The organism is Streptomyces sp. CB02400 (genome assembly GCF_001905725.1).
GTDB classification, from domain to species: Bacteria; Actinomycetota; Actinomycetes; order Streptomycetales; family Streptomycetaceae; genus Streptomyces; species Streptomyces atrovirens.
On the sequence record NZ_LIWB01000015.1, the window covers coordinates 175,294 to 217,477 of the forward strand.

At 72.0% G+C, this 42,184-nt stretch carries 32 protein-coding genes and 1 pseudogene; 17 read left to right on the forward strand and 16 right to left on the reverse strand.

Annotated elements, in window-relative coordinates:
• Positions 1–238 precede the first annotated feature (238 nt).
• Complete coding sequence (locus tag AMK33_RS30060) at positions 239–1,582, reverse strand: UDP-glucose dehydrogenase family protein (RefSeq protein ID WP_073936130.1); 1,344 nt, start codon at positions 1,580–1,582, stop codon at positions 239–241.
• Between the two features lie 181 nt (positions 1,583–1,763).
• Between AMK33_RS30060 and AMK33_RS30065 the strand changes: the two genes are divergently transcribed.
• Positions 1,764–2,921, forward strand: a complete 1,158-nt coding sequence (locus AMK33_RS30065) for an acyl-CoA dehydrogenase (protein WP_073936131.1) — start codon at positions 1,764–1,766, stop codon at positions 2,919–2,921.
• A gap of 72 nt (positions 2,922–2,993) precedes the next feature.
• On the opposite strand, the gene AMK33_RS30070 is transcribed toward AMK33_RS30065, so the two are convergent.
• On the reverse strand, positions 2,994–4,157 hold the full coding sequence (locus AMK33_RS30070; RefSeq protein ID WP_073936132.1) for a phospholipase D-like domain-containing protein: 1,164 nt from the start codon (positions 4,155–4,157) through the stop codon (positions 2,994–2,996).
• Between the two features lie 170 nt (positions 4,158–4,327).
• Here AMK33_RS30070 and AMK33_RS30075 point away from each other — a divergent pair, with 170 nt between their 5' ends.
• Entirely contained in the window at positions 4,328–4,696 is a 369-nt protein-coding gene (locus tag AMK33_RS30075) for a four-helix bundle copper-binding protein (RefSeq protein ID WP_073936133.1), read from the forward strand.
• A gap of 54 nt (positions 4,697–4,750) precedes the next feature.
• Here the strand turns inward: AMK33_RS30075 and AMK33_RS30080 are convergent, their stop codons facing one another.
• On the reverse strand, positions 4,751–6,028 hold the full coding sequence (locus AMK33_RS30080) for an LCP family protein (protein ID WP_201263104.1): 1,278 nt from the start codon (positions 6,026–6,028) through the stop codon (positions 4,751–4,753).
• 119 nt (positions 6,029–6,147) lie between these two features.
• Here AMK33_RS30080 and AMK33_RS30085 point away from each other — a divergent pair, with 119 nt between their 5' ends.
• Positions 6,148–6,705 (forward strand): acyl-CoA thioesterase, encoded by a 558-nt coding sequence (locus AMK33_RS30085; protein ID WP_073936134.1) that lies wholly within the window; start codon positions 6,148–6,150, stop codon positions 6,703–6,705.
• A gap of 187 nt (positions 6,706–6,892) precedes the next feature.
• Here the strand turns inward: AMK33_RS30085 and AMK33_RS30090 are convergent, their stop codons facing one another.
• Positions 6,893–8,365 (reverse strand): LCP family glycopolymer transferase, encoded by a 1,473-nt coding sequence (locus AMK33_RS30090; protein ID WP_443030937.1) that lies wholly within the window; start codon positions 8,363–8,365, stop codon positions 6,893–6,895.
• 128 nt (positions 8,366–8,493) lie between these two features.
• Between AMK33_RS30090 and AMK33_RS30095 the strand changes: the two genes are divergently transcribed.
• On the forward strand, positions 8,494–9,531 hold the full coding sequence (locus AMK33_RS30095) for a glycosyltransferase family 2 protein (RefSeq protein ID WP_073936136.1): 1,038 nt from the start codon (positions 8,494–8,496) through the stop codon (positions 9,529–9,531).
• Positions 9,532–9,585: 54 nt separating this feature from the next.
• Here the strand turns inward: AMK33_RS30095 and AMK33_RS30100 are convergent, their stop codons facing one another.
• From AMK33_RS30100 to AMK33_RS30125, 6 genes are all read right to left on the reverse strand, one after another.
• A complete protein-coding gene (locus tag AMK33_RS30100; protein WP_073936137.1) occupies positions 9,586–11,193 on the reverse strand; it encodes an LCP family protein in 1,608 nt (535 codons plus the stop codon).
• 80 nt (positions 11,194–11,273) lie between these two features.
• On the reverse strand, positions 11,274–12,998 hold the full coding sequence (locus AMK33_RS30105) for an LCP family protein (protein ID WP_073936138.1): 1,725 nt from the start codon (positions 12,996–12,998) through the stop codon (positions 11,274–11,276).
• Between the two features lie 203 nt (positions 12,999–13,201).
• Complete coding sequence (locus AMK33_RS30110) at positions 13,202–14,857, reverse strand: LCP family protein (RefSeq protein WP_079195010.1); 1,656 nt, start codon at positions 14,855–14,857, stop codon at positions 13,202–13,204.
• A gap of 165 nt (positions 14,858–15,022) precedes the next feature.
• Entirely contained in the window at positions 15,023–16,759 is a 1,737-nt protein-coding gene (locus AMK33_RS30115; RefSeq protein WP_073936139.1) for an LCP family protein, read from the reverse strand.
• A gap of 260 nt (positions 16,760–17,019) precedes the next feature.
• The gene (locus AMK33_RS30120) at positions 17,020–18,213 is read right to left on the reverse strand and encodes an LCP family protein (protein ID WP_073936177.1); all 1,194 of its coding nucleotides are present in this window, start codon (positions 18,211–18,213) and stop codon (positions 17,020–17,022) included.
• A 263-nt stretch (positions 18,214–18,476) separates the two neighbouring features.
• Positions 18,477–19,238 (reverse strand): TIGR03089 family protein, encoded by a 762-nt coding sequence (locus AMK33_RS30125; RefSeq protein WP_073936140.1) that lies wholly within the window; start codon positions 19,236–19,238, stop codon positions 18,477–18,479.
• Between the two features lie 129 nt (positions 19,239–19,367).
• On the opposite strand from AMK33_RS30125, the gene AMK33_RS30130 reads away from it, so the two are divergent.
• Together AMK33_RS30130 and AMK33_RS30135 are read left to right on the forward strand one after the other, a co-directional pair.
• Positions 19,368–20,747, forward strand: coding sequence for a peptidoglycan recognition protein family protein (locus AMK33_RS30130; RefSeq protein WP_073936178.1), 1,380 nt, complete (start codon positions 19,368–19,370; stop codon positions 20,745–20,747).
• Between the two features lie 96 nt (positions 20,748–20,843).
• A complete protein-coding gene (locus AMK33_RS30135) occupies positions 20,844–21,926 on the forward strand; it encodes a nucleotidyltransferase family protein (protein WP_073936141.1) in 1,083 nt (360 codons plus the stop codon).
• A 592-nt stretch (positions 21,927–22,518) separates the two neighbouring features.
• Here the strand turns inward: AMK33_RS30135 and AMK33_RS30140 are convergent.
• From AMK33_RS30140 to AMK33_RS30155, 4 genes are read right to left on the reverse strand one after another with little or no spacing between them, the layout of a single operon-like run.
• Entirely contained in the window at positions 22,519–23,526 is a 1,008-nt protein-coding gene (locus AMK33_RS30140) for a DNA-3-methyladenine glycosylase family protein (RefSeq protein ID WP_073936142.1), read from the reverse strand.
• Positions 23,527–23,581: 55 nt separating this feature from the next.
• Entirely contained in the window at positions 23,582–24,883 is a 1,302-nt protein-coding gene (locus AMK33_RS30145; protein ID WP_073936143.1) for a coenzyme F420-0:L-glutamate ligase, read from the reverse strand.
• Positions 24,880–25,839 (reverse strand): 2-phospho-L-lactate transferase, encoded by a 960-nt coding sequence (gene cofD / locus AMK33_RS30150; protein ID WP_073936144.1) that lies wholly within the window; start codon positions 25,837–25,839, stop codon positions 24,880–24,882. The genes AMK33_RS30145 and cofD overlap by 4 nt, the downstream gene beginning before the upstream one ends.
• Before the next feature lie 33 nt (positions 25,840–25,872).
• Entirely contained in the window at positions 25,873–26,379 is a 507-nt protein-coding gene (locus tag AMK33_RS30155) for a cysteine dioxygenase (RefSeq protein WP_073936145.1), read from the reverse strand.
• A 718-nt stretch (positions 26,380–27,097) separates the two neighbouring features.
• Between AMK33_RS30155 and AMK33_RS30165 the strand changes: the two genes are divergently transcribed.
• The 3 genes from AMK33_RS30165 (at position 27,098) to AMK33_RS30175 (ending at position 32,819) form a co-directional block, all read left to right on the forward strand.
• Positions 27,098–27,361: a WhiB family transcriptional regulator gene (locus tag AMK33_RS30165; protein ID WP_003975777.1), complete on the forward strand. Its 264-nt coding sequence runs from the start codon at positions 27,098–27,100 to the stop codon at positions 27,359–27,361.
• A 323-nt stretch (positions 27,362–27,684) separates the two neighbouring features.
• Complete coding sequence (locus AMK33_RS30170; RefSeq protein ID WP_073936147.1) at positions 27,685–31,308, forward strand: glycosyltransferase; 3,624 nt, start codon at positions 27,685–27,687, stop codon at positions 31,306–31,308.
• Positions 31,305–32,819 (forward strand): DUF5719 family protein, encoded by a 1,515-nt coding sequence (locus AMK33_RS30175; RefSeq protein ID WP_073936148.1) that lies wholly within the window; start codon positions 31,305–31,307, stop codon positions 32,817–32,819. Before AMK33_RS30170 ends, AMK33_RS30175 begins: the two co-directional genes overlap by 4 nt.
• 384 nt (positions 32,820–33,203) lie before the next feature.
• Here the strand turns inward: AMK33_RS30175 and AMK33_RS30180 are convergent, their stop codons facing one another.
• Entirely contained in the window at positions 33,204–33,665 is a 462-nt protein-coding gene (locus tag AMK33_RS30180) for a metallopeptidase family protein (RefSeq protein ID WP_073936179.1), read from the reverse strand.
• A gap of 283 nt (positions 33,666–33,948) precedes the next feature.
• Here AMK33_RS30180 and AMK33_RS30185 point away from each other — a divergent pair, with 283 nt between their 5' ends.
• The 8 genes and pseudogenes from AMK33_RS30185 to AMK33_RS30225 all read left to right on the forward strand — a co-directional run bounded on the left by AMK33_RS30185 (position 33,949) and on the right by AMK33_RS30225 (position 41,026).
• A complete protein-coding gene (locus tag AMK33_RS30185) occupies positions 33,949–34,371 on the forward strand; it encodes a DUF3499 domain-containing protein (RefSeq protein WP_073936149.1) in 423 nt (140 codons plus the stop codon).
• A gap of 139 nt (positions 34,372–34,510) precedes the next feature.
• A pseudogene (locus tag AMK33_RS30190) lies at positions 34,511–34,750 on the forward strand (L-lactate permease); the annotation flags it as partial.
• A 144-nt stretch (positions 34,751–34,894) separates the two neighbouring features.
• The gene (locus AMK33_RS30200) at positions 34,895–35,458 is read left to right on the forward strand and encodes a zinc ribbon domain-containing protein (RefSeq protein WP_073936150.1); all 564 of its coding nucleotides are present in this window, start codon (positions 34,895–34,897) and stop codon (positions 35,456–35,458) included.
• Positions 35,459–35,539: 81 nt separating this feature from the next.
• Entirely contained in the window at positions 35,540–36,907 is a 1,368-nt protein-coding gene (locus AMK33_RS30205) for a phosphomannomutase/phosphoglucomutase (RefSeq protein ID WP_073936151.1), read from the forward strand.
• A gap of 328 nt (positions 36,908–37,235) precedes the next feature.
• Positions 37,236–37,406, forward strand: coding sequence for a Trm112 family protein (locus tag AMK33_RS30210; RefSeq protein ID WP_073936152.1), 171 nt, complete (start codon positions 37,236–37,238; stop codon positions 37,404–37,406).
• Between the two features lie 93 nt (positions 37,407–37,499).
• Positions 37,500–38,627 (forward strand): SIS domain-containing protein, encoded by a 1,128-nt coding sequence (locus tag AMK33_RS30215; protein WP_073936153.1) that lies wholly within the window; start codon positions 37,500–37,502, stop codon positions 38,625–38,627.
• Between the two features lie 122 nt (positions 38,628–38,749).
• Positions 38,750–39,901, forward strand: coding sequence for a mannose-6-phosphate isomerase, class I (gene manA / locus AMK33_RS30220; protein WP_073936154.1), 1,152 nt, complete (start codon positions 38,750–38,752; stop codon positions 39,899–39,901).
• Between the two features lie 144 nt (positions 39,902–40,045).
• Complete coding sequence (locus AMK33_RS30225) at positions 40,046–41,026, forward strand: cation diffusion facilitator family transporter (RefSeq protein WP_073936155.1); 981 nt, start codon at positions 40,046–40,048, stop codon at positions 41,024–41,026.
• Between the two features lie 86 nt (positions 41,027–41,112).
• On the opposite strand, the gene lepB is transcribed toward AMK33_RS30225, so the two are convergent.
• A complete protein-coding gene (lepB, locus tag AMK33_RS30230; RefSeq protein WP_235618240.1) occupies positions 41,113–41,787 on the reverse strand; it encodes a signal peptidase I in 675 nt (224 codons plus the stop codon).
• Positions 41,788–42,184: the final 397 nt, after the last annotated feature.

A 42,184-nucleotide genomic window follows, 5' to 3' on the forward strand; every position in this document is an offset into this window, starting at 1 on the left:
GTCGCGCAGTTCCCCGCGCCCTATAGGGCGTTGCTGTGCCGCAGTGGGCTTTGCGGGGCTCGTCGGAGGCACGGCGGTGGCCGCACGTCGGTACGGTCCCGCGCCCCTTCGGAGTGCCGCCGGGTCCGCGCGAAGGGGCGCGTAGCCGCACCGTGGCCGCGTGCGGTTTGGCAGAATGCGGCAGGACGCCGGTTCGGCCGACTGAGCCTCGGCCGAACCGGCGCCTTCCGCTTTTCGTCTACGCGGTGGGGCGTCCCATCGCGCGGTAGCGCCAGCCGGCCCGGCGCCACACCTCCGGGTCGAGCGCGTTGCGCCCGTCGAGGATCAGCCGCTCCGCGGCCACCTCGCCCAGCGCCGCCGCGTCCAGCTCGCGGAACTCCCGCCACTCCGTCAGGTGCAGTACGACGTCCGCGCCGCGCACCGCCTCCAGTGCCGAGTCGGCGTACCCCAGGGTCGGGAAGAGGCTGCGGGCGTTGTCCATGCCCTTCGGGTCGTACACCGTGACCTGGCCGCCCTGGAGGTGGATCTGCCCGGCCACGTTCAGCGCCGGCGAGTCCCGGACGTCGTCCGAGTCCGGCTTGAAGGTCGCGCCCAGCACCGCCACCCGCTTGCCCAGGAACGCCCCGCCGCCCAGCGCCTGCCGGGTCAGCTCCACCATCCGGCCGCGCTGGCGCATGTTGATCGAGTCGATCTCCCGCAGGAACGTCAGCGCCTGGTCCGCGCCCAGCTCACCGGCGCGCGCCATGAACGCCCGGATGTCCTTCGGCAGACAGCCGCCGCCGAAGCCGATCCCGGCGCGCAGGAACTTCTTGCCGATCCGGTCGTCGTAGCCGATGGCCTCCGCCAGCTTGGCCACGTCACCGTCCGCGGCCTCGCACACCTCGGCCATCGCGTTGATGAACGAGATCTTCGTGGCCAGGAAGGAGTTCGCCGAGGTCTTCACCAGCTCCGCGGTCGCGAAGTCGGTCACCACGAACGGCGAACCCTCCTCGACCGGTGTGGCGTACACCTCCCGCAGCACCTTCTCCGCCCGCTCACTGCGCACGCCCACCACGATCCGGTCCGGGTGCAGCGTGTCGCGCACGGCGAAGCCCTCGCGCAGGAACTCCGGGTTCCACGCCAGCTCCGCGGCCTCCCCGGCGGGAGCGTGCTCGGCCAGGTAGGCGGCCAGCCGGTCGGCCGAGCCGACGGGCACCGTCGACTTGCCCACGACCAGCGCGGGACCCTTCAGATGCGGCGCGAGCGAGGCGATCGCGGAGTCGACGTACGACATGTCGCAGGCGTACTCGCCGTGCCGCTGCGGAGTGTTCACACACACGAAGTGGACGTCGCCGAACTCCCCGAGCTCGGCCCAGTCCATCGTGAACCGCAGCCGCCCGCTGGACCCCTCGATCCCGGCCACGTGCCTGCGCAGCAGCTCTTCCAGTCCCGGCTCGTACATCGGGACCTCACCGCGCCGGAGCTTGTCGATCTTCTCCGGTACGACGTCGAGGCCCAGCACCTCGAACCCCAGCTCCGCCATGGCCGCCGCGTGGGTCGCACCGAGATAACCGGTGCCGATCACGGTGATCTTGAGGGCCATGAGTGCTCCAGGGGTAAACGGCATGCAGTGCGGGCCCGAGCATAACCGGGGGCGCGGGCCCGCCACCGGCGGGCTGTCGCCCAGCTCACCTATCCACGGGTGCCGGTGAAGGCCTAAAATTTGAGTTACTTAACGGTAGTTAGCGTGACCAGCATCGCATCGTTTTGGAGCGTGAGAGACCTTGGCCGGATCGGCTGACTTCGACCTGTACCGCCCGTCCGAGGAGCACGACATGCTCCGTGACGCCGTCCGCTCGCTGGCCGAGGCGAAGATCGCGCCGTACGCCGCCGCGGTGGACGAGGAGGCCCGCTTCCCCCGGGAGGCACTGGACGCGCTGACCGCGAACGACCTGCACGCCGTGCACGTACCCGAGGAGTACGGCGGCGCCGGCGCGGACGCGCTCGCGACGGTCATCGTGATCGAGGAGGTGGCCCGCGTCTGCGCGTCCTCCTCCCTCATCCCGGCCGTGAACAAGCTGGGCTCGCTGCCGGTGATCCTCTCCGGCTCCGAGGCGCTGAAGAAGAAGTACATGACCCCGCTCGCCAAGGGCGACGGCATGTTCTCGTACTGCCTCTCCGAGCCCGACGCGGGCTCGGACGCGGCCGGCATGAAGACCCGGGCGGTCCGCGACGGCGACTCCTACGTCCTCAACGGCGTGAAGCGCTGGATCACCAACGCCGGCGAGTCCGAGTACTACACGGTGATGGCCGTCACCGACCCCACCAAGCGCTCCAAGGGCATCTCCGCCTTCGTCGTCGAGAAGTCCGACGAGGGCGTCTCCTTCGGCGCCCCGGAGAAGAAGCTCGGCATCAAGGGCTCCCCGACCCGCGAGGTCTACCTGGACAACGTCCGCATCCCCGCCGACCGCATGATCGGCGAGGAGGGCACCGGCTTCGCCACCGCGATGAGGACGCTGGACCACACCCGCATCACCATCGCCGCCCAGGCCCTCGGCATCGCCCAGGGCGCCCTCGACTACGCCAAGGGCTACGTCCAGGAGCGCAAGCAGTTCGGCAAGCCGATCGCCGACTTCCAGGGCATCCAGTTCATGCTCGCCGACATGGCCATGAAGATCGAGGCCGCCCGCCAGCTCACCTACGCCGCCGCGGCGAAGTCCGAGCGCGGCGACAGCGACCTCACCTTCCAGGGCGCCGCGGCGAAGTGCTTCGCCTCCGACGTCGCCATGGAGGTCACCACCGACGCCGTCCAGCTCCTGGGCGGCTACGGCTACACCCGCGACTACCCGGTCGAGCGCATGATGCGCGACGCGAAGATCACGCAGATCTACGAGGGCACCAACCAGGTCCAGCGGATCGTGATGGCCCGCAACCTGCCGTAACGGCGGGCGGGCCGGGCAGCGGAGGGCGTCCGGGGACTGGCGCCCTCCGCTCTTTCCGGCCGGTGTGCGCCGTCACAGGAAGCGGCGGATCGGGGTGACCGCGGCCTCGGCGAGGCGTCCGGTCAGGGGACGGTGCCGCCAGCGGGCCGGGTCGACGGGCTCGCTCAGCTTGCGGTCGGCGTCGAAGTCGGCGTCCAGCGCGGCCGTGAAGTCCTCGTCGAGGACGGCCAGCATGACCTCCTCGTCGTGCTCCAGGGAGCGGCGGTTGAAGTTGGTGGAGCCGATGAGGGAGCAGACGCCGTCCACGGTGATGACCTTCGTGTGCAGCATGGTCGGCTGGTACTCCCGCACCTCCACGCCCGCGTCGACCAGGGTCTGGTAGTGCTGCCGGCCGGCCAGCAGGCAGGCCCGCTGGTCGGTGTGCGGCCCCGGCAGCAGGATCTCCACCCGCACGCCCCGGCGGGCGGCGGCGGCCAGGAGGTCGATGAAGTAGGTGTCGGGCGCGAAGTAGGCCGTGGACAGCCGGAAGCGCTCCCGCGCCGAGGTGATCATGACGCGCAGCAGTGTCTGCATGTCCTGCCAGCCGAAGCTGGCCGAGCCCCGTACCACCTGGACCGTGGCGCTCCCCGGCTGTTCCTGGGGGGTGAAGCGGTCGTGCTCGTCGTACAGGTCGTCGTGGCACTCGGCCCAGTTCTGGGCGAAGGCCGCCGCGATCCCGTCCACGGCGGGCCCCCGGACCCGTACGTGGGTGTCGCGCCACTCGCCGGGGCCGCGGGCGTCGCCGCACCACTCCTGGGCGATGCCGACGCCCCCGGTGAACGCGGTGTGCTCGTCGGTCACCAGGACCTTGCGGTGACAACGGTGGTTCTGCCGCATCGGCGACAGATGGAGGGGCTTGCGGAACCAGGCCACCTGGACGCCGGCGTCGTCCATGGCGTCCAGCAGCTCCGGCTCGATCTCCTTGGCGCCGAAACCGTCCAGCAGCAGCCGTACCCGGACCCCCGAGCGGGCCCGCTCGGCCAGGGCGTCGGCGAACTCCCGCGCGATGTCACCGCGCCAGTACACGAACGTCATCATGTCGACGGTGTGTTCCGCGGCGCGGATGGCCTCCAGCATCGCGGGGAAGATACGGTCGCCGTTGCGCAGCGGCACGAGTTCGTTGCCCTCGGTCGCGGCGATGCCGATGAGCCGTTCCAGCCGTCTGCGCAGCCGCTGTCTCTCCGCCTGTGGTGTCATGTGCGCCCTCCCCTGAGCCGTTCGTTCCCGCCCCGTCTCTTTTTTCCGCTGCCGGTGCTTCCAAGCAGGGACGTGGTCCGGGCCGTCCTGTGGTGGTCATGGGGCCAGGGGCGTAGGACGGAGAGGGCGGGGGCCGAGCCCCGGCCCTCTCCGTCGTCCTGGGAGGAACCATGACCCAGCAGCAGCCGACCACCGCGGAACCGATGAGCCAGGAGATGCAGGACTGCGTCCAGGCGTGCATGGCCTGCCACGGTGTGTGCGAGGAGACCATGAGCTCCTGTCTGCAGATGGGCGGCCAGGCCCAGATGCGGATCATGCGGGCGCTCATGGACTGCTCGGAGATGACCCGCATGTGCGCGGACATGATGATGCGCCGCTCGCCGCTGGCGAACGAGATGTGCATGATGTGCGCGCAGGCCTGCGACATGTGCGCCGAGGCGTGCATGTCCATGCCGGACGACGAGCGGATGACGCGCTGCGCCGAGTCCTGCCGTCGCTGCTCCGAGATGTGCCGCGCCATGGCGGGCGCCACGATGTGACGCCGTCGCCGGACACGGCTGCGGGCACCCCGCGCGGGGTGCCCGCAGCCGGTTTCAGTTGCCCTTGACGGTGACCTTCTCGTCGTTGTTCAACTGGCTCACCAACTGCTTCACCTTCGCCTTGTCCCAGAGCAGGTTGCCGCCGGTGGAGCCCGCGATCGGCATGTTCATGGACGTGCCCTCGCCGCCGCTGACGCCCTTCATCGACCAGAACATGTCGGCCAGGTCGAACAGTCCCATCTCCTTGTCGACGATCAGGGAGTCCAGCCCCGCGCCCATGGTCGGGTAGAGCTTGAAGGGGTTGAGGACCGTGCCCGGCGTGGCCACCTGGTTGGCGAGGGCGGAGAGGAACTTCTGCTGGTTCTTCGTACGGTCCAGGTCGGAGCCCGCCAGCGCGTACCGGGTGCGGACGAAGGCGAGGGCCTCCTCGCCGTTCAGGGTCTGCTTGCCCTTCTTGAGGTCGGCGCCGGACTTGGTGTCCTTGATGTCCTGCGGGATGTCCATCTCGACGCCGCCGACCGCGTCCACGATGTTCGCGAAGCCGGCGAAGCCGATCTCCACGTAGTGGTCGATGTGCAGACCGGTGTTGAACTCGACCGTGCGGACCAGCAGTTCGGGCCCGTCCTCGGCGTAGGCGGCGTTGAGCTTCACCTGCCGGCCGGTCGAGGGGTAGGTCTTGCCCGACTCGGAGCCCACGAAGGACGGGATCTCGACGTTCGAGTCCCGGGGCAGCGAGATCAGGGTGGGGCCGTTGTCGCCGGTGTGCAGGATCATCATCGAGTCCGTGCGCTTGCCGTCGGCGGACCCGGTGTGCAGGTTCTTCTTGTCCTCGGCGGACAGGCCCTCACGGCTGTCGGAGCCGACGATGAGGTAGTTGGTGCCCTCGCCCTTCTCGGGCCGCTCGATCACCTTCGACAGGTCGACGTCGCGGTTGAGCTTGGAGTCGGCCCAGAAGTACGTGCCGACGGTCGTCACGACCAGCACGGTGACGACGGTGATCGCCGTCCACTTGATGCGGCGGCGCCAGTCCGGCGCGGGGCGCTGCGGGGCGTAACCGCCGTCGCCGCCCGGCCCGCCGGGTCCACCGCCGCTGGGCGTGCCGTAGACCTGGCCGGTGTTGTAGCCGCTGTCGTAGCCGCCGCCACTGCCGTGCCCGTCCACGTACGACGGCTGCTGCGGGACACCGCCGTACGCGCCCTGCCCGGGAGGGGCCGCCGGGCCGCGGCGGACCTGCCGCATGACACGGGCGCCCTCGGGCTGTGCGCTCGCGCTGCCGCGTCCGTAGCGTCCGCCGCGGTTGTCGTCGGACCGTGCCTCGGGCCAATCAGTCATGGAAGACAGTGTGCAGGTCCCGGCTGTGCGCCATACAAGGGTCGTCGGAAAATCAGGGCACCGCTGTTGCGAAGCTGACACAAATTCCGCAGATGTGACCTCGGCATAAGGTGGAGGCCATGACAGACCAGGCCCCCGCCGCAGCCACGGAGAGTCCGGACATCCCGGGCAAGCCCACCTCGGCGTCCCGTACGACCCTCAGCCACATCATGACCCACAACGACACCAACCTGCTGGGCACGGTGCACGGCGGGGTGATCATGAAGCTGGTCGACGACGCGGCGGGCGCCGTGGCCGGACGGCACTCCGGAGGGCCTGCCGTCACCGCCTCCATGGACGAGATGGCCTTTCTGGAGCCGGTCCGCGTCGGCGACCTGGTTCATGTGAAGGCCCAGGTCAACTGGACAGGACGGACCTCGATGGAGGTCGGGGTGCGGGTGCTGGCCGAGCGCTGGAACGAGTCCACGCCGGCCACCCAGGTCGGCTCGGCGTATCTGGTGTTCGCGGCCGTCGACGCCGACGGGAAGCCGCGCCGGGTGCCGCAGGTGATACCGGAGACCGAGCGGGACAGGCGCCGCTACCAGGAGGCCCAGATCCGCCGCGCCCACCGGCTGGCCCGCCGCCGGGCGATCATGGAGCTGCGGGAGAAGCGGGCGGCGGAGGGGTTCGAGGACTGAACGCTCCGCGGGGTGCGTCGATCGGCTGCGGCGCCGTCGTGGCTGGTCGCGCAGTTCCCCGCGCCCCTTCGGGGTGCTGCCGCACCCCGGTGGACCGCGCCGGGCCCGCTGGAGGTGCGGCGGTAGCCGCACGTCGGTACGGTTCCGCGCCCCCTCGGAGCGCTGCCGGGCCGGCTGGGGAAGGGGCTCAGGAGCAGTTCACCTCGTCGCCCCGCACCACCCCGAACTCGCCCTGCCCCGGGTCCTGCGCCCGTACCTTGCGGACCTTCTCGAAGTCGGCGCCCGCGATCACCTTCAGCGTGGCGCCCTGGCCCTTCACCGCGCGCAGCTCGCTGCCGGGAAGGGCCGCCGCGAGGGATTTCGCGGAGCGGTCCCAGCGGGGGTCGTAGGCGACGACCGTCCGCCTCACGTCCTGGTGCGCCGCGTTGGCCGGGGCGCGGGTGGTGTCGAAGCCGGTCGCCGCCAGCGCCGCGTCCACCCGCCGGCCGAGGCCCGCCGTGCGGGTGCCGTTCTCGACCTGGACGCGGATCTGCCGGGGGTCCACCGGGACGCGGAGCGCCGCGCCCGGGGTGCGGCGCACGGAGAGCGGCTCGTCCCGGCGCAGCGCGTCGAAGATGCGCTCGGACTTCTCGGTGTCCCACTTCAGCGTCGAGCCGGCGCCCTTCACGGTGTGTCTCATGTCGGAGATCGGCACGGTGGTGAACTCGGAGGAGGAGGGCGAGAAGTTCCGCATCGCCCGGCCGAGGTCCAGGAGCTCGCCGGTGCCGAAGCCCTTGTCGGCGCGGACCGAGCCGAGCACCGCCCGGGTCACGTCCCGGAACTTCAGCGGGTTCAGCAGGATCCCGGAGGAGGTGACCCGGTCCACCAGGGCCGCCATGAAGTGCTGCTGGCGCCTCATCCGGCTGAGGTCGGAGGCGCCGTCGACGTGCCGGGAGCGGACGTACTGCAGGGCCTGGCCGCCTTCGAGGGTGTGCCGGCCGGCGGGCAGGTCGAGGCCGGTGCGGCTGTCCTTCAGCCGTCTGTCGGTGCAGATCTCGACGCCGCCGACCACGTCCACGGTCTTCATGAAGCTGGTGAAGTCGACCTCCAGGTAGTGGTCGATCTTCACCCGGGTCATCTTCTCGACCGTGCGCACGGTCAGCCGGGGCCCGCCCTCGGCGTACGCCGCGTTCAGTTTGACGGGGTGCCCCTTGTGCCGTTCGCCGCTCACCCGGTCGGTGTGCGGGGGCGTCACGGCGTACGAGTCGCGGGGCAGGCTGACCACGGCGGCCCGCTCGCGGTCCGCCGAGATGTGCACGATCATGATCGTGTCGGTGCAGTGGCAGGGCGCCCCGCCGAGCCGGTACTTCTCCCGCTCCTCCTCGCCGATCCTCTCCCGGCCGTCGGTGCCGACGAGCAGGATGTTCATGCCGTGACCGGCCTCGGGGCGGTTCTTCATGTCGCGGAACGGGTCGACCCGGGCGATGTCCTCGTCGAGGCCGCTCATCACCGCGTGTCCGATCCCGGCGGAGGCGAGCACCACGACCGACAGCGTGGAGACGGTGCGCATGACCCAGCGCGGCTTCCCGCGCGGCGGCACGGGTGGCGCGGTCGACGCGGTGGGCCGCGGGGGACGCTGCGGTGCGGGGTGGGGCCGGGGGGACCGCGGCGGCGTGGGCAAGGGGGACACCTCCGGACGACGGCCGTGCGTGGGATCGTGAGCACGGTAGGCCGATACGATCTGCGGCCCGGCACATCGCCCCCGGCACGCGCGTCGGTGTCCCCCGTTCGCGGTAACGTGAGCCCCCTATGAACGCCAATCCCGACGTGCGGCTCCCCGCCGTTTCCGTGATCATGCCCGTCCTCAACGAGGAGCGGCACCTGCGCGGCGCCGTCCGCGCGATCCTCGCCCAGGAGTACGCCGGCGAGATGGAGGTCGTGATCGCCCTCGGTCCGTCCACGGACCGCACGGACGAGATCGCCGCCGAGCTCGTGGCCGAGGACCCGCGGGTGCACACCGTGCCCAATCCGACCGGCCGCACCCCGGCCGCCCTCAACGCGGCGATCAAGGCCTCGCGCCATCCGGTCGTGGTCCGCGTCGACGGGCACGGGATGCTCTCCCCGAACTACATCGCGACCGCCGTACGGCTCCTGGAGGAGACCGGCGCGCAGAACGTCGGCGGCATCATGCACGCCGAGGGGGAGAACGACTGGGAGCACGCCGTCGCCGCCGCGATGACGTCGAAGATAGGTGTGGGCAACGCCGCCTTCCACACCGGCGGCGAGGCCGCCCCCGCCGAGACGGTGTACCTGGGTGTGTTCCGGCGCGAGGCGCTGGAGCAGCAGGGCGGGTACAACGTGGAGTTCATCCGCGCCCAGGACTGGGAGCTGAACTTCCGCATCCGTGAGGCCGGCGGGCTGATCTGGTTCTCGCCGGAGCTGAAGGTGTCGTACCGGCCCCGGCCCAGCGTGCGGGCGCTGGCCAAGCAGTACAAGGACTACGGGCGTTGGCGGCACGTCGTGGCCCGCTACCACTCCGGTTCCATCAACCTGCGCTACCTGGCCCCGCCGGCCGCGGTGTGCGCGATCGCGGCCGGGATCGTGGTGGGCGCCGTGCTGACCCCGTGGGGCTTCGTGGTGCCCGGCGGCTACCTCGCGGCGATCGTGCTGGGGTCCGTCCCGGCCGGCAAGGGGCTGCCGCTCAAGGCGCGGCTGCAGATCCCGGTGGCGCTGGCCACCATGCACATGTCGTGGGGCTGGGGCTTCCTGACCAGCCCGAAGTCCCTGGCCCGCAAGGTGATCGCGAGCCGGCGCCCCTCGGTCCGCGCGGACGCCGCCTCGCACTGACCGGACGTCACCACGGGCCCCTCCCCCCCCGGAGAGGGGCCCGTTGCGGTGTCCTCACCAGGTGAACGCGGGGTTCACCTTCATGCAGGCCTCGTCGTCCGCGCCGTTGAGCGCCTCGGCGGTCTCCGGCACCTCGTTGTTCTCCTTCGGCGCCTTGTACGTCGTGCCCTCGCGCCAGTCCGCGCCCACCACGAGCGTGACACCGGAGACGTCGGTCGACCTGCGCACCGCGCTCGGCTCGAGCCCCAGGGCCTCGGCGACCGCCGCGGCGTCGCCCTCCAGGTCCGCGCTCGGGTAACGGACGACGGTCGTCTTCTCGCTCAGGGACGCGCTCTGGTCGGCGACCGCCCTGGTGAACCCCTCGTCCACGAGCAGCTCCGCCACGGTGCCGGCCCGGTCGGGGGCCGCGCCCAGGGTGTCGGTGCGGGTGCCGTTCTGCACCAGGACCGGGATCTCGGCGTCCTCGGCCGCCGGGTCGTCCGGGCCCTGGTCCCCCTGCGTCGGGCCGGTCTTCTTCTTCGTGTCCTTCGTGTCCCCGCCGTCCAGGCTGATGTCCTCGCGCACCAGCCGGAAGAGCTGCTCGGCGTCCTCCGTGGGCTCCACCCGCGCGCCCACGTACCGGTTCGGCATGGTGGTCATGGTGATGTGCTCCGGCTCGACCTTCCGCAGCTCGGTGCTGAGGTCGTAGAGCTTCTTGACCGAGTTCAGGCCCGGGTCGACGGTGAGCGCCTCGGTGGCCTTCTCGGCGAGCCTGCGCAGCTTGTTCGGGTTGCTCAGGGTGGCGTTCTCGCGCAGCTCCCGGACCATCGAGTTCATGTACATGTGCTGGGCCTTGGCCCGTGCCAGGTCGCTGCCGTCCTCGAAGCCGTAACGGGTGCGCAGCCACTGCAGGGCCTGCTCGCCCTTGACCGGGTGGGTGCCCTCCTCCAGCTTCAGGCCGGAGCCGTGACCCTGGCTGTCGCGCGAGTGGATGTTGGCGTCGACGCACACCGGGACACCGCCGATGGCGTCCGCCATCGACACGACACCCGCGAAGTCGACCATGAGGAAGTGGTCGATGTGGATGCCGGTGAGCTCCTGCCAGGTGGCGACGGTGCAGCCCGGACCGCCGTGCCCGAGGCTCTGGTTGGTCATCACCCGCCCGTCGCTCGCCGGATAGACCGTGCCGTCGTCGGGGTCGGTGCACTTCGGGATCTTCACGAGGGTGTCCCGCGGCATGCTGACGACCGACATGTTGCTGCGGTCGGCGGACAGGTGCACCAGCATCTGGACGTCCGCCAGCGGTGTGGAGCCGAACGTCTCCCGGGCGCCGCCGAGTTCCTGGTTCTCCTTGCTGTCCCGCGCGTCGGAGCCGATGAGCAGGATGTTCAGCGGGGTCTGCCCCGCGGCGTTCGGCGTCGGCTCCGGGATCTTCTCGTCACCGAGATTCAGTTCCTGCTGCTCGATGTTGGCGTTGAGGTGCCGGTAGTAGACGTAGCCGGCGCCGGCCGTGCCCACTATCAGTACGGCCAGCACCATCGCCGACCAGCGGAGCACCCGGTGCTTGCGCGGCGCCCTGCGCCCGTCGCCCGGGCCCTCGCCGCTCCCGTCCTCGAGGGTGGCCTCGCGGGCGGCCTCGTCCTCGGCGGCCGGTACGGCCTCCTGCACACTGTTCTGCGTCAACTTCTGCGTCCTCCACAGCCCTCAGGGCCCGCCGTACGTCTTGGAGACATACGACGGGCCCGTGAGGTTGCGCTACGGCCTCAACTCGCGCACTGAACTTTGTCGGCCGTGGACTTCTCCACCTCGGGCGTCTCGATCGACGCGGCGTCGAGTTTGACTCCGGCGCCCTTGAAGTCCTTGCCGAGGGTGAGGGTCATGGCGGGCAGGCCCTGGGAGTTGGTGACGCTTTCGCCGGGTTTCATGGCGGATCCGGACAGGCCGAGGATGTCGGCGAGGCGGCGGGCCTGGTCGGCCTGGTCGGGGGCGTACTCGAGGGTGGTCTTCTTCAGTTCCTCGGGTGCGTTGCCGGCGTTCTCGGACTTGGTGACGCCCGCTTCGAGCTGGAGGTAGTTGAGTTCCTGCGAGGCGCTGCCCGAGGGGGCGCCGCCGTTGAGGATGCGGACGCGGACCTCGTCGGGGTCGGACTTGGTGCCCTTGAGGCGGGCGGCGACCGCGGCGGCCTCCTTCTTCTCCTTCTTCTTGACCTCGGTGAAGGAGATGTCGTTCGCGATCATCTCGAAGACCTGGGGCGCCTTGGACGGGTTGGGGACGACCGTCGCCCTGACCTTCTCGGTGGGGTTGTCGACCACCGGCACCGTCAGGAACGTGATGTTCTTCGTCGGCACCTTCTTCAGCTCCAGGGCGATGTCCTTCAGCGTGCCCACCTTGCCGATGGCGCTGTCCACGGTGAGCGCCTTGGTCGCGGCCTCGGCCAGCTTGATCAGCTTGGTGGGGCTGGTGAGGGTGTCGCTGGAGGACATCTGCCGCATGAGGGAGCCCAGGAACTGCTGCTGGACCTTGATGCGGTCCAGGTCGCCCTCGTTGCCGAAGGAGTGCCGGGTGCGGAGGAAGGCCAGGGCCTGCTCGCCCTCGATCTGTGACTCGCCCGCGGGCAGCTTCAGATGGGACTTCGGATCGTCCACGGCGTGCTCCACACAGACCTTCACGCCGCCGACCGCCGTGGTCAGCGTCTTGACCGCGTTGAAGTCGGCCATCATGAAGTGGTGGGGCTGGATGCCGGTCGCCTCCTTCACCGTGCGCATGGTGCAGCCGGCGTCCCGGCCGTCCTGGCCGAGGCTCGTGTTGAAGCGGACGCCGGTGGAGCCGGGGACGATCTTCTCCGTCCCGTCCTCCTGCGTGGTCGGGCAGTCGGGGATGTCGACGATCATGTCGCGGGGGATGCTGAGCGCGGTCGCGTTGGAGCGGTCCTTGGCGACGTGCAGCAGGATCGTGGTGTCCGCGTGCCCCGTGCTGCCCTTGTCGCCGTAGCCCTCGTTGCCCTCGCCGGTTCGCTTGTCGGTGCCGACGATGAGGATGTTGAAGGCCTCGTCCTTCTTGAAGCTGCTGCTGCCCGCGTCGCCCACGTCCGTCGTCGTGACGTTGCCCTCGAGGTGCTTGAGGTAGAGGTAGCCGCCGACACCGGTGGCGAGGACGACGAACGCCATGGTGCCGCCGGTCCACATCAGGACCTTCCTGCCCCGTGACTTCTTCTTCGCCGGCCGGCGTCCGCGCCGCCCCGGCGCCGGTTCCTCCGGTGGCGCACCACGGCGTCGCCGCTGGGGCGGGACCTCACGGCCGGGCGCGGCCGTACGACGGCCCTTCGCGCCCTCGGTGGTGTCACGCGGCGCGGACCTGCGCGGGCCCGGGACGGCCGGCTGCGGTGCGGAAGGGGGCAGTCGCAGTTCGTATTCGCCGGTACGCGGATTCAGTACCCACTGGTCTGCGGGGTCGACGTCGTCTGCCCGCCCACGTCCTTGCGCGTCCACGGTTTTCCAATCCTCCGTCAGGGCCACGCGGCGCCTGCTCCGAAGGCGCACGGTAAAGGTCGGCAAGTGCACTGCGCCAGAGCGGACCTCATGGCGGGGGGCACGGGGGTGCTCACACTATCTGCCAAGTTGAGCGTCGAACGGTACAGGTGACGTATCCGACGTTCCCACCCAGGGAGCAACTCCTCGTATGTACTGAATTCCTACCATCGGTAAGGCTTGTACACGTCCATGCACTTGCCTGTCTCGGATCCGTTCAGGGCGTCACTGCTGTCGGGCAGGTCCCCGGCCTCCGGCTTCTTCTGCTGCGGATACGACGTGCCCGTACGCCAGTCCGCCCCGATGTCGACCGTGACCCCGGACACGTCCGTCGACCTGCGCGTCGCGCTCGCCGGAATTCCCAGCGCCTCGGCGACCCGCCGGGCGTCCTCGGCCGACTCGTCGCCCGGGTGACGGACGACGGTCCTCTGCTCGGACAGCGCCGCCGACGTGTCCGCCGTCGCCCGGTCGAAGCCCCGCTCCACCAGCGTCCGGGTGATGGCGTGCGCGCGGCCGTCGACCGGTCCGAGGGTGGAGGAGCGGGTGGCGTTCCGCACCAGGACGTCGATGTCGGCGGCGTCGGAGGACGAGCCGCCCGAGGGTTTCGCGGAGGGTTTCGCGGAGGACTTCGCGCCGCCGCTGTCCTTGTCGCCGTTGTCGTCGAAGGGCACGTCGTCGCGGAGCATCGCCCACATCTGCTCGGCGTCGTCACCGGCCGGAAGCAGGTGGTTCGCGTTCTCGGGGTCCGCGACGGTGGGCATCGTCGTCATGGTGATGCGGTTCGAGGGGACCGTCTTGAGCTGCATACCGAGGTCGAACAGCTTCTTGACCGTGCCGATCTCCTCGGACACCACCAGCGACTTCGTGGCCGCCTCGGCCAGGTCCATCAGCCTGCCGGTGTCGGTGAAGACGTTCTGGCCCCGCAGGGTGCGCATCGCCGAGTTCATGTACATGCGCTGCGCCCGGGTCCGCAGCACGTCGCTGCCCCAGGCGTGCCGGGTGCGCAGCCACTGCAGCGCCTGCTCGCCCTTCACCTTCTCGGATCCGGCCTTCATCTTCAGTCCCGAGCCGCCGGGCATCCCGGGCAGCGGGCGGTCCCACACGTTCTGGTTCACGCAGACCCCGACACCGCCGATGGCGTCGGCCATCCGCACCACGCCCGCGAAGTCGATGGTCATCCAGTGGTCGATGTAGACACCGGTGAGGTTCTCCCAGGTGGCCAGCGTGCAGCCGGCCCCGCCGCGGCCCAGCGACTCGTTGATGATCGTGTCGGCCGCCGGGTAGGTCCTGCCGGTCTCCGGATCGGTGCACTCGGGGATGTCGACCCGGGTGTCGCGCGGAATGCTCACCACCGCGGCGCTCTCGCGGTCCGCCGCCAGGTGGATCAGCATCTGCACATCGCCCAGCGGCACGCTGTCGCGGTGGTCCTTGCCGCCGCCCAGCGCCACGTTGGCGTCGGAGGCGCGGCTGTCGGAGCCGATCAGCAGGATGTTCAGGGGAGTCTGCCCGGCGGCGTTCGGCTCGGTCCTGCGGGCCTTGGAGTCGCCGCTGCTGCGCTCGCCCTTCTCGATGTTGCCGTTCAGGTGTCGGTAGTAGAGGTATCCGGCGCCGGCCGTGCCGAGTATCAGGACCGACAGCGTCATCGCGGACCATCTGAGCACGCGGTGCCGCCGCCTGGGCCGCCTGCCGTGGCCGCGCCGTCTGCCGCCTGCGCCGTTCGTGTGGTCCGCGCCGGGACCGTCCCGCTCGGACGTGCCGTCCCCGGCGGACCGGACCGCGTCCGGCCGCGCTCCCTCTCCCCGCACACCGCTGTGTGTCATGCCCGTCTCCCCGCCCTCGCTCCCGCGAACGCGCCCCCGCGCGCGGCTCTTCCGCACGGTCGGACACGCGCCGGCCCTCAATGGCTGTACGACCGCGCCGGTGGACCGGTTGCCCTCCCGGCCGTAACAGGGCCGTTCTGTAGGACGGGTGACGGGACCGTCAGGTCACTCGGCGCACTCGACCTTGTCCGCCGTGGACTTCTGGACCCCTTCCGGGGTCTTGCCGGAGGTGGCGTCGAGTTTGACTCCGGCGCCCTTGAAGTCCTTGCCGAGGGTGAGGGTCATGGCGGGCAGGCCCTGGGAGTTGGTGACGCTTTCGCCGGGTTTCATGGCGGATCCGGACAGGCCGAGGATGTCGGCGAGGCGGCGGGCCTGGTCGGCCTGGTCGGGGGCGTATTCGAGGGTGGTCTTCTTCAGTTCCTCGGGTGCGTTGCCGGCGTTCTCGGACTTGGTGACGCCCGCTTCGAGCTGGAGGTAGTTGAGTTCCTGCGAGGCGCTGCCCGAGGGGGCGCCGCCGTTGAGGATGCGGACGCGGACCTCGTCGGGGTCGGACTTGGTGCCCTTGAGGCGGGCGGCGACCGCGGCGGCCTCCTTCTTCTCCTTCTTCTTGACCTCGGTGAAGGAGACGTCGTTCTTGATCATGTCGAAGACCTGCCGGGCGGGCGCCTCCCTGAGGACGACCGTCGCCTTGACCTTCTCGGCCGGGTTGTCGTCCACCGGCACCGTGGTGAAGGTCAGGTTCTTGGTGTTGAGCTTGCCCAGCTCCAGACCGAGGTCCTTCAGCTTGCCGATGCTGTCCAGCTGGGAGTCGACGGTCAGCGCCTCGGTGCCCGCCTCTGCGAGCTTCAGCATCTTGGACGGGCTGGTGAGCGTGTCGTTGGACTTCAACTTGCGCATCAGCGAGCTGAGGAACTGCTGCTGGATCTCGATGCGGCTCAGGTCGCCGCCGAAGCCCACCGAGTGCCGGGTGCGCACGAAGGCCAGCGCCTGCTCGCCCTCGATGGTGTGCTTGCCCGCCGGCAGTTTCAGGTGCGAGTCAGGGTCGTCGATGTCCTTCGCCAGACACACCTCGACCCCGTCGACGGCCGTGGTCAGCGTCTTGACCGCGTTGAAGTCGGCCACCATGAAGTTGTCGGGGGTGACACCGGTCAGCTCGGTGACGGTCCGCATGGTGCAGCTGGGCGTACGGCCGTCCTGGCCGAGGCTCGTGTTGAAGCGGACGCCGGTGGAGCCCGGAATGACCTTCTCCGTCCCGTCCTCCTGCGTGGTCGGGCAGTCGGGGATGTCGACGATCAGGTCACGCGGGATGCTGAGTGCGGTCGCGTTGGAACGGTCCTTGGAGACGTGCAGCAGGATCGTGGTGTCCGCGTGGCCGGCGCTGCCCGCGTCGCCGTAACCGTCGTTGCCGTCGCCGGTGCGCTTGTCGGTGCCGATCAGCAGGATGTTGATGGCCTTGTCCTTCTGGAAGCCACCGGTGCCCGCGCCGTCGTCGGGGAGGGACTGGATGTTGTCGTTGAGGTGCTCCAGATAGAGGTAGCCGCCGACGGCGGTGGCGAGGACGACGAACGCCATGGTGCCGCCGGTCCACAGCAGGATCCTCTTGCCCCGCGACTTCTTCTTCGCCTTCTTCGCCGGCCGGCGTCCGCGCCGCCCCGGCGCCGGTTCCTCCGGTGGCGTACCACGGCGTCGCCGCTGGGGCGGGACCTCACGGCCGGGCGCGGCCGTACGACGGCCGGTTCCGCCGCCGGCGGTGTCACGCGGGGCGGGCCTGCGCGGGCCCGGGACGGCCGGCTGCGGTGCGGAAGGGGGCAGTCGCAGTTCGTATTCGCCGGTATCCGGATTCAGCACCCACTGATCCGCGGGATCGACGTTCTCCGTCCGCTCACGTCCTTGCGCGTCCACGCTTGTCCGCATCCTCCGTCGGGGCCACGAGGTGCGCCCTCCCCTCCGGACGCCCGGTTTCGGTCTTCCCGGTGCGCGCTCCTCCTCACGGCGGGGCCGCTCGGGCACCGGCGCACCGGACCGTCACATTAACCGCCCGGTTCGCCGTGGGGCGATATCGGCCTTGAATTCTCAGCTTCCTTACAGCGGGCAATGTGTGCGTTTCCCGAACCAAGGGCCCATTGTTCCGAGCGGCTCTTGTGCCGGTCTTGGAGTTCGCTTTACCCGCAGATGTCCTCGGCGGCGGAGTTGCCGGAGAACGTGGGCGCCGGAGACGCCCCGCCGGGACCGCCGTCCGGTACGGAATCCCGCGCGGCCGGCGCGATCGCCACGGGCCGGTCCGTACGCAGCCGGGCGAACAGTTCCTCCGCCGCGGGCTGCGCGAGCTGGTCACGATTGACGTCCCCGGTGTACGGCTCCCGGGGAACGGTCAGGAATCGCACCCGCGCGGTGGGGATCTCGCGCAGCCCGCGCGCGAGGTCGTACAGACCCCGCAGGCTGGCCAGTTCCGGATCGGTGGTGAGCGACGAGGTGGCCGCGTCCAGAACGGGATACAGCTTCACCGGATTCAGCAGGACGTCATTGCCGCTCACCTTGTTGACGAGCGCGCCGAGGAAGCGCTGCTGCCGTTCCATACGGCTGGTGTCGCTGCCGTCGCCGAGGGTCTTGCGGGCCCGGACGTAACCGAGCGCCTGCTCCCCGTCCAGCGTCACCCGGCCCGCCGGCAGTCTCAGTTCGGCGTCCTCGTCGTCGACGGGCTCGCGCAGGCACACCTCGACACCGCCCACCGCGTCGACAATGTCCTTGAAACCGTCGAAGTCGACGACGACGTGGTGGTCGACGCGGATGTCCGTGAGTTTCTCGACGGTGCGGATGGTGCAGGCGGAACCGCCCACCGCGAAAGCCGAGTTGAACATCGCGAACACCGGCTCGGAACGCGACCCGTCGGGGCGGCGGCAGCCGGGTACGTCCACCATCAGGTCCCGGGGGACCGACACGGCGGTGGCGCTGCGCCGGCCCGCCGACAGGTGCAGCAGGATCACGGTGTCCGAACGCTCCGTCCCCGCGTCCCGCCCGTAGCGGGCGTTCTCCTCCCCGGAGCGCGAGTCCGAGCCGATCAGCAGGATGTTCCGGGCGTGCTTGACGAGCGCCGTGGGCCGCTCCTCCTCGAACCGCGCGAGTTCGGCGGCCGCCGCCTCGTCCGGGGTGATGTTCCCCTCCAGCTTCATGTACACCGCCCACCCGGCACCCGCGGCCGCGAGCAGTACGACGGCGACGGCGAGCCCGGTGCCGCGCACCCAGCGCCGCCGCCGGCGCCGGGCCCGCCCCCGCCCGCTCGCCGAGGACCCCGTCCCCGGACCGAGGGCACGGCCGCCCCCCGGCTGCGCGGGGGACGCGCCTGCGGTGTCACTCATGACCGGGTCCACCCCTCACTGCGTACGGCGTGCGGTGATGCCGTTGCGTACGACGATGACCCGGGACGGCGGTCGGGGGCGGGTGCTGGTGCGCCGGACGGGGGAGGGGGCGGGGCGGATGGGGGGGTGTTGTGGGGGTTGGGTTCTGGCGGGGTGGGGGTGGCGCGTTTCCGGGGTGGTGGGCGGTGCCTTCCTGGGGTGGTGGGTGATGCGTTTTCGGGGTGGGGGTGTCTTTCGCGGTGCGGTGGGTGGTGGCGGTGCCGTTACCGGGCGATGACTGTCACCCGTTCGCCCTCCACCCGCTTGTCCAGGGCGTCGTCCCCGAGGCGGTCCAGGTTGCGGCACAGCACCACGGAGCCGCCGGTCGCCAGTGGCCCGTACAGGCCCGTGTTCAGGCCCTCCCACGTGTCGTACGGCCGGCCCGACAGGATCCGCGAGCCGGGGCCGGTCAGACCGAGCTCCGGAGCCTCGGCCCGGGCCCGCTCGACCACCTCCGCACCGGTGAACTCCCGGCCCGCCACGATCAGCGCCGGCTCCTCGGGGTCGACCGGCGCGTACGGCACGAAGCGGTCGCCCTGCCCCGGCACCTCGACGGCGTAGTCGGCGAAGCCCTCCGGCGGCTGCGGGAAGCGCCCGCCGAGCGGCCTGAGCGCCAGCGCGATCCTGGCCCCCGAGCAGTCCCGCGCGGCCTCCAGCGACTCCGGCTCCGGACCGCTCACTGCCACGTCCGCCGCCGCCGGGTCCCCGGCCACGTCCGCGACCACGCCCACCGACGCGCACGCCAGCAGCCAGACCGCCGTCTGCCAGTGCGCGGGCAGCAGCAGGGCCACCCGGTCACCGGGCTCCACGGACAGCTCGTCCTGGAGGAGATTGGCGGTCTTGGCCACCCAATTGGCGAAGGTGGCCACGGACAATTCGACGCGTTCGCCCGTGGCGTCGTCGTAGAAGGTCACCAGGGGGCGTCCCGGGTCCGCGGCCAGCGCGGAACTCAGCAGGTCGGCAGGGGTGCGGTCGGTGGCGTTCACCCGCGCAAGCGTACGCGGACCCGCCCGCGCGCACCGCCCGCCGGGGGCACCGGTTCGGGGGAACGCGCTCCGACGGGCCGTCAACTCCCCGATGGACAGATTTGTCTGACTATGTCCAAGCTCAGGGGCATGCGTGGAATTCTTGCTTCCTCAATCGGTGTCACCTGCGCCGCCGCCCTCGCCCTCCCGCTCGCCCCGCCCGCCACCGCGGCGGACGCGAGACCGGCGCCGACGGCAGAAGCGGCCACGCGCGCAGCGGTGACGGCCCGGCCCGACATCCCCGGCAGCACCCAGTCGCTGCCCCTGAGACCCCTCACCCGCGACCGTGCCTCCGGCGCCGCCGTCCTCGGCCTCGCCCCACGGGCCGTACGGCCCTTCTCCCTCCTCGGAGTCGTCTGGGACGACCCCGCCGCCGAACTCCACGGCCGCGTCCAGGTCCGCACCCGGGAGGCCGGCACCGGCGCCTGGTCCGGCTGGCGGGACGTCGAGACGCACTACGCCGACCACGGGGCCGATCCGGGCAGTGCGGAGGGCACCGCGGACGGGGTGCGCGGCGCCACGGCACCGCTGTGGGTGGGGGAGTCGGACGGGGTGGAGATCCGGGTGCTGCCGGAGCCCGGTGAGGACGAGGGCGAGGGGACGGGGGTCGATGAGCCCGGGGCCGGCGACCACTCGGTGCTGCCCTCCGGGCTGCGGCTCGAACTGGTCGATCCGGGGGACGAGGCCCTGGAGGGCCCGCGCACCGGCCTCATGAGCGCCGAGGCGACCGCCGCCTCCGCGGCCAACTCCGCACTCGCACCGCTCGGCGCCCTGGAGATCCCCGCGCTGAACAGCGAGCAGACCCGGCAGGAGTACCTCACCCTGCGCGGGGCCGACCTGACCGAGCAGCAGCGGGCCAAGCCGTACATCGGGCCGCGCCCCGCCATCGTCACCCGGCGCGGCTGGGGAGCGAACGAGAGCCTGCGGGAGAAGCGGTTCGTCTACACCGGCAAGGTCAAGGCGGCCTTCGTGCACCACACCGCCTCCGGCAACAACTACAAGTGCTCGCAGGCCCCTTCGCTCATCCGTGGCTTCTACCGCTATCACGTACGGAGCCTGGGCTGGCGGGACATCGGCTACAACTTCCTCGTCGACAAGTGCGGCAGGATCTACGAGGGCCGGGCCGGGGGAGTGGCGAAGCCGGTCAAGGGGGCCCACACCCTCGGGTTCAACACCGACACCACGGGCATCGCGGTGATCGGTTCCTACGGCTCCAAGAAGCCGTCCTCCTCCGCCGTGAAGGCCATCGCCCGGCTCACCGCGTGGAAACTCGGACTGCACGGGATGAATCCGCGCGCCAAGACATATCTGAAGTCCGGCGGTGGCAATCTCTACCGAAAAGGTAAGAAGGTACGACTGAACGTGATCTCCGGTCACCGGGACGGGTTCAACACCTCGTGCCCAGGGGGGAAGCTCTACAAGAAGCTCGGCACCGCGCGCTCCACCGCGGCCCGCTACCAGGGCCGCTGAGGCGGGCCGGGCGCTCCTTCCTGCCGGAGCCGGTCTGCATACACTGGCCGGCCGAAAGACAGTTCGGCCGGTCCCGGCAGGAAGCAGAGACGACAGGTGACAGAAGCGATCCTCCTGGTCGGCGGCAAGGGCACGCGGCTGCGACCGCTCACGGTGCACACGCCCAAGCCCATGGTCCCGGCGGCCGGGGTGCCTTTCCTCACGCACCAGCTCGCGAGAGCGAGAGCGGCGGGCGTCGAGCACATCGTCCTGGCCACGTCCTACCTGGCCGAGGTCTTCGAGCCGTACTTCGGCGACGGGGCGGCCCTGGGGCTGCACATCGAGTACGTGACGGAGGAGGAGCCGCTCGGTACGGGCGGCGCCATCCGGAACGTCGCGTCCCGGCTGCGCTCCGGGCCGGACGAGCCGGTGCTGATCTTCAACGGGGACATCCTGACGGGGCTGGACATCCGGGCGCTGGTGCGGACGCACGAGACGACCGGCGCGGACGTCTCGCTGCACCTGACGAAGGTGACGGACCCGCGGGCGTACGGGCTGGTGCCCACGGACGGTACGGGCAGGGTGCTCGCCTTCCTGGAGAAGCCGCAGACACCGGAGGAGATCGTCACCGACCAGATCAACGCGGGGGCGTACGTGTTCCGCCGGTCGGTGATCGACACGATCCCGGCGGGGCGGGCGGTGTCGGTGGAGCGGGAGACGTTCCCGGGGCTGCTGGCGGCGGGGGCGCATCTGCAGGGGATGGTCGACTCCACGTACTGGCTGGACCTGGGGACCCCGGCGGCCTTCGTACGGGGCTCGGCGGATCTGGTGCTGGGCCGTGCGCCGTCGCCGGCGGTGCCCGGACGCTGCGGGGACCGGCTGGTGCTGCCCACGGCGACCGTGGCACCGGACGCGAAGCTGGCGGGCGGGACGGTGGTGGGCGAGGGCGCGTTCGTGGCGGAGGGCGCGCGCGTCTTCGGCAGCACGATCCTGCCGGGGGCGGTGATCGAGCCGGGCGCGGTCATCACCGACTCGCTGATCGGTACGCGGGCACGGGTGGGCGAACGCTCGGTCCTCACCGGCACGGTCATAGGCGACGGCGCGACCGTAGGCCCCCACAACGAACTCCGCGAGGGCGCCCGAGTCTGGTGCGACGCGACGATCCCGGCGGGAGCGGTCCGCTTCTCCTCGGACCAGTAGCACCTGCGGTCCGGTGGGTGGATGCCTGCGGCGCAGCTTTCGGTCCGGTGGGGGCTGGGGCAGCGCCCACGGTCGGTGGGTGGATCGGGGCCGCGTCGGGGGTGTCCGTCCTCGGACTGGCGCGGATCACGTCTTCCGGAGGAGGCGCGGGGCGCGGACGCGCCAGCCACTGCGGGCGGCCACCCCCGCCCCGCCCCCTCCCCGCCGCAGGCGACCACCTACCACCATCCCCAGCACCCTGTTCCTCGCACCCCGTTCCCCGTTCCCCGCGGTCCGCTCCGCGCTCCGTTCCCCGCGCTCCGCATTCCGCGCCCTGCGCGCCACGATCCGCGGGCAGCCGCGCCGCCGCATGCCGCGCGATCCGCGGGCAGTCGCATGCCGCGTAACCGCGGGCAGTCGTGCCGCTGGGGCGGCACGGGTGGGCGCGACGGCACCCCGCAAGCGCCGGGCAGCGCGAACACCCCCCGGCCCGCACCAACGCCGGGCAGCCCGTACCGCGCCGGGGCCGCAGCCCCACCCCCCCCGGCCCACACCAACGGGAGCACCCCGCAACACACGGGGCCACGCCCCAGAACACCGGCCCAGCCGACCCTCAAAGCCGCCCGATATCCCCGTACGGCATCCGCGGCGCCCGCCGCCCCGGCACCCTCCCGCTCAACAGAATCAACCGCGTGGCCCGATGCCGCTGCCCCGCGTACGGCTCCAACAGCGACAACATCACCGCGTCATCCGCATACCGATCCCCCGCGAGCGCCCACCCCACGATCCCCGGCAGATGCAGATCCCCCACGGTCACCGCATCCACCGCCCCATGACTCCGCTGTACCGTCTCCGCCGATGTCCACGGCCCGATCCCCGACACCAGCTCCAACCGCGCCTGCGCTTCAGCAGCGGGCATCCCCACCGCCTCCTCCAGCCGCGCAGCGACCCGCACCGCCCGCAGAATCGTCGACGCCCGCTTGTTGTCGACCCCGGCCCGGTGCCACTCCCAGGAGGGAATCAGCGTCCACGTCCGCGGCGCAGGCATCACCGACATCCGCTCCGGCGCGGGCCCGGGCGCCGGCTCCCCGTACTTCCGTACCAGCAGCCGCCACGCCCGATACGCCTCACCCGTGGTGACCTTCTGCTCCAGAATCGACGGAATCAGCGACTCCAGCACCAGCCCGGTCCGCGTCAGCCGCAGTCCCGGACGCCGGTGCCGGGCCACCGCCAGCAGCTTGTGCCGGGGCACGAAGGCGGACGGATCGTCGGCGGCACCGAGCATCTCCGGCAGCTTGTCCAGGAGCCAGTCGGCGCCCGGCCCCCACGCCTCCCCCCGGATCTCCCCGGCACGCCCCGTCACCCGGAGCGTCCCCGGGCCCGTCGGCGTCAGGCTGGCCCGCCACACGGAACCGTCCGGCAGCGCCCGGAACGTCGGATCACCCGGCCCGCGCCGCAGCGGCCCGAGGACCAGCCCGAGGTCCAGGGGGCCCTCCGGCACCCACGTCCGTACGCGGGCCGGGGCCGGTGCCGGTGCCTGCCGGGGAACTCCCTCGGGCACGGCGACATGCCCGCCGCGCACCGTCGTACGAGTCGGGCGGGGTGCGAAACGTCCTGCCACGAGAGATCCCAGGGGTGGAAGTGAAGCGGGGGCCTCTATGAGGGTAGGCGCACGCTCACCGCACCTCGATGAAACCGTCCGCGTCCCGCTCCGGCCGCGGGCGCGGCTCCTCCGCCGGGTGACCGACCGCCACCGCGCCCATCGGGTCCCAGTCCGCCGGCAGGTCCAGGACCTCGCGGACCACCTCGCGGCAGAACATCGTCGACGACACCCACGCCGAGCCCAGCCGCTCCCCGGCCAGCGCGACCAGGAAGTTCTGCACGCCGGCGCCCGTGGCGACCACGAACATCTCCCGTTCCGCGCCGTCCCGCCGCGTGTCCCCGTAGGTGTGCGAACCGTCCATGACCAGGCAGGGGACGACCAGGTACGGCGCGTTGCGCAGGACGTCGCCGCGGCGGACGCGCTTGGCGATCGACTCCTCCGTCTTGCCGTCGCGGCGCAGGTCCGTGATCCAGGCCTCGCGCATCGCGTCCAGGAGACGGGTGCGGGACCCGGGCGACTCCAGCAGCACGAACCGCCACGGCGTGGTGTGGTGCGGAGCCGGTGCGGTGACGGCCGCGGCCACCGCGCGGCGTACGGCTCCGGGGTCGACCGGCTCGTCCGTGAAGGCCCGTACCGTACGGCGCTGGGTCACCGCCTGGCGCACCGCCTCGGACGTGCCGAGGCGGAACATGTCGTCGCGCGCGCCGCGCACCATCGCCCGCGCGCCCTCGCCGTCGTCGGCCGCCACCAGGTGCGGCAGCCCGCGGACCACGGCCACCGGGAGGCCGGACGCCTTGCCCTTGACCAGGTCGCCCGCCGCGGCGAGCTCGTCGGCCGTGGCGACGACCGTCGCGGCGAGCGGATTGCCGTAGGCGTCGGTGCCGCCGCGCAGGTCGTCCAGCACGCGGACGCCCGCCGCGCCGATCGCGACATCGGTCAGTCCCGCGCGCCAGGGGCGGCCGAAGGTGTCGGTGACGATCACGCCGACCTCGACGCCGAGAGCGTCGCGCAGGCCCTCGCGGATCGCCCGCGCGGAGGCGTCCGGGTCCTCGGGCAGCAGCAGGACCGTACCGGCGGGGGTGTTGGAGGCGTCGACTCCGGCCGCGGCCATGACCAGGCCCTGCCGGTTCTCCACGATGCGCAGGGAGCCGCGCCGGGCCACCACGCGCACCGTCTCCGCGTCGATCGCGGCCTCCCGGTCCGTCGCCTCGACGATCCGGCCCTCCGCCTTGGAGACGATCTTCGAGGTGACGAGGAGGACGTCGCCGTCGGCCAGGTCCGGTGCGGCGGCCGCGATCAGCTTGGCCAGGTCGTCACCCTCGCGGATCTCGGGCAGGCCCGCCACGGGCCGGACCCGGTAGCCCGTGCCGCTCATACCGCGCGCACCTCCTCCGCCAGCGTCAGCGCCTCCCGCGCCATCCGCGCGGCCGCGTCGACGTCGGTCATCATCAGCGGTACGGCCCGGCAGCGGATCCCGGCCGCCTCGACCCGCTCCACACAGCCCGCGTCGACCGTGTCGACCAGCCAGCCGTCCAGCAGGCCCGAGCCGTAGTGCTCGGCCACCGCCGGGGCCGTGGACTCCACGCCGACCGCCGCCAGCACCTTGTCGGCCATGCCGCGCACGGGCGCGTCCCCGACGATCGGCGACAGGCCGACCACCGGCACGCCCGCGTCGGCGATCGCCTCCCGGATGCCGGGGACGGCGAGGATGGTGCCGACGGAGACCACGGGGTTGGACGGCGGGAAGAGGATCACGTCGGCCTCGGCGATCGCCTCCAGGACGCCCGGCGCCGGCTTCGCCTGCTCCGCGCCGACCGGCACGACCGCCTCGGCGGGGACGGAGGCGCGCAGACGTACCCAGTACTCCTGGAAGTGGACCGCCTTGCGCTCTCCGTCCAGCTCGACGGCCACGTGCGTCTCCACGCGGTCATCGGTCATGGGGATGAGGCGTACGCCGGGCTGCCAGCGGTCGCAGAGCGCCTCGGTCACCGCGCTGAGCGGGAACCCTGCGCCGAGCATCTGCGTCCGCACGATGTGCGTGGCGAAGTCCCGGTCGCCGAGCCCGAACCACTCCGGGCCGACGCCGTACGCCGCGAGCTCCTCCTTGAGGTGGAAGGTCTCGTCGGTCCGCCCCCAGCCCTGCTCCTCGTTGATGCCGCCGCCGAGCGTGTACATCACCGTGTCGAGGTCCGGGCAGACCTTCAGCCCGAAGAGGTGAATGTCGTCCCCGGTGTTGCCGATGACCGTGATGTCCGCGTCCGGCACGGCCCGCTTCAGACCGCGCAGGAAACGGGCACCGCCGATGCCGCCTGCCAGAACCACAATGCGCATGGGGCCATCCTTGCAGGCGGCTACGACATCGCGTCAGGCAGTTACCGAGCCGGGTACGGTGCGGGCCTCGCAGTGGGGTGCGGTGTGCATGGGCATCTCGGTCAGGCCCGGGTAGTAGATGTGCAGGCTGACCGCGGGTTCGAGGGCGTCGTTGACGACCTCGTGCACATAGCCGGGCGCGAAGACGCGCTGCGCGCCGGCCGTCAACGCGCGCGTGCCGCGCTCCGTGCGCTCGGTCAGGGTGCCGTCCAGGATGGTGAGCACGCCGGAGGAGCGGCCGTGGTCGTGCAGCCCGCTGCCCTGGCCGGGCACCCAGGACAGCAGCCACACCTCGTAGCCGGGGCCGGTGCGCAGCCGGTGGTACCAGCGGCTGCCGGCGTCGTACTCGACGAGGTGCTCCCACTGGGAGCGGTCGGCGGCGATGGAGCGGGCCAGGCCGGCGAACTCGGCGACGGTGGCCGGGTGCTCGCGCGGGGGCTGGAGCAGGTGCGGGACTTCGAGGATGTCGCCGGCGATCTGGAGGTCGCTGTCGCTGTTCATGGATGCGGAGGTTCCTTGGCGGAGAAGCGGTGGGGGTGCGGGTGTCGCGACGCGTCACGCCCGGGTCGCGGGCGGCGGCGGCGAGAGGTGCCCCGGTGGGAGCGAAGGAAACAGCGGCCGAGTCGGTGACTCAGCGGTGGCTGGAGCGCGTGGGGCTCAACAGCCGGAACAGAGACGGCTACAGCGAGCGCGGGCAGCACCGAGGAACCCGACGGAGCGGGTCGAGGTGAGTGCCGGATTCGCGAGCATGCCCACTAGGACAGCGGTTCACTCCTCCACTGTCAACTCGGCGCCCGGTATGTGGGACATGGTTCACCTCATCCGGTTCATCTCGCAGGCGAAAGGTTTGCTCAATCGCCTCCCGGGACACATGGTGCCCACGGCCGGGCGCCCCGCACGCCGTTGCGATCCCGTGATCCGACTGTGATCCGGTTCGCTTCGGCGCGGGTGCCGCAACGGGATCGATGTCCTGGGCGTCTCTCCCGTAGAGGCTCTGTGTGGGGCCGGAAGGCCTCACGGGTCCCGTACGTGTGTCAAGGTTTAGGACGATTTGAACACTTTCCGCTCGGCCTTGGTTCCGCAGAGTGAATAAGGGGCTCAATAGCAGATCTCGGCTTGACTCGCCCGGAGCAGCACACTTGTAATTTCACTCGTGTCGTTCAGCCGGAATCGGTAACGGCTGGATCACGGGGACGCGAAAGACAGACGAGGGGCGCACATGACCGAGCTGGTGCAGCAACTGCTGGTCGACGACGCGGACGAGGAGCTCGGCTGGCAGGAGCGCGCGCTGTGCGCCCAGACCGACCCCGAGTCCTTCTTCCCCGAGAAGGGCGGCTCGACCCGGGAAGCCAAGAAGGTCTGCCTCGCGTGCGAGGTCCGCTCCGAGTGCCTCGAATACGCCCTCGCCAACGACGAGCGCTTCGGCATCTGGGGCGGCCTGTCCGAGCGGGAGCGCCGCCGGCTGAAGAAGGCCGCCGTCTGACGAACCGGCACATCACCGCCGTACGCGCAGCACGCACGCCACTTCGTACATACGTCACTCAAGGCCCGTCGCGGGTGGGTTGTCCACAGGCGGCGGGCTTCTCTGCCCGCCCGTCGCCCGACCACCGCCCCTCATCGAGACGCTCCGCGCCGCCCCGTTCAATCTGCCGATAGTGTGGTCGCTCGTCCGAGACGCCCCGCTGCCCCCATCGGGCACAGGCGTTCCCCACAGACCACCGAACCGGGGCCCGTACCTCGATGTCCGTGCACAGCCACACGGCAGCCCGGCAAGACCTCGCTGCCTCACCTGAGTTCCCGCGTCACGTGGTGACCGCGGTCCTCGTCTCCCACGACGGCGCCCGCTGGCTGCCCGACGCGCTCGCCGGGCTGCTCGGCCAGGAGCGCCCCGTCCAGTTCGCCATGGGCGCCGACACCGGCAGCGCGGACGACTCCGCCCGGCTGGTCACCGAGGCCCTCGGCGACGACCACGTGCTGCACCTCGCCCGGCGCACCGGCTTCGGCCAGGCGGTCGAGGAGTGCAACCGCAGCGCCCCGCACCTCACGCCGGACGACCTGCCGTACCTGAAGCGGCCGAGCGGCTGGGACCCGGTCACCCGCAGCTGGCGCGACGACGCCTACGACCTGCCGGAACTCCCGCACGGGGAGCCGGTGCAGTGGCTGTGGCTGCTGCACGACGACTGCGCGCCCGAACCCGACGCGCTGGCCCAGATGCTGCGCGTCGTGGAGAACGAGTACGAGCTCGGCCGTGACGACGTGGCCGTCGTCGGCCCCAAGCTCCGCGGCTGGTACGACCGCAGGCAGCTCCTCGAGGTCGGCGTCTCCATCGCCAACTCCGGCCGCCGCTGGACCGGCCTGGACCGCCGCGAACAGGACCAGGGCCAGCACGACCACGTACGGCCCGTGCTGTCGGTGTCCACCGCCGGCATGCTGGTCCGCCGTGACGTCTTCGACCGGCTCGGCGGATTCGACCGGCACCTGCCCCTCATGCGCGACGACGTCGACCTGTGCTGGCGCGCCCACTCCGCGGGACACCGGGTCCTGATCGCGCCCGACGCGGTCGTCCGGCACGCCGAGGCCGCCTCCCGCGAGCGCCGCACCGTCGACTGCGTGGGCCGCACCTCCGCCTCCCCCCACAAGGTGGACAAGGCGGGCGCCGTCTACACCCTGCTCGTCAACGCCCGCACGGCCGCCCTGCCCTGGGTGCTGCTGCGCGTCGTCCTCGGCACCCTGCTCCGCACCCTCGCCTACCTCGTCGGCAAGGCCCCCGGACAGGCCGTCGACGAGATCCGCGGCCTCATGGGCACCCTGCTGCGGCCCGAACGGGTCCTCGCCGGACGGCGCCACCGCGGCAGCCCGCAGACCGACAAGGGCGAGATGCGGCCGCTGTTCCCGCCGCCCGGCGCGACCGTCCGCGTCACCGTGGAACAGGTCGCGAGCAGCCTCGTCGGCCGCTCCGACCCCGAAGCCGCCTCCGGCGCGGGACGCCACGGCAGCGCCATCGAGTCCGGACCCGGCGGCGACGACGCCGACTTCCTGGAGGTCGAGCAGTTCGCCCGCCTCAAGCGCATCGCCCGCAAGCCGGGACCGGTGCTCTTCCTGGTGCTGCTGCTCGTCTCCCTGGCGGCCTGCCGCCAGCTCCTCGGCGGCGGCGCGCTCGCGGGCGGCGCCCTGCTCCCCGCGCCCGCCGGCGCCGGTGAGCTGTGGGCCCGTTACACCGACGCCTGGCACGCCGTGGGCGCCGGCGGCACCGGATCCGCACCGCCCTACCTGGCGATCGTCGCGGCCTTCGCCTCCCTCCTGCTCGGCTCCACCGGCCTCGCCGTCACGATCCTCCTGGTCTGCTCGGTACCGCTGGCCGGCCTCACCGCGTACTTCGCCTCCCGCCCGCTCGTCGAGTCCCGGCTGCTGCGCGCGTGGGCGGCCGTCGCCTACGCCTTCCTGCCCGCCGCGACCGGCGCCCTGGCCGGCGGCCGCATCGGCACCGCCGTACTCGCCGTACTGCTGCCGCTGATCGCCCGCGCGGGCATCGCCGCGAGCGGCCTCACCAACCCGGAGGGCACCCGCGGCAGTTGGCGCGCCACCTGGACGTACGCCCTGCTGCTGACGATCGCCACGGCGTTCACCCCGATCGTGTGGCCCATCGCCCTGGTCCTCGGCGTCGGCGTACTGGCCCTGCGCAGGACCGAGATCCCGGCCTACGGACTGCGCTTCCTGGCCCAGCTCGGCATCCCCCTGCTGGTCCTCGCCCCGTGGTCGCTCTCCCTCCTCCCGTTCGGCTTCTTCCGGGAAGCGGGCCTGGAGCACGGCCCCTCCGCCGCCTCCGCCCTCGACCTGCTCGGCGCGAGCCCGGGCGGTCCCGGCACCGTCGGCGGCCTGCTGCTCATCGGTCTGGTGCTCGCCGCACTCGCGGCCCTGCTCCGCTCCGAGCGCCGGACGGCGATCCTCACCGCGTGGGCGGCGGCTCTGGTGGGCCTCGTCTTCGCGGTCCTGTCCAACAACTCCACCTGGGCGGGCCCCGCGACCCTCGTCTACGGCATCGCCGTCCTGGCCGCCGCCACGCTCGGCGCCGACGGGGCACGCGCGCGTGTCGCCGAGCAGAGCTTCGGCTGGCGCCAGCCGGTCGCCGCGCTGATCGCCCTCGCCTGCGCGATCGGCCCGCTGGTCGCCGTCGCCGGCTGGATGATCCGCGGCGCCGACGGACCGGTCGAGCGGCGCGACCCCGTCCAGGTGCCCGCGTTCGTCGCCGAGGAGAGCGGCACCCGCGACCAGGCCCGCACCCTCGTCATCGACAGCGACTCCACCGCCCGGGTCGGCTACGTCCTGGTCCGCGGCTCCGGCGCCCGCATGGGCGACGCGGAGATCGCGGCGGCGGACGGCGAGAACACCGGGCTCGACAAGGTCGTCGCCAACCTCGTCGCCGGCTCCGGCGCCGACCAGGCCGACCAGCTCGGCGGCTTCGCCGTCCGCTACGTCCTCGTCCACCCGGGCGCACCGCGCGAGGTCACCCGCGTCCTGGACGCCACCCCCGGCCTGTCCCGGCTCAGCCAGCAGGCGGGCGGCGCGTTGTGGCGGGTGGACCGGCAGGTCGCCCGCGCGAGCATCGTCCCCGCCAAGGACGGCAAGGACGGCAAGGGCGGCAAGGACGGTGACGACGAGCCCGTGCCCGTCGCCGCCGGACCGGTCGAGATCCACACCAAGATCCCGGACGGTGCCGAGGGCCGCGTCCTGCGCCTCGCCGACACCGCCGCCGAAGGCTGGACCGCCACCCTGGACGGCAAGCCGCTGACCCGTACGACGGTCGACGGCTGGGCCCAGGGCTTCGAACTCCCCGCCTCCGGCGGCACGCTGGACGTCACCTACGACGACCCGATCACCCACACCGCCTGGCTGTGGGCGCAGGGCCTGCTCGCCGTCGTCCTCGTCGTCATGGCCCTGCCCGGCCGCCGCCGCGACATCGACGACGACCTGCCCGAGGAACCGGCCGTCCCCGCCGAGGCGATGGCCGGCGAGGGCCGCCGCGCCCGCCGCCTGCGCGCCCAGGCCGAGGCGGAGGCGGAGGCCGCGGCGGAGTCCGCCACCGGAGAACCGGGCGTCGACGAGGACTTCCCCGCCCCGCCCGAGCAGCCCCCCGCCCCCGTCCCGCAACAGCCCGACCACGGCGACTGGGACACGGCGGCGCAGTACCCGGACGCCTACCCGGACGAGCAGCAGTACCAGCAGTACCCGGTGGACGCCTACGGCGGGACCTACCAGGCGGAGGCATATCCCCAGGGCGGCGAGTACGACCCGTACGCCTACGGCACCCAGCAGGCGCCGTACGACCAGACCTACACCCAGGGCTACGACCAGAACTACACACAGGGCTACGACACGTCGTACGACCCCCACGGCACGGGCAGTGAGCGTCCCGACGGGAGCCAGCAGTGAACCGCACCACCCTGTCCCTGATCGCGGGCGTGACCGCGCTCGCCGCCGTCACCGGCTTCGCCGCGGTGTCCTCACCGGACGCCGAGGCCACGGACGGGACGGCGGAGGCGGCGGCCCACCTCCCCGTGGAACGCACGAGCCTGGTGTGCCCCCCGCCCAGCTCCTCCGACCTGGCCGAGACGACGTACACGTCCTTCACCCCGGTCACGAAGGGCACGGAGAAGGGGGGCGGGGCCGAACTCCAGGCGGCCACGGAGCGGAAGCAGGACGAGTCGAAGCCCGAGGGCGACTCCGAGGACGACAAGGACGCCAAGTCCGAGAAGCCCGTACTGGAGCCCGGGGACCCCGGCAAGCCGGTCACCGGGGAGACGACCGGCGGCGAGTCCCCGGCCCTCCTCGGCACAGCCGAGGGCCGCTTCGCGCCGGGCTGGACCGTGCAGGAGACGACCACGGTCACCGCGGGCACGGGCCGGGGCATGCACGGCGTCACCTGCACGGCCCCGGACACGGAGTTCTGGTTCCCCGGCGCCGGCACCGACGCCGACCGCACCGACTACGTCCATCTGACCAACCCCGACGACTCGGCGGCGGTCGTGGACATCGAGCTCTACGGCAAGGACGGCGCCCTCGAGACGACGGTGGGGGAGGGCATCACGGTCCAGCCGCACTCCGCCGAGCCGGTCCTGCTCTCGACGCTCACCGACGAGAAGCAGACCGATGTGACCGTGCACGTGGTGGTCCGCAGCGGCCGGGTCGGCGCCGCCGTACAGGCCCTGGACGACAAGCTGGGCGGCGACTGGCTGCCCGCGTCGACCGACCCGTCCGGCAGCCTGGTCCTGCCCGGCATCCCGAAGGACGCCACCGCCGTACGCCTGGTCGCCTTCACCCCCGGTGACGCCGACGTCGACCTGAAGGTGCGCCTCGCCTCCCCCTCCGGCCTGATCACCCCGGCCGGCCACGACACCCTCCACGTGAAGGGCGGCATGACGGCGGCCGTCGACCTGGAGGACATCACGCGCGGCGAGGCGGGCTCCCTGGTCCTGACGGCGGCGGACGGTTCCGTCCCGGTCGTGGCGGCGGTGCGGGTGCTGCGCGGCAAGGGCGACAACCAGGAGTCGGCCTTCATCCCGGCGGCGCGACCGGTCGGCACGCGTGCGACGTCCGTGGGCAACACGGCCAAGGACACGACACTCTCGGTGACGGCTCCCGAGGGCACGGCGAAGATCAAGGTCACGGCCTCGGCGGGCACCGAGGGCGGTACGGAGGCCTCGAAGACGTACACGATCAAGTCGGGCACGACGCAGAACATCGAGGCACCGGTGCCGGCCGGGGTGAAGGGCACCTACGCCCTCACGGTGGAACCCCAGTCGGACACACCGGTCTACGCGTCCCGGACACTGACCACAACGAAGAACGACGTCCCGTTCTTCACGGTCCAGTCCCTCCCGGACGACCGGGGAACGGTCTCGGTACCCCAGTCGAACGAGGACCTGTCAATCCTGCAGAACTAACCACAAACCGCGCCCACCGCAGGCAGTCGTACCGCGCCGCCCTCCGCTCCCGCGGGCAGCCGCATGCTGCTGTTCCCGCGGGCAGCCGCATGCCTTCGTCCTCCGCGGGCGGTCGTGCCTCCCCCAGTGCCCTAAGGGCCTGGAAGGTACCCCCAGGGCGGCACGGTTGGGCGCGACGGCACCCCGCAGGCGCCGGGCTGCGCAACCCACCCCCGGCCCACACCAACGCGGGGCACCCCGCAAGCGCCGGGCTGCGCAACCCACCCCCGGCCCGCACCAACGCGGGGCACCCCGCAAGCGCCGGGCCACGCAACCCCACCCCCCGGCTCACCTCAACGCGGGGCACCCATAAGGCGCCGCCCACCCCGGCACCCGCACACGACGTCAGTCCTCCCCGTACCGAGGATCCACCGTCTCCGGCGTCAGCCCCAACACCTCCGCCACCTGCTCGACCACGACCTCATGCACAAGAGCCGCCCGCTCATCCCGCCCCTTGGTACGGATCTCCACCGGCCGCCGATAAACCACCACCCGCGCCGGCCGCCCGTCCCGAGCAGCCACGGTCCCACCCAGCGGCACCGCCTCATCACTCCAGGCCCCTCCGCCCGGCCGCGGCACATCCAGCACCAGGAAATCGACGTCGGCCAACTGCGGCCACCGCCGCTCCAGCCGCTCCACGGAGTCCTGCACGAGATCCGCGAACGTCTCCGCGCGGCTCGCGGCGAGCGGCACCTGCGGAGGCGCGATCGGGCCGCGCATGCCCCGGCCGTGGCGATCACGGCGTCGAGGGCCGGGGCCGGGGCCGGGGCCGGGTCCGGCGGCACGGGGCGTCACAGAGCTGTCCATCACTGCGAAGCGTAGTCGTCACGTCGCCACCCCGCCCGATCACCGCACGCCTTCCGGCCGACCCGCACGGCATGTCACAACATGACCATTCCGGCCAAGGTTGGGCTCGATTCCGTATCTCTCCGAGACCGATGACCTCAAGGCAATTGACGGTGTTTGTACCAACTGGTGACCGGAATCAGTACCGTCGAACCCCTCGAACCCCCGCGTCGAACCAGGTCAGCAAGGTGCCCCCAAAGGGGCATGTAGGGCGTTTCGCACCGCGACACGGTGGAGTGACCTGGTGGAGAGTCGTCGCGGCCCGCTCAAGAGTGCGGTACCGTCCAACGTCGTGAGCCCTGTACGTCGCTGTTCGCGCACCGCCTGCGGCCGTCCCGCCGTCGCGACGCTGACGTACGTCTACGCCGACTCGACCGCGGTCCTCGGCCCCCTCGCCACCTACGCCGAACCCCACTGCTACGACCTGTGCGCGGAACACTCCGAGCGCCTCACCGCACCGCGCGGCTGGGAGGTCGTCCGCCTGCTCGACGGCTCGGCCCCGGCCCAGCCCAGCGGGGACGACCTGGAAGCGCTTGCGAACGCGGTGCGCGAGGCGGCCCGTCCCCAGGAGCGGGCGGCGGGAGCGGGCGGCGGTTCCCGCGCCGCGGACCCCATGGAGGTCGCACGCCGCGGCCACCTGCGCGTACTCCGCTCCCCGGACAACTGACCGGGGCGAGCCCCCTCCCGTACCTCGGACACCACGCGAACCCCCGCACCCCCATTGACGCCCTCGTGTCGCGGACACGGCCGTTCCGTCGGTACCCGGCGAGAAATCGCTTTCGCGTGGCGGGATCCGGGAGGTGCCCGTGTGCGTCCAGGAACTGGGACCCGTCGCCGGCTCGCTCGGCCTCTCCGCCCCGGTGGCGGCCCTGCCGCTGGTGATCGTCCCGGTCCTGCTCGGCGGCGTCCGGTTGAAGGCGCGCCTCGCGGGCCTGATCGGTCTGCCGGCGGCCGTACTGGTGGCCTGTCTGGCGTACGGCATGCCACTGGACCAGACGCTCTCCAGCGGCGCCCGGGGCGCCGTCTTCGCCGTCTTCCCCATCGTGTGAATCGTCTTCGGCATGGCGCTGGTGAACGCGTTCCGCGGTGCTTCGTGACGAAAACCAAGTGAATGTGCGGGGTGTGGAGGACATGGCGACCGGTTCTGGCATCGGGATGGGGATTCCATCGCGGTGACATGGACGAAGGCCATGGTCTCGACCGTGAGCCAAGGCGTCCTGACCAGGTGGCAGTTCGGGCACCGTGCCCGGCTCGCGCTGTCGCCTGCCGAGGTGTCGAAGACCGACGACCAGGCCCGCGCGGCCCGCGCTCTGTGGAACCTGCTGCACGCCTGGTGGCGGATGACGCCGAGGGAGAAGCGGACTCTCGCGAACGCGGACGCCGCGATCCGGCAGGCCCGCGAGGACATCGACTTCCTGGCCGTCCTGCCCGCCCAGGCCGCGCAAGAGGCATGGGGCCGCACGGTCACCCTGCTCACGTACAAGACCGCCCGGCTCGGCGGCACCCTGGTCAAGGTCCCCGCCCCCGGCACCTCTCGACGCTGCTCCGCCTGTGGTCTCACCACGCCCGGCAGCCGGGAGTCCCAGGCCGTGTTCGTGTGCAAGAACCCGGACTGCGGCTGGTCGGGCAACGCCGACCACAACGCGGCCCGGAACGTCTTGCACCTGTACCGGACGGGCCATGCGCCCGTCCCGGCTGCCGGGAGGGCAGTCGTCAGGCGCGCCAAGCGCGTCAAGCCCGCTGCCGCGAGGTAAGCAGGAACCTCCCGGCCTCAGCCGGGAGAGCACTTCAAGGGTAGTTTGTGGTGACCGACAGGACTTCCGGAAAGGCTGGCCGTGGCTGCTGATCTGTCGCAGATCGTGAAGGCGTACGACGTGCGCGGAGTCGTCCCCGACCAGTGGGACGAGTCCCTCGCCGAGCTCTTCGGCGCCGCCTTCGTCCGGGTGACCGGTGCGAGTGCCGTCGTCACCGGTCACGACATGCGGCCGTCGTCCCCCGGCCTGTCCGGCGCCTTCGCGCGCGGGGCGGCGGCCCAGGGTGCCGACGTCACCGAGATCGGCCTGTGCTCCACGGACCAGCTCTACTACGCCTCGGGCGCCCTGAACCTCCCCGGCGCGATGTTCACGGCCTCGCACAACCCGGCGCGGTACAACGGCATCAAGCTCTGCCGCGCGGGCGCGGCGCCGGTCGGCCAGGACACGGGCCTGACGGAGATCAGGGAACTCGTCGAGCGGTGGAGCGCCTCGGGCGCCCCGGAACCGACGACCGGCACCCGGGGAACGATCACCCGGCGCGACACGTTGGACGACTACGCGGCACACCTGCGCTCGCTCGTCGACCTGACCTCGATACGCCCCCTGAAGGTCGTCGTCGACGCGGGCAACGGCATGGGCGGGCACACCGTCCCGACGGTCTTCGCCGGCCTGCCGCTCATCCTCGTCCCGATGTACTTCGAACTCGACGGCACCTTCCCCAACCACGAGGCCAACCCCCTCGACCCGGCCAACCTCGTCGACCTGCGGAAGCGGGTCCGCGAGGAGGGCGCCGACCTCGGCCTCGCCTTCGACGGCGACGCCGACCGCTGCTTCGTCGTCGACGAGCGGGGCGAGCCGGTCTCCCCGTCCGCGATCACCGCCCTGGTCGCCTCCCGCGAACTCGCCCGCAACGGCGGCAAGGGCACGATCATCCACAACCTGATCACGTCCTGGTCGGTCCCCGAGGTCGTACGGGAGAACGGCGGCACCCCCGAGCGCACCCGCGTGGGCCACTCCTTCATCAAGGCCGAGATGGCCAGGACCGGCGCGATCTTCGGCGGTGAGCACTCCGCGCACTACTACTTCCGCGACTTCTGGAACGCCGACACGGGCATGCTGGCCGCCCTGCACGTCCTCGCCGCCCTCGGCGGGCAGCAGGGCACCCTGTCGGCCCTGGTCGCCCAGTACGACCGCTACGCCGGCTCCGGCGAGATCAACTCCACGGTCGACGACCAGACCGCCCGCCTCGCCGCGATCAGGGCCGCGTACGAGGGCCGCGACGGCATCACCCTCGACGACCTGGACGGCCTCACCGTCACTGCTGCCGACTGGTGGTTCAACGTCCGCCCCTCCAACACCGAACCCCTCCTCCGCCTGAACGCAGAGGCCCGAGACGAGACAACGATGACCAGAATCCGAGACGAGGCCCTGACAATCATCAGGTCATAACCCCCTCAACCACAGACAGCCGCCCGCGTCCCGCCCCCCCCGCGATCCGCACCCCGCGATCCGCGGACAGCCGTGCCGCATGCCCCGCCCTCTGCGGGCAGTCGTGCCGCTGGGGCGGCACGGGTGGGCGCGACGGCACCCCGCAAGCGCCGGGCCGCGCGACCCCACCCCCGGCTCACACCGACACGGGCCCCCATAACGCGCCGGGCCGCGCGACCCACTCCCGCCCGGCCCCCCACCGGGCACCGCACGACCCCGCCCACCCCGCCGTCCACCCCCACCGGCGGTACCCTGACCAGCACATCCACCCATCGAAGGAAAAACGCCCATGCCACTCGAAGCCGGCCTCCTGGAAATCCTCGCCTGCCCCGCCTGCCACTCCCCCCTCAAAGAGCAGGACACGGAACTGATCTGCACCAGCCAGAACTGCGGCCTGGCCTACCCCGTCCGCGACGACATCCCCGTACTCCTCGTCGACGAGGCCCGCCGCCCCGAGTAACCGGTACAAGGCGCAAGGCGCAACTACAAGGCGCAACACCCACCGCCCCGCACCGACGACGCCCCGCCGACCGGAGATCGGAGCCCGCCGCCCATGCTCGACGAATCGCTGCTCGACTCACCGGAGGGCCTCGCCGAGGCCGACCGCCGCGCCCTGCTCCGCGGCGCCGCCGAAGCCGGCGCCCGCGTCCGCACCGCCGCGCGGCACGCCGCCGAGGCCGGCGTCAACGGCCTCAAACCCGACGGCCGCCCCCGCGCCGTCCTCATCGCAGGCCCCGGCGCCGCCGCCACCCAGACCGCCGACCTCCTCGGCACCCTGGCCGGCGCCGGCAGCCCCGTCACCCGCCTCGCACCCACCGGCGTCGCCCCCGCGCCAGGCGCCCTGCGCTGGGAACTGCCCGGCTGGGCCGGCTCCGTGGACCTGCTCCTCATCGCCACCCCCGACGGCACCGAACCGGGCCTGTCCCTGCTCTTCGAGCAGGCCTACCGTCGCGGCTGCACCGTCGTCGCCGTGGCCCCCGCAGGCAGCCCGCTCGCCGAGGCGGTCGGCGGCTCCCACGGCCTGTTCGTCCCCATGGCCACCGCGCCCTACGACCAGGACGAACCCCTCGCCGCCTCCGCCCCCGGTGTCCTGTGGGCGCTGCTCACCCCGCTGCTCGCGCTCCTGGACCGCACCGGCCTGCTCACCGCCCCGCCCGAGGCACTGGAGAAGATCGCCGACCGCCTCGACGGCATCGCCGAACGCTGTGGTCCGGCCATCGCGACCTACAGCAACCCCGCCAAGACCCTGGCCGCCGAACTCGCCGAAGCGCTGCCCGTCGTATGGACCGAGGGCGTCTCGGCGGGCCCGGCCGGCCGCCGGTTCGCCGCCGCGCTCGCCGAACTGTCCGGCACCCCCGCCGTCGTCGCCGAACTCCCCGAGGCGCTCGCCGCGCACAGCGCTCTGCTGGCCGGCCGGCTCGCCGCCGGCGCGGACCCGGACGACTTCTTCCGCGACCGCGTGGAGGAAGCACCCGCCCTGCACGCGCGCGTGGTGCTGCTCCGCGACCGCCCCATCGGCGGCCTCACCGCCGCCCCCGCCGCCCGCGACCTGGCGCTCACCCACGACACGCCGATCAGCGAGCTGGAACCGGAGGCGGGCGGCGAGTTGGAGACCCTCGCGGAACTGATCGCCGTCACGGATTTCGCCGCCGTTTACCTGGCGCTCGCCTCGGGAGCCTGATCATGCCCGGGACCCCCTGAGACCCTCCCTCCGCGCGGACGCACGACACGCACCGACACGCACGGCACGCACCGACACCGCGCGCCCGCACGAGAACCGGCAGAAGGAACGCAGAGAACCCCATGGACCGCCTCGACAACACCATCCGCCCCTACGCCTGGGGTTCCACCACCGCCCTCCCGCGGCTGCTCGGCACCGAACCGACCGGCGAGCCGCAGGCGGAGATGTGGATGGGCGCCCACCCCGGCGCACCCTCGCGCACCGGCCGGGGCACGCTCGTCGAGGTCATCGACGCCGACCCGGAGCGGGAACTCGGCCCGGACTCGGTCGCCAAGTTCGGCCCCCGCCTGCCCTTCCTGCTCAAACTCCTCGCCGCCGGAGCCCCGCTCTCCCTCCAGGTCCACCCCGACCTGACCCAGGCGAAGGAGGGCTACGCGGACGAGGAGCGCCGCGGCGTCCCCGTGACCGCCCCGCACCGCAACTACAAGGACGCCAACCACAAGCCCGAACTGATCTGCGCCCTCACCGAGTTCGACGGCCTGTGCGGTTTCCGCGCCCCGCTGCACGCCGCCGAGCTCCTCGACGGCCTCGGCGTGGACTCCCTCAAGCCGTACGTCGACCTGCTGCACGCCCACCCCGAAGAGGCGGCCCTGCGCGAGGTCCTCACCGCGATCCTCACCGCCGACCCCGAGGAGATGACCCGCACCGTCACGGAGACCGCCGCCGCCTGCGACCGCCTCGGCGGCGCCTACGCCCCGTACGCCGACATCGCCCACCACTACCCGGGCGACCCCGGCGTCGTCGCCGCGATGCTCCTCAACCACGTCCGGCTCCAGCCCGGCGAGGCCCTCTTCCTCGGCGCCGGCGTCCCGCACGCCTACCTCGACGGCCTCGGCGTCGAGATCATGGCCAACTCCGACAACGTCCTGCGCTGCGGCCTGACCCCCAAGCACGTCGACGTCCCCGAACTCCTGCGCGTCGTCCGCTTCGAGGCCGGCGACCCCGGCGTGCTGCGCCCGGAGGCGGGCCCGGACGGCGAGGAGGTCTACGAGACCCCCATCGACGAGTTCCGCCTCTCCCGCTACGTCCTCCCCGCGGGCGGCGCCGGTCACGACCTCACCCTGACCACCCCGCAGATCCTGCTCTGCACCGCCGGCTCCGTACGGACGGGCGAGCACGAGCTGACCCCGGGCACATCCGTGTTCGTCCCTTCGGGTGAAAAGGCCGAAGTGTCCGGCACCGGGACCCTGTTCAGGGCCACCGTCGTCGCCTGATCGTCCCGTGACGGCTACCTGACACGCCGTCGCCGAACCGGGCTGCAACAATGGCCCACCGTCAGAGGACGGGCAAAGTCCCGGGCGGCGTACCCACACGCCCGCCCGGGCCCCACACGGCGTACGAAGGGACAACGCGAACACATGAGCGCGTCAGGCGGCACCAAGGCGATCGTGGCGGCACTCGCCGCCAACCTCGCGATCGCGGTAGCGAAGTTCGTGGCGTTCCTCTTCAGCGGCTCGTCATCGATGCTCGCCGAGTCCGTGCACTCGCTCGCCGACTCCGGCAACCAGGGGCTGCTGCTGGTGGGCGGCAAGAGGGCCCAGCGACAGGCGACCCCGCAGCACCCCTTCGGCTACGGCCGTGAGCGCTACATCTACGCCTTCCTCGTCTCCATCGTGCTCTTCTCGGTCGGCGGCATGTTCGCCCTCTACGAGGGCTACGAGAAGATCAAGCACCCGCACGAGCTGGAGCACTGGTACTGGCCGGTCGGCGTCCTCGTCTTCGCGATCATCGCGGAGTCCTTCTCCTTCCGCACCGCCATCAAGGAGTCCAACGGGCTGCGCGGCAACCGCTCCTGGAAGGAGTTCGTCCGCCACGCGAAGGCACCCGAGCTGCCGGTCGTCCTCCTGGAGGACCTCGGCGCACTCGTGGGCCTGATCCTCGCCCTCGGCGGTGTCGGCATGGCCCTGGCCACCGGCGACAGCGTCTGGGACGGCATCGGCACCCTCTGCATCGGCGTCCTGCTCATCCTGATCGCCCTGGTCCTCGCCGTCGAGACGAAGTCGCTGCTGCTCGGTGAGGCCGCGGGCCCCGAGGCGACCCAGAAGATCGAGGCCGCCGTCGTCGACGGCGACACCGTCACCCGCATCATCCACATGCGCACCCTCCACATCGGCCCCGAGGAGCTGCTGGTCGCCGCGAAGATCGGCGTCCGGCACGACGGCACGGCCACCGAGATCGCCTCCGCCATCGACGCCGCCGAGTCCCGCATCCGCGAGGCCGTCCCGATCGCCCGCGTGATCTACCTCGAGCCCGACATCTACAGCGAGACCGAGGCCGCCAAGGGCGCCGACCCCGAGGCCACCCCCGGAGGCCCCACCTCCGCCGACACCGCTCACTGAGTCCCGCCCCGCCGGGATCCGCAGGACCTCACGCCGGAGGGGCCCGCCACCACGGCGGGCCCCTCCGCCGTGTCCAGGGAGCGGCCTCAGAAGTGCGCGGGCCACAACTCCGTGTCGAACTCCGCCGGCCGGTGCCGCCTGGTCCGCCCCGCGAGCGCACAGATCAGGCCCGCGAGCGCCAGCAGCAGCCCGAACAGTGTGGCCCCGGCGAGCAGCACCACACCCAGGCGGTCCTCCGTCACCCGGCCCCGCACCGCCTCCACGGGCACCGTGCCGCCGTGGTCGTCGGCGAAGAAGCGGGAGTCCCGCGCATTCAGACGGTGGTCGCCCAGCAGGAACAGCCGCCCCTGCGGCACCCGGACGTCGTACCGTCGCGGAAAGGGGCCGTTGACGTCCCCGTCCTTGACGTACGGCTCCTCGAACGTCCTGCCGTTCACCGTGAGCCGCCGCGCGGACCCCTCGCCCTCGCAGCACACGATCCGGTCACCGCCCACCCCGATGACCCGCTGCATGACGAGCTCGCCTCCCGGATAGCGGCCGGGCGCCGAGAACAGCACCACGTCACCGCGCCGCACCTCGTCCCCGTCCACGCGCGCGTAGAAGACGTCGTCACCGAGCCGGTACGTCGGTGCCATGCTCCCGCCCCGCACATCGGCCGTCCCGTAGTTCAGCCGCAGCGCCCCCAGGGACGCCACCACCGACAGCAGTCCCACCGCGAGCATCACCCACCCCGTGACCAGCATTCCCCGCCCCGTGTCCACGCCCGAACCCCTCTCCGCACGGACCACCCGCGCGGGGTGAGGCTAGCGGCCCGCCCGGCGACGGCCGCCGGGGGCCGGGGGCGGGGCGCCCGCCAGATCGGCTTGATGTGTACGCGGGCGGACTGGGGTCGGCCGGGCCCGGCGGTGTAGCTTGGGACGGAGCCAGACGTCGCTGCTGATGGCGGTCGGGCGGTCCCACAGCGGACCGGCCGAGGGAGAGAGGGCCTCCGACGGACTGCGCTGCGCGCACGCGGGCATGCCTGTGTCCTCCTCAGGGCACCCCTGTGTCCGCCGCCGCGCAGACCAGCCGTACCCACCTCGACCCACACCCCGAGGAGCAGCTCGCAATGACGACTGTCGACAACCGACAGGACTTCAAGGTCGCCGACCTCTCCCT

What these genes read in the sequence shown, in the direction of transcription:
- AMK33_RS30165 (WP_003975777.1), top strand. Translation starts at nt 27,098, where the DNA reads ATGACCGAGCTGGTGCAGCAACTGCTGGTCGACGACGCGGACGAGGAG.
- AMK33_RS30200 (WP_073936150.1), top strand. Translation starts at nt 34,895, where the DNA reads ATGGTCTCGACCGTGAGCCAAGGCGTCCTGACCAGGTGGCAGTTCGGG.
- AMK33_RS30155 (WP_073936145.1), bottom strand. Translation starts at nt 26,379, where the DNA reads ATGAACAGCGACAGCGACCTCCAGATCGCCGGCGACATCCTCGAAGTC.
- AMK33_RS30225 (WP_073936155.1), top strand. Translation starts at nt 40,046, where the DNA reads ATGAGCGCGTCAGGCGGCACCAAGGCGATCGTGGCGGCACTCGCCGCC.
- AMK33_RS30130 (WP_073936178.1), top strand. Translation starts at nt 19,368, where the DNA reads ATGCGTGGAATTCTTGCTTCCTCAATCGGTGTCACCTGCGCCGCCGCC.
- AMK33_RS30070 (WP_073936132.1), bottom strand. Translation starts at nt 4,157, where the DNA reads ATGACACCACAGGCGGAGAGACAGCGGCTGCGCAGACGGCTGGAACGG.
- AMK33_RS30075 (WP_073936133.1), top strand. Translation starts at nt 4,328, where the DNA reads ATGACCCAGCAGCAGCCGACCACCGCGGAACCGATGAGCCAGGAGATG.
- manA (WP_073936154.1), top strand. Translation starts at nt 38,750, where the DNA reads ATGGACCGCCTCGACAACACCATCCGCCCCTACGCCTGGGGTTCCACC.
- AMK33_RS30120 (WP_073936177.1), bottom strand. Translation starts at nt 18,213, where the DNA reads ATGAGTGACACCGCAGGCGCGTCCCCCGCGCAGCCGGGGGGCGGCCGT.
- AMK33_RS30110 (WP_079195010.1), bottom strand. Translation starts at nt 14,857, where the DNA reads ATGACACACAGCGGTGTGCGGGGAGAGGGAGCGCGGCCGGACGCGGTC.
- AMK33_RS30215 (WP_073936153.1), top strand. Translation starts at nt 37,500, where the DNA reads ATGCTCGACGAATCGCTGCTCGACTCACCGGAGGGCCTCGCCGAGGCC.
- cofD (WP_073936144.1), bottom strand. Translation starts at nt 25,839, where the DNA reads ATGCGCATTGTGGTTCTGGCAGGCGGCATCGGCGGTGCCCGTTTCCTG.
- AMK33_RS30060 (WP_073936130.1), bottom strand. Translation starts at nt 1,582, where the DNA reads ATGGCCCTCAAGATCACCGTGATCGGCACCGGTTATCTCGGTGCGACC.
- AMK33_RS30210 (WP_073936152.1), top strand. Translation starts at nt 37,236, where the DNA reads ATGCCACTCGAAGCCGGCCTCCTGGAAATCCTCGCCTGCCCCGCCTGC.
- AMK33_RS30095 (WP_073936136.1), top strand. Translation starts at nt 8,494, where the DNA reads ATGAACGCCAATCCCGACGTGCGGCTCCCCGCCGTTTCCGTGATCATG.
- AMK33_RS30180 (WP_073936179.1), bottom strand. Translation starts at nt 33,665, where the DNA reads ATGGACAGCTCTGTGACGCCCCGTGCCGCCGGACCCGGCCCCGGCCCC.
- AMK33_RS30080 (WP_201263104.1), bottom strand. Translation starts at nt 6,028, where the DNA reads ATGACTGATTGGCCCGAGGCACGGTCCGACGACAACCGCGGCGGACGC.
- AMK33_RS30085 (WP_073936134.1), top strand. Translation starts at nt 6,148, where the DNA reads ATGACAGACCAGGCCCCCGCCGCAGCCACGGAGAGTCCGGACATCCCG.
- AMK33_RS30145 (WP_073936143.1), bottom strand. Translation starts at nt 24,883, where the DNA reads ATGAGCGGCACGGGCTACCGGGTCCGGCCCGTGGCGGGCCTGCCCGAG.